Annotated in this window: 52 protein-coding genes and 3 tRNA genes (2 of these 55 running past the window's edge); 22 read left to right on the plus strand and 33 right to left on the minus strand. The window is 66.3% G+C overall.

The window, feature by feature from the left end:
- The 3 genes from mutS to LWW89_RS12505 form a co-directional block, all read left to right on the plus strand.
- Positions 1 to 1,197 carry the final stretch of a DNA mismatch repair protein MutS gene (gene mutS, locus LWW89_RS12495; RefSeq protein ID WP_293264810.1) on the plus strand. 1,437 nt of this gene lie to the left of the window's left edge, so the window shows 1,197 of its 2,634 coding nt (coding positions 1,438–2,634); its start codon lies off the left edge, out of view; it ends in the stop codon at positions 1,195 to 1,197.
- 32 nt (positions 1,198 to 1,229) lie between these two features.
- Complete coding sequence (locus LWW89_RS12500) at positions 1,230 to 2,153, plus strand: hypothetical protein (protein ID WP_293264643.1); 924 nt, start codon at positions 1,230 to 1,232, stop codon at positions 2,151 to 2,153.
- A 72-nt stretch (positions 2,154 to 2,225) separates the two neighbouring features.
- Complete coding sequence (locus LWW89_RS12505) at positions 2,226 to 3,425, plus strand: ABC transporter substrate-binding protein (RefSeq protein ID WP_293264645.1); 1,200 nt, start codon at positions 2,226 to 2,228, stop codon at positions 3,423 to 3,425.
- Positions 3,426 to 3,590: 165 nt separating this feature from the next.
- Here the strand turns inward: LWW89_RS12505 and LWW89_RS12510 are convergent, their stop codons facing one another.
- On the minus strand, positions 3,591 to 4,112 hold the full coding sequence (locus LWW89_RS12510) for a peptidylprolyl isomerase (protein ID WP_293264647.1): 522 nt from the start codon (positions 4,110 to 4,112) through the stop codon (positions 3,591 to 3,593).
- 252 nt (positions 4,113 to 4,364) lie between these two features.
- On the opposite strand from LWW89_RS12510, the gene LWW89_RS12515 reads away from it, so the two are divergent.
- A complete protein-coding gene (locus LWW89_RS12515) occupies positions 4,365 to 5,099 on the plus strand; it encodes an SIMPL domain-containing protein (RefSeq protein WP_293264649.1) in 735 nt (244 codons plus the stop codon).
- A gap of 36 nt (positions 5,100 to 5,135) precedes the next feature.
- On the opposite strand, the gene ftsB is transcribed toward LWW89_RS12515, so the two are convergent.
- The 5 genes from ftsB to LWW89_RS12540 all read right to left on the minus strand — a co-directional run bounded on the left by ftsB (position 5,136) and on the right by LWW89_RS12540 (position 9,754).
- Positions 5,136 to 5,513, minus strand: a complete 378-nt coding sequence (ftsB, locus tag LWW89_RS12520) for a cell division protein FtsB (RefSeq protein ID WP_293264651.1) — start codon at positions 5,511 to 5,513, stop codon at positions 5,136 to 5,138.
- 99 nt (positions 5,514 to 5,612) lie between these two features.
- Entirely contained in the window at positions 5,613 to 6,896 is a 1,284-nt protein-coding gene (gene eno / locus LWW89_RS12525) for a phosphopyruvate hydratase (RefSeq protein WP_293264653.1), read from the minus strand.
- 46 nt (positions 6,897 to 6,942) lie between these two features.
- Complete coding sequence (locus LWW89_RS12530) at positions 6,943 to 7,233, minus strand: DUF1330 domain-containing protein (protein ID WP_293264655.1); 291 nt, start codon at positions 7,231 to 7,233, stop codon at positions 6,943 to 6,945.
- Position 7,234: 1 nt separating this feature from the next.
- Positions 7,235 to 8,086 carry a 3-deoxy-8-phosphooctulonate synthase gene (gene kdsA / locus LWW89_RS12535; protein WP_293264657.1) on the minus strand — a complete coding sequence of 284 codons (852 nt, stop codon included), beginning with the start codon at positions 8,084 to 8,086 and terminating at the stop codon, positions 7,235 to 7,237.
- Between the two features lie 30 nt (positions 8,087 to 8,116).
- Positions 8,117 to 9,754, minus strand: coding sequence for a CTP synthase (locus LWW89_RS12540; protein WP_293264659.1), 1,638 nt, complete (start codon positions 9,752 to 9,754; stop codon positions 8,117 to 8,119).
- Between the two features lie 273 nt (positions 9,755 to 10,027).
- On the opposite strand from LWW89_RS12540, the gene dapC reads away from it, so the two are divergent.
- The 7 genes from dapC (at position 10,028) to LWW89_RS12575 (ending at position 18,822) form a co-directional block, all read left to right on the plus strand.
- Positions 10,028 to 11,221 carry a succinyldiaminopimelate transaminase gene (dapC, locus tag LWW89_RS12545; RefSeq protein ID WP_293264661.1) on the plus strand — a complete coding sequence of 398 codons (1,194 nt, stop codon included), beginning with the start codon at positions 10,028 to 10,030 and terminating at the stop codon, positions 11,219 to 11,221.
- A 153-nt stretch (positions 11,222 to 11,374) separates the two neighbouring features.
- Positions 11,375 to 12,196: a 2,3,4,5-tetrahydropyridine-2,6-dicarboxylate N-succinyltransferase gene (gene dapD / locus LWW89_RS12550; protein WP_293264663.1), complete on the plus strand. Its 822-nt coding sequence runs from the start codon at positions 11,375 to 11,377 to the stop codon at positions 12,194 to 12,196.
- A gap of 76 nt (positions 12,197 to 12,272) precedes the next feature.
- On the plus strand, positions 12,273 to 13,439 hold the full coding sequence (locus LWW89_RS12555; RefSeq protein ID WP_293264665.1) for a PilT/PilU family type 4a pilus ATPase: 1,167 nt from the start codon (positions 12,273 to 12,275) through the stop codon (positions 13,437 to 13,439).
- A gap of 86 nt (positions 13,440 to 13,525) precedes the next feature.
- On the plus strand, positions 13,526 to 14,707 hold the full coding sequence (dapE, locus tag LWW89_RS12560; RefSeq protein WP_293264667.1) for a succinyl-diaminopimelate desuccinylase: 1,182 nt from the start codon (positions 13,526 to 13,528) through the stop codon (positions 14,705 to 14,707).
- On the plus strand, positions 14,700 to 15,611 hold the full coding sequence (prmB, locus tag LWW89_RS12565) for a 50S ribosomal protein L3 N(5)-glutamine methyltransferase (RefSeq protein ID WP_293264669.1): 912 nt from the start codon (positions 14,700 to 14,702) through the stop codon (positions 15,609 to 15,611). Before dapE ends, prmB begins: the two co-directional genes overlap by 8 nt.
- Before the next feature lie 136 nt (positions 15,612 to 15,747).
- Complete coding sequence (locus LWW89_RS12570; RefSeq protein ID WP_293264671.1) at positions 15,748 to 18,117, plus strand: fatty acid cis/trans isomerase; 2,370 nt, start codon at positions 15,748 to 15,750, stop codon at positions 18,115 to 18,117.
- Between the two features lie 228 nt (positions 18,118 to 18,345).
- Positions 18,346 to 18,822, plus strand: coding sequence for a hypothetical protein (locus LWW89_RS12575; RefSeq protein WP_293264673.1), 477 nt, complete (start codon positions 18,346 to 18,348; stop codon positions 18,820 to 18,822).
- 329 nt (positions 18,823 to 19,151) lie between these two features.
- Here the strand turns inward: LWW89_RS12575 and LWW89_RS12580 are convergent, their stop codons facing one another.
- On the minus strand, positions 19,152 to 19,424 hold the full coding sequence (locus LWW89_RS12580) for a hypothetical protein (RefSeq protein ID WP_293264675.1): 273 nt from the start codon (positions 19,422 to 19,424) through the stop codon (positions 19,152 to 19,154).
- Positions 19,425 to 19,546: 122 nt separating this feature from the next.
- Here LWW89_RS12580 and LWW89_RS12585 point away from each other — a divergent pair, with 122 nt between their 5' ends.
- Both LWW89_RS12585 and LWW89_RS12590 read left to right on the plus strand, forming a co-directional pair.
- Complete coding sequence (locus LWW89_RS12585; RefSeq protein WP_293264677.1) at positions 19,547 to 19,747, plus strand: hypothetical protein; 201 nt, start codon at positions 19,547 to 19,549, stop codon at positions 19,745 to 19,747.
- Positions 19,748 to 19,836: 89 nt separating this feature from the next.
- A complete protein-coding gene (locus LWW89_RS12590; protein WP_293264679.1) occupies positions 19,837 to 20,172 on the plus strand; it encodes a hypothetical protein in 336 nt (111 codons plus the stop codon).
- Between the two features lie 383 nt (positions 20,173 to 20,555).
- Here the strand turns inward: LWW89_RS12590 and LWW89_RS12595 are convergent.
- From LWW89_RS12595 to LWW89_RS12605, 3 genes are all read right to left on the minus strand, one after another.
- Positions 20,556 to 20,631, minus strand: a tRNA-His gene (locus LWW89_RS12595).
- A 10-nt stretch (positions 20,632 to 20,641) separates the two neighbouring features.
- Positions 20,642 to 20,718, minus strand: a tRNA-Arg gene (locus LWW89_RS12600).
- A 22-nt stretch (positions 20,719 to 20,740) separates the two neighbouring features.
- A tRNA-Pro gene (locus LWW89_RS12605) sits at positions 20,741 to 20,817 on the minus strand.
- A 171-nt stretch (positions 20,818 to 20,988) separates the two neighbouring features.
- On the opposite strand from LWW89_RS12605, the gene dksA reads away from it, so the two are divergent.
- Positions 20,989 to 21,414: an RNA polymerase-binding protein DksA gene (gene dksA / locus LWW89_RS12610; RefSeq protein ID WP_293264681.1), complete on the plus strand. Its 426-nt coding sequence runs from the start codon at positions 20,989 to 20,991 to the stop codon at positions 21,412 to 21,414.
- A gap of 178 nt (positions 21,415 to 21,592) precedes the next feature.
- On the opposite strand, the gene pnp is transcribed toward dksA, so the two are convergent.
- The 16 genes from pnp to LWW89_RS12690 form a co-directional block, all read right to left on the minus strand.
- Positions 21,593 to 23,707, minus strand: coding sequence for a polyribonucleotide nucleotidyltransferase (gene pnp / locus LWW89_RS12615; RefSeq protein ID WP_293264683.1), 2,115 nt, complete (start codon positions 23,705 to 23,707; stop codon positions 21,593 to 21,595).
- Between the two features lie 189 nt (positions 23,708 to 23,896).
- On the minus strand, positions 23,897 to 24,166 hold the full coding sequence (gene rpsO, locus LWW89_RS12620; protein WP_293264685.1) for a 30S ribosomal protein S15: 270 nt from the start codon (positions 24,164 to 24,166) through the stop codon (positions 23,897 to 23,899).
- 153 nt (positions 24,167 to 24,319) lie between these two features.
- Positions 24,320 to 25,246 carry a tRNA pseudouridine(55) synthase TruB gene (gene truB / locus LWW89_RS12625; RefSeq protein ID WP_293264686.1) on the minus strand — a complete coding sequence of 309 codons (927 nt, stop codon included), beginning with the start codon at positions 25,244 to 25,246 and terminating at the stop codon, positions 24,320 to 24,322.
- Complete coding sequence (rbfA, locus tag LWW89_RS12630) at positions 25,247 to 25,645, minus strand: 30S ribosome-binding factor RbfA (protein WP_293264687.1); 399 nt, start codon at positions 25,643 to 25,645, stop codon at positions 25,247 to 25,249. It lies immediately after the preceding gene.
- 103 nt (positions 25,646 to 25,748) lie between these two features.
- The gene (infB, locus tag LWW89_RS12635; RefSeq protein WP_293264688.1) at positions 25,749 to 28,643 is read right to left on the minus strand and encodes a translation initiation factor IF-2; all 2,895 of its coding nucleotides are present in this window, start codon (positions 28,641 to 28,643) and stop codon (positions 25,749 to 25,751) included.
- Positions 28,644 to 28,662: 19 nt separating this feature from the next.
- Complete coding sequence (gene nusA / locus LWW89_RS12640) at positions 28,663 to 30,135, minus strand: transcription termination factor NusA (protein WP_293264690.1); 1,473 nt, start codon at positions 30,133 to 30,135, stop codon at positions 28,663 to 28,665.
- Positions 30,136 to 30,159: 24 nt separating this feature from the next.
- The gene (rimP, locus tag LWW89_RS12645) at positions 30,160 to 30,600 is read right to left on the minus strand and encodes a ribosome maturation factor RimP (protein WP_293264692.1); all 441 of its coding nucleotides are present in this window, start codon (positions 30,598 to 30,600) and stop codon (positions 30,160 to 30,162) included.
- Positions 30,601 to 30,815: 215 nt separating this feature from the next.
- Complete coding sequence (gene rluB, locus LWW89_RS12650) at positions 30,816 to 31,667, minus strand: 23S rRNA pseudouridine(2605) synthase RluB (protein WP_293264812.1); 852 nt, start codon at positions 31,665 to 31,667, stop codon at positions 30,816 to 30,818.
- 484 nt (positions 31,668 to 32,151) lie between these two features.
- Entirely contained in the window at positions 32,152 to 32,757 is a 606-nt protein-coding gene (gene scpB / locus LWW89_RS12655) for an SMC-Scp complex subunit ScpB (RefSeq protein WP_293264694.1), read from the minus strand.
- A complete protein-coding gene (locus LWW89_RS12660; RefSeq protein ID WP_293264814.1) occupies positions 32,714 to 33,571 on the minus strand; it encodes a ScpA family protein in 858 nt (285 codons plus the stop codon). Before LWW89_RS12660 ends, scpB begins: the two co-directional genes overlap by 44 nt.
- 97 nt (positions 33,572 to 33,668) lie before the next feature.
- On the minus strand, positions 33,669 to 34,871 hold the full coding sequence (locus LWW89_RS12665) for a tryptophan--tRNA ligase (protein ID WP_293264696.1): 1,203 nt from the start codon (positions 34,869 to 34,871) through the stop codon (positions 33,669 to 33,671).
- A gap of 43 nt (positions 34,872 to 34,914) precedes the next feature.
- Entirely contained in the window at positions 34,915 to 35,580 is a 666-nt protein-coding gene (locus LWW89_RS12670) for a site-2 protease family protein (RefSeq protein ID WP_293264816.1), read from the minus strand.
- Positions 35,581 to 35,638: 58 nt separating this feature from the next.
- Entirely contained in the window at positions 35,639 to 36,271 is a 633-nt protein-coding gene (locus LWW89_RS12675) for an L-threonylcarbamoyladenylate synthase (RefSeq protein WP_293264698.1), read from the minus strand.
- A 48-nt stretch (positions 36,272 to 36,319) separates the two neighbouring features.
- Entirely contained in the window at positions 36,320 to 37,147 is an 828-nt protein-coding gene (locus tag LWW89_RS12680; RefSeq protein WP_293264700.1) for a 3',5'-nucleoside bisphosphate phosphatase, read from the minus strand.
- 322 nt (positions 37,148 to 37,469) lie between these two features.
- Positions 37,470 to 37,943 (minus strand): bacterioferritin, encoded by a 474-nt coding sequence (bfr, locus tag LWW89_RS12685; protein WP_293264702.1) that lies wholly within the window; start codon positions 37,941 to 37,943, stop codon positions 37,470 to 37,472.
- A gap of 133 nt (positions 37,944 to 38,076) precedes the next feature.
- Positions 38,077 to 38,283, minus strand: a complete 207-nt coding sequence (locus LWW89_RS12690; RefSeq protein WP_293264704.1) for a (2Fe-2S)-binding protein — start codon at positions 38,281 to 38,283, stop codon at positions 38,077 to 38,079.
- A 271-nt stretch (positions 38,284 to 38,554) separates the two neighbouring features.
- Here LWW89_RS12690 and gcvH point away from each other — a divergent pair, with 271 nt between their 5' ends.
- Positions 38,555 to 38,932 (plus strand): glycine cleavage system protein GcvH, encoded by a 378-nt coding sequence (gene gcvH, locus LWW89_RS12695; protein ID WP_293264706.1) that lies wholly within the window; start codon positions 38,555 to 38,557, stop codon positions 38,930 to 38,932.
- Between the two features lie 40 nt (positions 38,933 to 38,972).
- The gene (locus tag LWW89_RS12700; protein ID WP_293264708.1) at positions 38,973 to 39,497 is read left to right on the plus strand and encodes a gamma carbonic anhydrase family protein; all 525 of its coding nucleotides are present in this window, start codon (positions 38,973 to 38,975) and stop codon (positions 39,495 to 39,497) included.
- A gap of 82 nt (positions 39,498 to 39,579) precedes the next feature.
- Here the strand turns inward: LWW89_RS12700 and fliW are convergent, their stop codons facing one another.
- Complete coding sequence (gene fliW, locus LWW89_RS12705) at positions 39,580 to 40,014, minus strand: flagellar assembly protein FliW (RefSeq protein WP_293264710.1); 435 nt, start codon at positions 40,012 to 40,014, stop codon at positions 39,580 to 39,582.
- Positions 40,015 to 40,151: 137 nt separating this feature from the next.
- Between fliW and LWW89_RS12710 the strand changes: the two genes are divergently transcribed.
- From LWW89_RS12710 to LWW89_RS12730, 5 genes are all read left to right on the plus strand, one after another.
- Positions 40,152 to 43,298 carry a PAS domain-containing sensor histidine kinase gene (locus LWW89_RS12710; RefSeq protein ID WP_293264712.1) on the plus strand — a complete coding sequence of 1,049 codons (3,147 nt, stop codon included), beginning with the start codon at positions 40,152 to 40,154 and terminating at the stop codon, positions 43,296 to 43,298.
- A 74-nt stretch (positions 43,299 to 43,372) separates the two neighbouring features.
- Positions 43,373 to 45,634, plus strand: coding sequence for an EAL domain-containing protein (locus tag LWW89_RS12715; RefSeq protein ID WP_293264714.1), 2,262 nt, complete (start codon positions 43,373 to 43,375; stop codon positions 45,632 to 45,634).
- 272 nt (positions 45,635 to 45,906) lie between these two features.
- Positions 45,907 to 48,261 carry a Tex family protein gene (locus LWW89_RS12720; protein WP_293264716.1) on the plus strand — a complete coding sequence of 785 codons (2,355 nt, stop codon included), beginning with the start codon at positions 45,907 to 45,909 and terminating at the stop codon, positions 48,259 to 48,261.
- Between the two features lie 514 nt (positions 48,262 to 48,775).
- Positions 48,776 to 49,126, plus strand: a complete 351-nt coding sequence (locus LWW89_RS12725; RefSeq protein ID WP_293264718.1) for an arsenate reductase — start codon at positions 48,776 to 48,778, stop codon at positions 49,124 to 49,126.
- 21 nt (positions 49,127 to 49,147) lie between these two features.
- Entirely contained in the window at positions 49,148 to 50,071 is a 924-nt protein-coding gene (locus LWW89_RS12730) for an Hsp33 family molecular chaperone HslO (RefSeq protein ID WP_293264720.1), read from the plus strand.
- 106 nt (positions 50,072 to 50,177) lie between these two features.
- Here LWW89_RS12730 and LWW89_RS12735 read toward each other — a convergent pair whose 3' ends face one another.
- Positions 50,178 to 50,426, minus strand: a complete 249-nt coding sequence (locus LWW89_RS12735; RefSeq protein ID WP_293264722.1) for a hypothetical protein — start codon at positions 50,424 to 50,426, stop codon at positions 50,178 to 50,180.
- A gap of 175 nt (positions 50,427 to 50,601) precedes the next feature.
- A complete protein-coding gene (locus LWW89_RS12740; RefSeq protein WP_293264724.1) occupies positions 50,602 to 50,862 on the minus strand; it encodes a DUF2325 domain-containing protein in 261 nt (86 codons plus the stop codon).
- 298 nt (positions 50,863 to 51,160) lie between these two features.
- Here LWW89_RS12740 and LWW89_RS12745 point away from each other — a divergent pair, with 298 nt between their 5' ends.
- Positions 51,161 to 52,318 carry an NnrS family protein gene (locus LWW89_RS12745; protein ID WP_293264726.1) on the plus strand — a complete coding sequence of 386 codons (1,158 nt, stop codon included), beginning with the start codon at positions 51,161 to 51,163 and terminating at the stop codon, positions 52,316 to 52,318.
- A gap of 28 nt (positions 52,319 to 52,346) precedes the next feature.
- Here LWW89_RS12745 and LWW89_RS12750 read toward each other — a convergent pair whose 3' ends face one another.
- The 4 genes from LWW89_RS12750 to phaR form a co-directional block, all read right to left on the minus strand.
- Entirely contained in the window at positions 52,347 to 53,759 is a 1,413-nt protein-coding gene (locus LWW89_RS12750; protein ID WP_293264728.1) for an FAD-binding oxidoreductase, read from the minus strand.
- Positions 53,756 to 54,778 (minus strand): patatin-like phospholipase family protein, encoded by a 1,023-nt coding sequence (locus tag LWW89_RS12755; protein WP_293264730.1) that lies wholly within the window; start codon positions 54,776 to 54,778, stop codon positions 53,756 to 53,758. The genes LWW89_RS12750 and LWW89_RS12755 overlap by 4 nt, the downstream gene beginning before the upstream one ends.
- A 170-nt stretch (positions 54,779 to 54,948) precedes the next feature.
- On the minus strand, positions 54,949 to 56,298 hold the full coding sequence (gene rimO / locus LWW89_RS12760; protein WP_293264732.1) for a 30S ribosomal protein S12 methylthiotransferase RimO: 1,350 nt from the start codon (positions 56,296 to 56,298) through the stop codon (positions 54,949 to 54,951).
- A gap of 3 nt (positions 56,299 to 56,301) precedes the next feature.
- Positions 56,302 to 56,490: the final stretch of a polyhydroxyalkanoate synthesis repressor PhaR gene (gene phaR / locus LWW89_RS12765; RefSeq protein WP_293264734.1), read on the minus strand. The gene runs 429 nt beyond the window's last position; the window shows 189 of its 618 coding nt (coding positions 430–618); the start codon falls outside the window, past its right edge; it ends in the stop codon at positions 56,302 to 56,304.

Here is a 56,490-nt window from a genome sequence, read left to right on the forward strand (position 1 = left end):
GCCAAGATTCCCGACGACTACCGGCGCCGCCAGACCCTGAAGAACGCCGAGCGCTACATCACCCCGGAGCTGAAGGCCTTCGAGGACAAGGCCCTGTCCGCCCAGGACCGGGCCCTGGCCCGGGAAAAATGGCTCTATGAGCAGGTGCTCGACGCCCTGCAACCGGCGGTGCCCGGCCTACAAGCCCTGGCCCGTTCCCTGGCCGAACTGGACCTGCTGGCGGCCCTGGCCGACACCGCCGCCAACCGCAACTGGTGCGCCCCGGAATTTGCCGACACCCCGGGGCTGCTGATCGATTCCGGCCGCCACCCGGTGGTGGAAGGCGAGCTTTCGGCCAAGGGCGAAGCGTTCATCGCCAACGACGTGGACCTGTCGCCGGAGCGACGCCTGCTGCTGGTCACCGGCCCGAACATGGGCGGTAAATCGACCTACATGCGCCAGACGGCTCTGATCGCCCTGCTCGCCCACGTCGGCAGCTTTGTGCCGGCCAAGCGCGCCGTGCTCGGGCCCCTCGATGCCATCTTCACCCGCATCGGCGCCGCCGACGACCTGGCCTCGGGCCGCTCCACCTTCATGGTGGAAATGACCGAGGCCGCCGCCATCCTGCACCAGGCCGGCGAGCACAGCCTGGTGCTGATGGACGAGGTGGGGCGTGGCACCTCCACCTTCGACGGCATGGCCATCGCCATCGCCATCCTGCGCCACCTGGTGGAAAAGAACCGCAGCCTGACCCTGTTCGCCACCCACTATTTCGAACTGACCCGGCTCTCCCACGAATACCCGATGCTGGCCAACGTGCACGTCTCGGCGGTGGAGCACGGCGAGAAGATCGTCTTCCTCCACGCAGTGGAGGACGGCCCGGCCAGCCAGAGCTACGGCATCCACGTCGCCGCCCTGGCCGGCATGCCCACGGCGGTGCTCAAGTCGGCCCGGCGCGAGCTGCGGGAGCTGGAAGCCCGCACCACTCTGGACCCGCTCCAGCCGGACCTGTTCGCCGCCCCCACCCCGAACTCCGCGCCAGACGCGGAGTTCGACGATGCACCTTGGGAAGCCAATAGGGACGCGGGGTTTGCCATATCCCCGGAAGATGTCCAGGCCAAGGCCGTGGCCAATCGCCTGGCCGGCATCGACCCGGACGCCCTGACCCCCCGGGAAGCCCTGGCCGCCCTTTACGAACTGAAAGCCCTGGCCCAATGACCGTCCGGGCGCTCCGCACACGGACCGCCCCCATGGGCGCAAGACTCCTCGCCGCCCTGGCAGTGGCGCTGGCGTGCACCTCCGCCGCCGCCCAGGAGCGCTACACCTTTGCCCTGATCGGCGACGTGCCCTATTCGGCCCACGAGCGGGCCGAGCTGCCCCGGATGCTCGCCGCCATCGGCGCCGAAAACGTGGCCTTCGCGGTCCACGACGGCGACATCAAGGGCGGCCGGGAATCCTGCGCCGACACCCTGCTGCGCGAGCGCCACGCCCTGCTCGACGCCTCGCCGGTACCCCTTTTCTATACCCCCGGCGACAACGAGTGGACCGATTGCGACCGCCTGGCCGCCGGCCATTTCCGGCCCGAGGAACGGCTCGGCTTCCTGCGCCGGCTGTTCTTCGCCGACGGCCAGTCCCTGGGCAAAAAGCGCCTGCCCTACGAGCAGCAGGCCGAGCTGCGCGAAAACGCCCGCTGGACCCTGGGGCCGGTGCGCTTCGTCACGGTCAACGTCACCGGCAGCGAGAACAACTACGGCCCCGGCCCCCTGCCCAACCCCGAGTTCGTCCGGCGCAACGCCGCCAACCTGGCCTGGCTGGAGGAATCCTTCGCCCTGGCCCGCAACGAAAAATCCCGGGGGGTGGTGGTGGTGATGCAGGCCAACCCGGGCTGGAAGCATTACGAAGGCGGCCTCGCCCACCAGGGCTACCGGGAATTCCTCGACCTGCTCAAGACCCAGGTGCTGGCCTTCGACGGCCCAGTAGTGGTGGTGCACGGCGACACCCACTGGCACCGCATCGACCACCCGCTGCGGGACCCGGTGACCCGCCAGCCCCTGCTACGCTTCACCCGGGTGGAAACCTACGGCTATCCGATCATGGGCTGGGTCAAGGGCATCATCGACCCGGCCAGCCCGGAGCTGTTCCGCTTCGAGAGCCGCCCCTGGCCGCCCCGCTGAGGCATCCTGGGCTGCCGGCGGTAACGGTTCTGCAATAGAATTCGGAATAAATATAATTTTTCAGGGGATACCATGCACCGCATCTTCCTCCGCCCGCTCGGCAAACCTGCCAAACGCTCCCTGCGCCTCCTGCGCCGCCTTCCCCTGCTGGCCCTGGGCCTCGGTTTTGCCGCCCAGGCCGCGCCGCCTGCCGCCCCATCGGGCGGCGGGGAACTGGTGATCGCCCAGTCCGCCCCCTTCTCCGGCCCCCTGGCCCCCACCGGCAAGGGCCTGCGCGCCGGTGCCCAGATCTACTTCGACGCGGTCAACGCCGCCGGCGGCGTCCACGGCGCCAAGCTGCGCCTGGTGTCCCGGGACGACGGCTACAAGGCTCCGGAAACCGTGCGGATTGTGCGCGAACTGGCCAAGGAGGCCCAGCCCGTTGCCTTCTTCGGCGTGGTCGGCACCGGCAACGGCGAAGCCCTGATCAAGGAGAAGGTGCTGGCCGAGCTGGGCATTCCCCTGGTCACGGTACGCTCCGGCGGCCAGGCCCTGGTCAAGCCGCCCTACCCCTGGCTGTTCGTCACCCGGGCCACCTACGCCGACGAGGTAAAGAAGGTGGTGGACCAGTTCGTGCCCATCGGCTTCAAGCGCATCGCCGTGTTCTACCAGGACGACCCCTTCGGCCAGGACGGCCTGGCCGCTGCCGAGTCCTACCTGAAGGCCGCCGGCGCCACCCTGGTGGCCAAGGGCGGCTACGAGAAGAACACCACCAAGGTAGAAACGGCGGTCAAGGCCATCGCCGCCGCCGATCCCCAGGCGGTGATCATGGTGTCCAACACCGCCGCCTCGGCCGAGTTCATGAAGCAGCTGCGCGCCGCCGGCAACATGGCCCAGCTGGTGGCCCTGTCGGTCACCGACGGCCCCCAGGTGGCCAAGCTGATCGGCAACGGCACCGCCCGGGGCCTGTCGGTGGTCCAGGTGGTGCCCGACCCCCTGGCCCGCACCACGCCCCTGGCCCGGGAACTGGCGGAGGCCTTCCATCGTTTCCCGCCCAAGGACATCGAACTCAACCACACCGTGGCCGAGGGCTATGTCGGCGCCAAGGTGCTGGTGGAAGCCCTCAAGCGGGCCGGCCCGAACCCGACGCCCAAGAAGGTGCGCGACGCCCTGGAAACCATCCGCGACTTCGACCTGGGGGGGCTGGTCCTGAGCTTCTCCCCCAACAACCACGCCGGTTCCCGCTACGTGGACATCACCATCCTCAACCAGGACGGCCGGCTACTGCGCTGATCGCCACGCCCGCCCCCGCCGCTATCCAGGCCGCCCCTCTCCGGGCGACCTTTTTCATATCGATTCCCCAGCGCACCCAGGCCCTGCATAAACGCAAACGCCACCGCAGCGCGGTGGCGTTCGGACGGCACCCCGCCGCTGGGCGGGGCGCTGGCGGGCCGCAAGTCAGTGGCTGGTGCCGATGCTCAGGGTCAGGTCGTCCTCGTCGTCATCGTCTTCATGGACGTGGCCGTGGGCGATTTCTTCCTCGCTGGCGGGGCGCACTTCCATGACCGTGCCGGTGAACACCAGGGCGGTGCCGGCCAGGGGGTGGTTGCCGTCGAGCACCACCTTGTCGTCGGCGATGTCGGTGACCCGGTAAAGGATAAAGTCATCCTCGTCGGACTCTTCGGGCGCGCCCTCGAACTGCATGCCGATTTCCAGTTCCTTGGGGAAGCGGTTGCGCGGCTCGATCTGGACCAGTTCCGGGTCGTACTCGCCGAACGCTTCCTCGGGCTGGAGCTTGACCTTGATGGTCTCGCCCACGTTCTTGCCCTGGAGGACTTCCTCGATCTTGTCGAAGATGTCGCCGTAGCCGCCGTGCAGGTACACCATGGGCTTTTCGCCCGGGTCCACCACGTTGCCGTCCGGGTCGGTCACGCTGTAGTCCAGGGTGACGACGGTATTCTTGAGAATGGTCTGGGTCATGCAAAACTCCGGAAGGCTGCCGTTCGGCGGGCTGGGGCGGGTACATCCCGTCCCGCGCCGCTTTGGCAATGTGAAAGGGGCGATAGGGGAATTCTAGCGGAGCCCCCCAAGCGCCGCTACCGCCCCCGTTGCAATCCGGTTGCCCGCCACGCCCGATCCATTTACCGTCCGTCACACCCGGCGCACATTCCGGCCACAGACGGAAACGGCGCCCGCGCCTAGAATGGCCATTCATTTGTCACAGGAGATGCCATGAGTCCTGACCGCACGTTCCCCCTCGTTCCCGCCGCGCCCCGCCGCCACGGCGCCCGCGTCCTGCTGCCCCTGATCGTCGCCGGCACCGCCCTGCTCGGCGCCACGGCGGCCCAGGCGGACACCACCGTGGAGCTCTCCGCCGAAGCCAGCCGCACCGCCCCCAACGACCTGGCCCGGGCCAGCGTGTTCACCGAAGCCAGCGGCGCCACCCCGGGCGAGCCGGGCAAGCAGGTCAACGCCAAGCTGGCCGAGGCGTTGCGCCTGGCCAAGAACTACGGCGCCGTGCAGGTGCAGAGCGGCGGCACCCAGACCTACCCGACCTACGGCAAGAACGGCAAGGTCGAAGGCTGGCGCGTGCGTTCCGAGCTGCAACTGGAATCCGCCGATCCCGCCGCCATGTCCGAATTGCTCGGCAAGCTGCAAGGCGCCAACCTGGGCCTGGGCGCCCTGTCCTTCGTGCCCTCCCCGGTCACCCGGGCCAAGGCCGAGGATGCGGCCACCGAGGAGGCCATCGCCGCCTTCAAGGCGCGGGCCAAGCGCATCTCGGCCACCCTGGGCCAGCCCTACAAGATCAAGCAGTTGTCGGTGAGCAGCCACAACCGCATGCCCGGCCCCATGTTCCGCATGGCCGCGCCGATGGCGGCCGACGTGGCCTCGGCCCCGATGCCGGTGGAAGCCGGCGAGAGCCAGGTGACGGTGACCGTGTCGGGCCAGATCGAACTGGACAAGTAACCTGCCAGACGGGCCCCGCCCATAAAAAAAGCCGGACTAGCGTCCGGCTTTTTTTATGGCGGCCTTGGCAGGGGATGCCGGCGGCGAGGGCTTGGCCGGCGGAGCCTCCGCGGTTTTTGCCGCCGCCGGGGATTCGCCGTCGGCCTGCTCCGGCACCTGGACGAAGGTTTCGTCGTTGCGGATCATGCCCAGCTCGAAACGGGCCCGCTCCTCAATGGCGTCGAAGCCCTGCTTGAGGTCGCGCACTTCCGCATCCAGGCCGGCGTTGCGGGATTGCAGCAGCGTATTGGCCTCGCGCTGCTGTTCCAGCTGCCGGTCCACCTCCCATACCCGCAGCCAGCCGCCCTTGCCCAGCCACAGGGGGTACTGGAGCAAGGCCAGGACGGCCAGGAGGGCGACGGATAGCCAGCGCATGGGGTGTGGAGCGTGGGAGGCGGTGGTGGGAGGCGGCGGATCAAAAAAGAGCGCGAGGGCTTAATGTCCTCGCGCTCCCTTCGTCATGCCGGCAACCGCTTACTTGAGGTTGTAGAAGGTCTCGCGGCCCGGGTAGGTCGCGGTGTCGCCCAGGTCTTCTTCGATGCGCAGCAGCTGGTTGTACTTGGCGATGCGGTCGGAGCGGGACAGGGAACCGGTCTTGATCTGGCCGGCGTTGAGGCCCACGGCGATGTCGGCGATGGTGCTGTCTTCGGTCTCACCGGAACGGTGGGAGATGACGGCGGTGTAGCCGGCGCGCTTGGCCATCTCGATGGCGGCGAAGGTCTCGGTCAGGGTGCCGATCTGGTTGATCTTGATCAGGATCGAGTTGGCGATGCCCTTCTCGATGCCTTCCTTGAGGATTTTGGTGTTGGTGACGAACAGGTCGTCGCCGACGATCTGCACCTTCTGGCCCAGGCGGTCGGTCAGCAGCTTCCAGCCTTCCCAGTCGCCTTCGGCCATGCCGTCCTCGATGGAAACGATGGGGAACTGGTCGGCCAGGTTGGCCAGGTAGTCCACGAACTGGGCGGAGGTCAGTTGCAGGCCCTCGCCGGAGAGGTGGTACTTGCCGTCCTTGTAGAACTCGGAAGCGGCGCAGTCCAGGGCGATCAGCACGTCCTGGCCCGGGGTGTAGCCGGCGTTCTCGATGGCCTGCATGCACAGCTGGATGGCCTCGGCGTGGCTGCCCAGGTTGGGGGCGAAGCCGCCCTCGTCGCCCACGGCGGTGGGGAAGCCCTTCTTGTCCAGCAGCTTCTTCAGGGCGTGGAAGATTTCGGCGCCGCAGCGCAGGGCCTCGCGGAAGCTGGAGGCGCCCACGGGCATGATCATGAATTCCTGGATGTCCAGGCTGTTGTTGGCGTGGGCGCCGCCGTTGATGATGTTCATCATCGGCACCGGCATCTGCATCGGGCCCATGCCGCCGAAGTAGCGGTAGAGCGGCAGGCCGGATTCCTCGGCGGCGGCCTTGGCCACGGCCATGGACACGGCCAGCATGGCGTTGGCGCCCAGGCGGGACTTGTTCTCGGTGCCGTCCAGGTCGATCAAGGTCTTGTCGATGAAGGCCTGTTCCTGAGCGTCCAGGCCGATGATGGCCTCGGAGATCTCGGTGTTCACGTTCTCGACGGCGCGCAGCACGCCCTTGCCGAGGTAGCGGCCGGCTTCGCCGTCGCGCAGTTCGATGGCCTCGCGGGAGCCGGTGGAGGCGCCGGAGGGCACGGCGGCACGACCCATCACGCCGGATTCGAGCAGCACATCGGCTTCAACGGTGGGGTTGCCGCGGGAATCGAGAATCTCGCGGGCGACGACATCAACAACAGCGCTCATTGCACTCCCTTTCTTAAGATAAAAACGGCAGCGGCGGCGCCGGGCGTCAGACCCCGGCCACCACCAGCATGTTCATGTCGGCGGCCGTGGCGCGGGCGTCGCGCGCCGCCCGATATTCGGGGGAATCGTAGAACTTCTTGGCCTGCTCCACGGAGGGGAACTCCACTAGCACCAGGCGCTGGGGCGGCGTCCACTGGCCTTCGAGTACGTCCACCGCGCCGCCGCGCACCAGGTAGCGGCCGCCGTACTGGGCGATGGCCACCTGGGCCAGGCGCTTGTAGGTCTCGTAGGCGCCCGGGTCGGTGACCTTGGCTTCGGCCATCAGGTAAGCGGCCATCTCAGGCTCCTTGCAGCAGGGCGGTTTCGTCGAAGGGGCCGGACTTCACCAGGCGGTCGATGGCCGCCAGGGTGGTGAGCAGGGACTCGGCCCGGTCCAGGGGCCAGGCGTTGGGGCCGTCGGAGAAGGCCTTTTCCGGGCACGGGTGGGTTTCCATGAACACCCCGGCCACGCCGGTGGCCACCGCCGCCCGGGCCAGCACCGGCACGAACTCACGCTGGCCGCCGGAGCTGGTGCCCTGACCGCCGGGAAGCTGCACGCTGTGGGTGGCGTCGAACACCACCGGACAACCGGTGTCGCGCATGATCGCCAGGCTGCGCATGTCCGACACCAGATTGTTGTAGCCGAAGGAAGCGCCGCGCTCGCAGACCATGATGGTGTCGGCGCCGCCGTTGGCTTCCTTGGCCTTGAGCACTACCTGCTTCATGTCCGCCGGGGCCAGGAACTGGCCCTTCTTGATGTTCACCGGCTTGCCGGAAGCGGCCACGGCGTGGATGAAATCGGTCTGGCGGCAGAGGAAGGCCGGGGTCTGGAGCACATCCACCACGGCGGCCACCTCGGACACCTCGTCCTCGGTGTGCACGTCGGTGAGGATGGGCACGCCGACCTGGCGGCGCACCTCGTCGAGCATCTTCAGGCCGGCCTGTAGCCCGGGCCCCCGGGGGGACTTGCCGGAGCTGCGGTTGGCCTTGTCGTAGGAGGCCTTGAAGATGTAGGGGATGCCGAGACGATCGCACACCGCCTTCATGGTGCCGGCCACCTCGACGCAGAGGTCGAGGGATTCGGCCGTGCACGGTCCGGCGATGACGAACAGGGGCTTGTCCAGGCCTACTTCGACGCCGCAGAGCTTCATGGGCTGCCTCCGGAAACGGCGGGCCGGGCCTTACTTGCCCGCCTTACGCTGGGCCATGGCGGCCTGCACGTAAGCGGAGAAGAGCGGATGGCCCTGGCGGGGGTTGGAGGTGAACTCGGGGTGGAACTGGCAGCCGACGAACCAGGGGTGCTGATCGTCGGGGAGTTCCACCATCTCGCACAGGTCGGTGCCCGGCGCCCGGCCGGAAACCACCAGGCCCTTGGCTTCGAGTTCGGCCAGGAGGGTGTTGTTCACCTCGTAGCGGTGGCGGTGGCGCTCAGTGATGTCGGCCTTGCCGTAGATCTTGCGCGCCAGGGAGCCGTCCTTGAGGTGGCAGGCCTGACCGCCCAGGCGCATGGTGCCGCCCAGGTCGGAGTCCTCGCTGCGCTTTTCCATCTTGCCCGAGCGGTCCTGCCATTCGGTGATCAGGCCGATCACCGGGAAGGGGGAAGACTTGTCGAACTCGGTGGAGTGGGCGCCGGCCATGCCGGCCACGTCGCGGGCGAATTCGACCACGGCGAGCTGCATGCCCAGGCAGATGCCCAGGTAGGGAATCTTGTTCTCGCGGGCGTAGCGGATCGCCGCGATCTTGCCCTCAGTGCCGCGCTTGCCGAAGCCGCCGGGGACCAGGATCGCATCCATGCCCTTGAGCGCGCCACAACCGCTCTTCTCGATGTCCTCGGAATCCAGGTAGTGGATGTTGACCTTGGCCCGGTTGTGAATGCCGGCATGCTTCAAGGCCTCGATGAGGGACTTGTAGGACTCGGTCAGATCCACGTACTTGCCGACGAAGGCGATGTCCACCTCGTGGTCGGGATGCTCCATGGCCTCCACCAGGCGGTCCCACACGGACAGATCGGCGGCCTTGGCCAGGATGCCCAGCTTGTGGCAGACGATTTCGTCCAGCATCTGGTCGTGCAGCATGGCCGGAATCTTGTAGATCGAATCGGCGTCGAGCACCTCGATCACGCCTTCCTGCTGCACGTTGCAGAACAGGGCGATCTTGCGCTTTTCGTCCTCGGGAATCTTGCGGTCGGCGCGGCACAGCAGCACGTCGGGCTGGATGCCGATCTCGCGCAGCTCCTTGACCGAGTGCTGGGTCGGCTTGGTCTTCAGCTCACCCGCCGTGGGAATGTACGGCAGCAGGGTGAGGTGCAGGAAACAGGTGTTGGTGCGGCCTTCCTCGATGCCCATCTGGCGGATGGCTTCGAGGAACGGCAGGGATTCGATGTCGCCCACGGTGCCGCCCACTTCGACGATGGCCACTTCGGCCCCCTCGGCGCCACGCTTGATGTGGGCCTTGATCTCGTCGGTGATGTGGGGAATGACCTGCACCGTCTTGCCCAGGTACTCGCCGCGGCGCTCTTTCTTGAGCACGGACTCGTAGATCTGGCCGGTGGTGAAGTTGTTGCGCTTGCCCATCTTGGCGCTGGTGAAGCGCTCGTAATGGCCAAGATCCAGGTCGGTTTCGGCGCCATCCTCGGTCACGAACACCTCTCCGTGCTGGAAGGGGCTCATGGTGCCGGGATCGACGTTGATGTAGGGATCGAGCTTGAGATGGGTGACGGTGATGCCTCGGGATTCGAGGATCGCCCCCAGCGAGGCGGCAGCGATGCCTTTGCCCAGGGAGGACACGACACCGCCGGTAACGAAGACGTACTTGGTCATGGGAGAACGTGCTGCGGGAAAAAGGAATGATAGCCGAAAAGGCCCCTTCCCCTCAATTTTCCCGTGCTTTCCCGCGCCGGGAGCGGCCCGGCGAGGCCCCTCCGCCCTTCCGGCCGCCCCTTGCCGGGCCGGGCCGGGGCGCAGCGCGGGACCGCCACCGAACGGCGGCTCTCGTATAATGGAATGTTTCGTCGGACGCCGTCGGCCGGTCCCCATGCGGACCGGCGCACAGCGGCCCCGGCCAGCCCCAGGAAACCATCGAGGCGCCCCAACGTGAATCCCCATCTCGCCAAGCTGCACCCCTACCCTTTCGAAAAGCTGCGTCAGCTGTTCGCCGGGGTGACTCCCAACCAAAGCCTGCGGGAAATCAAGCTCTCCATCGGCGAACCCCAGCACCCGACCCCTGCGTTCATCAAGGAAGCGCTGGCGGCCAACCTGGGCGGCCTGGCCAACTATCCCTCGACCCAGGGCAACCCACCCCTGCGCCGCGCCATCGCCGCCTGGATCGAGCGCCGTTTCGGCGTGGACCTCAACCCGGACACCCAGATCCTGCCGGTCAACGGCTCCCGGGAGGCCCTCTTCTCCTTCGCCCAGACGGTGGTGGACCCGAGCCGGGGCTACGTTCCCCTGGTGGTGAGCCCCAACCCCTTCTATCAAATCTACGAAGGGGCGGCCTACCTGGCCGGCGCCGAGCCGCGCTTTCTCAACACCCTGCCGGAAAACGGCTTCACCTTCGACCTGGACGCCCTGTCCGACGACGAGTGGCAGCGGGTGCAGCTGCTCTACATCTGCTCCCCGGGCAACCCCACCGGCAAGGTGCTGTCCCTGGACGACTGGAAGCGCCTGTTCGACTACGCCGACCGCTACGATTTCGTCATCGCCGCCGACGAGTGCTATTCGGAAATCTACTTCGACGAGGGCGCCCCGCCCCTGGGCGCCCTGACCGCCGCCCAGAAGCTGGGCCGCGCCAATTTCGAGCGGCTGGTGGTGTTCTCCAGCCTGTCCAAGCGCTCCAACGTGCCGGGCATGCGCTCGGGCTTCGTCGCCGGCGACGCCCAGGTGATGAAGAACTACCTGCTCTACCGCACCTACCACGGCAGCGCCATGGGGCCCGCCGTCCAGGCCGCCTCGGTGGTGGCCTGGGAGGACGAGGCCCACGTGGCCGAGAACCGCAGCCTGTACCGGGCCAAGTTCGATGCGGTGACGCCCCTGGTGGCCGACGTGCTCGACACCGCCCTGCCGGACGCCGGCTTCTACCTGTGGGCCCGCACGCCGATCGCCGATACGGACTTCGCCCGGCGTCTTTATGCTGAATATAATGTGGTGGTGCTGCCCGGCAGCTACCTGGCCCGGGAGGCGAACGGGGTCAATCCCGGCGCCAATTTCGTCCGCATCGCCCTGGTGGCTCCCGAGGAGCAGTGCCTGGAAGCGGCCGAACGCCTGCGCCAGTTCGCCCGCAGCCTGTAAACGGCGACCTGCAAGACCGCCACGGCCCGGCACGACCGATCCCGGCCCAGGCCTGCCCCGTGCGGCGGGCCTGGGTATTTTTGACCGGCAGTCGCCCCGATTTCGCGCGCCGGATTTCCATTTTTTCCATCTCCCCTTTTCAGAGAGCACACCATGCAGGAATACCAAAACATCATCGAAGACGCCTGGGAAAACCGTGCCAGCCTGCAACCCGGCACCGCTCCGGCCAAGATCGGCGAAGCCGTCTCCGCCGTGATCGAGCAGCTCGACTCCGGCAAGCTGCGCGTCGCCGAGAAGATCGACGGCGACTGGGTCACCCACCAGTGGATCAAGAAGGCCGTGCTGCTGTCCTTCCGCCTGGAAGACAACAAGGTGCAGGAAGCCGGCGACCTGCGCTTCTTCGACAAGGTGCAGACCAAGTTCGCCAGCTACGACACCCACCGCTTCCAGCAAGGCGGCTTCCGCGTGGTGCCGCCGGCCACCGCCCGGCGCGGCTCCTTCCTGGCCAAGAACGTGGTGCTGATGCCCTCCTACGTGAACATCGGCGCCTACGTCGATGAAGGCACCATGGTGGACACCTGGGCCACCGTCGGCTCCTGCGCCCAGATCGGCAAGAACGTGCACCTCTCCGGTGGCGTCGGCATCGGCGGCGTGCTGGAGCCCCTGCAAGCCAACCCGACCATCATCGAGGACAACTGCTTCATCGGCGCCCGTTCCGAAGTGGTCGAAGGTGTGATCGTCGGCGAAGGCTCGGTGATCTCCATGGGCGTCTACATCGGCCAGTCCACCAAGATTTACGACCGGGAAACCGGCGAAATCATGTACGGCCGCGTGCCCCCGGGCTCGGTGGTGGTGTCCGGCAACCTGCCTTCCAAGGACGGTTCCTACAGTCTCTACTGCGCCGTGATCGTGAAGAAGGTGGACGCCCAGACCCGGGCCAAGACCAGCATCAACGACCTGCTGCGCGGCGACTGATCCCGCCCTTGCCGGGCCGCCTGCGGGCGGCCCGCATCGTCTCAACCCCAGCCCCCACCCCCTGGCGGAGCCCCGCATGATCCTCGACAAGCTGTTCCAGCTGATGGCCGAGAAACAGGCCTCGGACGTGTTCATTTCCGCCGGCACGCCGATCCACATCAAGATTCAAGGCAACACGGTCCCGGTCAACCAGCAGATCATGGACCCGGCCACCATCGAGCGCATCGCCGCCGAGCTGATGAACGCCGAGCAGGCACACGCCTTCGCCGAAACCAAGGAGATGAACCTCTCCTTCGGCATTCCCCACGTGGGCAACTTCCGCATCAACCTGTTCCGCCAGCGCGGCTCGGTCTCCATCGTCATCCGCTACATCCAGGGCAACATCCCGCCCCTGGACCAGTTGGGCCTGCCGCCGGTGCTCTCGGAACTGATCATGGCCAAGCGCGGCCTGATTCTCCTCGTCGGGGCCACCGGCTCGGGCAAGTCCACCACCATCGCCTCGATGCTGGACTACCGCAACACCCACCGTTCCGGTCACATCCTGACGGTGGAAGACCCGATCGAGTTTCTCTTCAAGCACAAGAAGTCGATCGTCAACCAGCGCGAGATTGGCATGGACACCGCCGACTGGGAATCGGCCCTGAAGAACGCCATGCGCCAGGCACCGGACTGCATCCTGATCGGCGAGATCCGCGACAAGGCCACCATGCAGGCGGCCCTGGCCTACGCCCAGACCGGCCACCTGTGCCTGGCTACCCTGCACGCCAACAACAGCTACCACGCGCTCAACCGCATCATCAACTTCTTCCCCCTGGAAAACCGCCCGGCCCTGTACCTGGACCTGTCGGTGACGCTGAAGGCCGTCGTCTCCCAGCGCTTGGTGAAGAAGCCCGACGGCAAGCGCTTCCCGGCGGTGGAGATTCTGCTCAACACCCGCCACATCCAGGAACTGATCGAGCGCGGCGAAGTCACCGCCATCAAGGAGGCCATGGAACAGAGCCTGGCCCCCGGCTCCCAGACCTTCGAGCAGGACCTGTTCCGCCTCTACCGCGAGAACACCATCACCCTGGACGAAGCCCTGGCCAACGCCGATTCGCCCACCAACCTGTCGTGGCTGATCAACAACTCGGACCTGGGCGTGCCCGCCGCAGCGGACGCCACCGACCTGACGCCGACGGCCACCGAGTTCACCCAATCCATCCCCTCGTTCCAGGAATTCAAGATCACCCTGGCCGAAGAATGAGGACTGGCGCGGACCTTCGTCCGCGCCCCGCGAAACTCCGCGCCCCTGGCCGCATTCCGGGGGTGCTGCTTCAAGACCCTTTATCCATGAGCACTTCCAGCACCTCCCCCGCCGACCTCGATCCCAACGATCCGACCACCCTGCTGGCCGAAGCCCTGTTCGCCCGGCCCTCGGTCACCCCGGACGACGCCGGCTGCATGGACCTGATTGCCGCGCGCCTGGCGCCCCTGGGCTTTGCCATCGAATTCATCGACCGCGGTAACACCCGAAACCTGTGGGCCCGGCGCGGCACCGCACGGCCCCTGGTGGTGCTGGCCGGCCACACCGACGTGGTGCCCACCGGCCCGGTGGAGCGCTGGACCACCCCGCCCTTCTCCCCCAGCCGCCGCGACGGCAGGCTCTACGCCCGGGGCACCGCCGACATGAAGTCGTCCCTGGCCGCCTTCGTCGTCGCCGTGGAGCAATTCGTCGCCGCCTACCCCGACCATCCCGGCTCCATCGCCTTCCTGCTCACCTCCGATGAAGAAGGGGACGCCACCGACGGCACCGTGGCCGTGGTCGAGGCCCTCACCCGGCGCGGCGAACAGCTCGACTGCTGCATTATCGGCGAGCCCACCTCGGTCGGCACCCTGGGCGACATGATCAAGAACGGCCGGCGCGGCTCCCTCTCCGGCAAGCTCACCGTCAAGGGCATCCAGGGCCACATCGCCTACCCCCACCTGGCCAAGAACCCGGTGCACATAGTGGCCCCGGCCCTGGCCGAACTGGCCGGCGTGGAGTGGGACGCGGGCAACGAATACTTCCCCCCCACCACTTGGCAGATTTCCAACATCCACGGCGGCACCGGCGCCACCAACGTCATCCCGGGCACCGTGGAGGTGAAATTCAACTTCCGCTTCTCCACCGCCAGCACCCCGGAAGGGCTGCAAGAGCGCCTGGTGGCCGTGCTCGCCAAGCACGGCCTGGCCCCCGCCGACTACGACCTGGACTGGACCCTGGGCGCCAAGCCCTTCCTCACCGGCCGCGGCCCCCTGGTGGATGCGGCGGTGAGCGCCATCCGCGAAGTCACCGGCATCGACACCGAGGTGTCCACCACCGGCGGCACCTCCGACGGCCGCTTCATCGCCCCGATCTGCCCCCAGGTGGTGGAAGTGGGCCCGGTGAACGCCACCAGCCACAAGATCGACGAACACATCGACCTGGCCGCCCTGCCCCAACTGGCCGCCATCTACCGCTCCATGCTGGAAAAGCTCCTTGCCCATGATTGACCACTACGACGACGCCCGCGCCCAGCTGCGCACCGTGCGCGACCTGCTGCGCTTTGCCGTGACCCGCTTCGAAGCCGCCGACCTGTTCTACGGCCACGGCAGCGACAACGCCTGGGACGAAGCCGCCTACCTGGTGCACCACGCCCTGCACCTGCCTCTGGAGCGCATCGAGGCTTTTCTCGACGCCCGCCTCACCGCCGCCGAGCGGGGAGCCGTGCTCAACATGCTGCGCCGCCGGGTGGAAGAACGGGTGCCGGCCGCCTACCTGACCGGCGAGGCCTTTCTCGGCCCCTACCGCTTCCGGGTGGACGAGCGGGTGATCGTGCCCCGCTCTTTCATCGGCGAGCTGATGATCGACGGCGACCTGGCCCCCTGGATCGACGATCCCGAGACCGTCGAGAACGTGCTGGAGCTGTGCACCGGTTCCGGCTGCCTGGCCATCGTTGCCGCCCACGTCTTCCCCAACGCCAAGGTCGATGCGGTGGACCTGTCCACCGACGCCCTGGAGGTGGCCCGCCTCAACGTGGCCGACTACGGCCTGGAAGACACGGTCACCCTGTACCACTCGGACCTCTACCAGGCCCTGCCGCAAAAGCGCTACGACCTGATCCTGTCCAATCCGCCCTACGTGAACGCCCCCTCCATGGCCACCCTGCCGGAGGAATACCGGCGCGAGCCGGAAATGGCCCTGGCCGGCGGCGAGGACGGGCTGGATCTGGTGCATACCATCCTGCGCGAGGCGCCCCGCTTCCTCACGGAAAACGGCCTCCTGGTGGTGGAGATCGGCCACAACCGGGACGACCTGGAAGCCGCCTACCCGGACACTCCGTTCACCTGGCTGGAGACCGAAAGCGGCAACCAATTCGTCTTCCTGCTCAACGCCGCCGATCTGCCGGGCAACTGATCCCCGGCGCCGCTGTCCCACACGCTCGCGCCTTCGGCCGGCCCCATGGGCCGGCCGCTTCATTTTCTGCGCCGGAATCTGCGGTAATTCCGGCGGCCTGACGTACCATTCGTCATTTTCCCGACCGCCCCGGCCGATGAAAAAATCCTCCGCCCTGCTGCTCGCCGCCGCCCTGCTCGCCGGCTGCATGACCCTGGCCCGCCACAACCTGGACCAGGCCTACGGCCCGGAACAGCCGGACCGCTTCGACCACGCCCTGCCCGGCCAGGGGCCGATCTCGTACCGGCGCGACATCCAGCCGATTCTCGACAACCGCTGCGTGGTCTGCCACGCCTGCTACGACGGTCCCTGCCAGCTCAAATTGAGCGCCTGGGACGGCGTCGCCCGGGGCGCCTCCAAGGCCCAGGTCTATGACGGCACCCGGCTGCTCGAAGCGCCCCTGACCCGCCTCTTCATCGACGCCGAGCGTCCCTCGGAATGGCGACAGAAGGATTTCCACCCGGTGCTCAACGAGCGTCCCGGCAACCCGGCCGCCGAGCTGGACGCCAGCCCCCTGGCGCGCATGCTGCGCCTCAAGGCCCGCCACCCCCTGCCGGAAAACACGGTGCTACCGGATTCCTTCGATTTCGCCATGGATCGGGAACAACAGTGCCCGCGCATCGAGGAATTCGACGGCTTCGAGGCCGACCACCCCCTGTGGGGCATGCCCTTCGGCCTACCCGGCCTGAGCGCCGGTGAAACCGCCAAGATCGAGCGCTGGCTGCAACTGGGCGCCCCCTACGAGGGGGCCCCGCCCCTGCCCGCCGGCCTCACCCGCCAGGTGGCCGCCTGGGAAGCCTTCTTCAACGGCGATTCCCTCAAGGAACGGCTAACGGCGCGCTACCTGTACGAGCACCTGTTCCTCGGTCACCTCTACTTCGCCGACGGCCCCAAGGCCGAGCAGCGGCACTTCTTCCGCCTGGTGCGTTCCGCCACCCCACCCGGGGAGCCGGTCCGGCTGATCGCCACCCGGCGCCCCTTCGACGCCCCGGGGGTGGAGCGGGTCTATTACCGCCTGATACCCGAGCGCGAGAGCATCTCGGTGAAGACCCACATGCCCTATGCCCTCAGCGACGCGCGCATGGCCCGCTGGCGCCAGCTGTTCCTGGCCCCGGACTACCCGGTCGATGAGCTGCCCTCCTACTCGCCCGAGGCGGCCACCAACCCCTTCCTCACCTTCCGCGACCTGCCGGTGGAAGCCCGCTACCGCTTCATGCTCGACGAGGCCGAATTCACCATCATGGGCTTCATCAAGGGGCCGGTGTGCCGGGGCCAGACGGCGCTGAACGTGATCGAGGACCACTTCTGGGTGTTCTTCAACGACCCGGCCGCCTACCAGGAAAGCGACGCCGATTTCCTGGAGCGGGAAAGCCGCAACCTGAGCATGCCTGCCGAGTGGCAGAGCAATGCGCCGGTGCTCGGCCCCTGGCTCAAGTATTCGCGCCTCGAAGCCAACTACCTGGATGCCAAGTCCCGCTACCTGGCCCAGCGCCTCGACCGACCGGACAAGCTGACCCAGGCCCTGGTCTGGAACGGCGACGACCGCAATCCCAACGCCGCCCTCACCGTCTATCGCCACTTCGACAGCGCCACGGTGCTCAAGGGCATGGTGGGCGAGCCGCCCAAGACCGCCTGGGTGCTCACCTACCCCCTGATCGAGCGCATCCACTACCTGCTGGTGGCGGGCTACGACGTGTATGGCAACATCGGCCACCAGCTCAACACCCGCCTGTACATGGATTTCCTGCGCATGGAGGGGGAATTCAATTTCCTCATCCTCCTGCCCAAGGAGAGCCGCATGGCCCTGCGCGACTACTGGTACCGGGGCGCTTCGGAAGACACCAAGGACTATGTCTACGGCCGCTACGCCTTCTTCGACGGCGAAACCGGCATCCCCTACGCCAGCGCCGACCCTAAGGACGCCAAGGCCGAACTATTCGGCCTGCTGCGCGACCGCCTGGGCCAAGCCTTGAGCCGCACCGACAGCAACGGCCCGGCCGCCCCGCTGGACTCCCGGCTGGCCTCCGACCTGGCCGCCCTCAAGCGGATTAGCGGCGTGCCCCTGGCCTGGATGCCGGAGCTGGCCTTCCTGCGCATCGACGGCCCGGGGAACAGCGTCGAATACGTCAGTCTGGTGCGCAACACCGGCCACCTCAACGTCTCCCAGCTGCTCATGGAAAGCAAGACCATCGTCCCTGGGGAACACAGCCTGGACGTACTACCCGGCCTGGTGGGCGCCTACCCCAACGCCATCTACCGGGTGCGCCGGGCCGACCTGCCGGCCTTTGCCTCGGCCGTCGCGGCCCTTGGCTCGGAAGAGAACTACCGGGCCCTGGTCGATCGTTTCGGCGTGCGCCGCAGCAACCCGGAGTTCTGGCCGGTGAGCGACGCCCTGCACGCCGAGTTGGCCCGCCGCGAGCCGATCGAGGCCGGCCTGCTCGACTACAACCGACTGGAGAACCGCTGACCCGGCGGCGGTGCCCTTGGGCACTGCCGGGCTTGGCATGTGCCGATGGGAAACGGGCTGCCGCCGCTTCTGGCAGCCCCCTTCTCCCCGCCTAGCGTACCAACCTGCGGGCACATACATACCCACAGCCCTCCTGGCACGGCACCCAGACAGGCGACAGAAACAGGTGTTGACAAAACATCAACACATGGTGTCAAACCCTATCAACAAGTGTTGTAGGCTGCCGGGATGAACATTGGCAGCCGCATCCAACACCGCTTTCGGGAATTGCACTGGGAACGCCGCAACCTGTTGGAGCGGGTTCCGGACCTGACGCCCCAGGCTCTTTCCAACCTGATCAAGCGCGACAGCAAACGGTCGGAATGGGACGAAGCGATTGCCGCTGCCCTTGGGGTTTCCGTGCTGTGGCTGGTCTATGGCAAGGATGGCGACGGCACCTCATCCGCCCATAGCGCCGCCCAGCCCCGGGCGACCTATGTCACCGGCTCCGCAGACACGGAGCGTCTGGTAGCACGGCTGCAAAAGATCGACAGCCGGACGCCTCAAGGCGCCAAGCTGATCAGCGCCATCGACGCCCTGCTCGATCTGGCCGAGGCGCAAGACGGCACCCCGCATTCGTCACGCAAATCCGGCAATGCCAGCGTCGCGGCCAAGTCCTGCGGCGCACCGCGTAAGACGGCGGCAAAACAAGCCGGCAACAAGTAGGCCCCTCCTAGCCGCCGCACATCTTGTGGTTGGCCGACGTACGCCAGTCCACGCTCCCTCATCGTGCCGATGATCGCGGCACGCACGCTGCGTCCCTTTTCCCCAAGGAGCTGTGCCTACGCGCGTTGACGGCCGAACCATCCCCATGCGTTGACATTAAATTACCCACATGTTTATATGCAGACGTACTGACAACCCGTGGGGTGATGTCAATGGCGAGTGGATTCGATATGGCGCGGAGTGCCGCCAGCGCCGGAGAAAGAGCGGCGGGCACAACGGAAGAACTCTTCCGGCCGGGGAAAAGCGACAGGGTGCAGTGGCATGCCCTCCTAGGAGCGCAAGCGCTTTTCCAACACCTGAAACTGTTCCACTTCCGGGCTGATCTGGCCATCCCCGGGAGCAACGCGCCCGGTCAACAGCCAAAGGGAATACTCCGGCCAGCGCGACGCGATGGCGGTAAGGTGCTCTTCGTTGGCGCGCTGCCGGCCTTCGCACACGGCCTTCCAGGATGCAGCCTTGACGCCCGTCAGCTCTTCCAGCTGCTTGAACTTACGATGCGGCTCGGTTTTCGCCGCAACGACGGCCAGGATTCTTTCTCTCATTAGCAACTATATTGCTTGACTGATCTAAGCCATTGTCCTAGAGTCACAAGTAAATATTTTGCTTATTCGCAAATATAGACTCTGTGGCGCATTGTGGTCCAAAGTGGTCCAACGGCGAGATTATGACAGACATCCAGATCATTCAGCTGCCGCCTATCCCCATCATGCACTGGCGCAAGTTCGCCGAAGTGGTGGGGCTGGACGAAGGCGTCCTGCGCGGCATGTGCGAAAAGGACTACATCCCGTCGATCGTTCTGGGAAAGCACCGCTTTATCAACCTGGTCAAGCTCACCCAGCTATGCCTGGAAAAAGGAGGAAATTAATGGGCATGCCGCCACGGAACGATTCCCCGCACCACGCGACTACCGGCACCGCCACACATCCTCCCCACTCGTCCTTGGCCGGACGGCCGATGGAAGCCCTGCTGTTGAAGGACGACCTGATGTGGATCCAGCCGTCCGACATACCCCGTCTATGGGAGAGGCCCGGTCAAGGCCCCGCAGCCGACACGGCTACCGACTGCATCCTCTTGGAGCCCCATCCCCATCTCCAGGAAGAGCAAGGTACCGCGACGACCGCGGACATGGCGCCTCTCCCGCCCATTTACACAGTGCGAAGCACGGTACAAGAACTGCTCCACGATCCGTTCTCCATTTGGATCATCGGCGTCATCTGCGGTCTGATCCTCAGCTTCGTGGCTCTGGAGGTCAGCCTGCACGCCTTTTTCGGGGTACCGGTGACACGCTGAGAACGTGTAAGTCAGGGAAAAGCCCCGGGAGGTAAATGCGGCGTTGGCGGACATCGAAACTACGAGTTTTTCTGTCGAATCAGAAAATTCCCGTTTAATCGAACAAAACACCATGATTACAAACCCGTATCCAAAGTGAGGCGCTCACAGGAGATCATGGCCTCAAATCCTGCCCAAGAGACACGCCAACGACCCGAACTCCAGGCTCCAGTGATGCATCATCGAACTATCAGCACCCTATGAAGCCCTACCCTTCTGCGGAAGGAATGGGCGCCCCCTTCACTTCCTCCATCGCCAAACACTAGAAAACCGTCGCATTTCGGGTATAGGCAGTAGAAAAGCAAAAACCCCGCATAATCGAACGATTATGCGGGGTTTTGTCTTGGGGCGACATACCGGGATCGAACCGGTGACACCTGGAATCACAATCCAGTGCTCTACCAACTGAGCTAATGCCGCCATTGAAACTTGGCGCGCCCGGCGAGGCTCGAACTCACAACCTACGGCTTAGAAGGCCGTTGCTCTATCCAGTTGAGCTACAGGCGCCTTGCAGGGCACGGGGTATACCTGGTCGGGGCGGCGGGATTCGAACTCGCGACCCTCTGCTCCCAAAGCAGATGCGCTACCAGGCTGCGCTACACCCCGAGAGCCGCGAATTATAGAGAGGCACCCCGGGTCGGTCAATAGATTTTTGCAATATTTGTTAGCCGAAGGAGCCAACTGGCGGAAACGAAAAGTTGCATTCCCCCGACGAACTTGCGACATACTCAGCAATATGCTATTAAAGCGTACTTTTTACGAACTACGGTCTCCAACATGGCCCAAGATCTGCTCCACAAGCAATTCCCGCCCTACGTGCCGAAGAAGGGTGAGGAGTACATGAACGCCAAGCAGCTTGAGCATTTCCGTACGATGCTCGAGACGCTCAAGCAGGAACTGGTGGAAGACATCGAGCGCACCGTGCATACCATGCAGGATGAAGCCACGGTCTTCGCCGATCCCAACGACCGCGCCAGCCAGGAAACCGACATGGCTCTGGAGTTGCGCAACCGGGACCGGGAGCGCAAGCTGATCAAGAAGATCGACGAGACGCTGAACCGCATCAACAATGGCGATTACGGCTATTGCGACAACTGTGGCGTGGAAATCGGCCTGAAGCGCCTAGAGGCCCGCCCGACGGCCACCTTGTGCATCGACTGCAAGACCCTTGAGGAAATCAAGGAGAAGCAGGTCGCCAAATAAGGCGTCCCCTCTTTCTTTCCCGACAACGGGCGGCCTGCGGGCTGCCCGTTTGTTTTGGTGGCCCAGGGATGGGAACCGCCGAGGAACCCGGTTGCAAATCGCTCCGACCGACCCACGAAACGCACCAACCAATGAAAAAAGGCACCCGAAGGTGCCTTTTTTCTTGGGCGAGACCGCCTTACTGCTGTTGTTGCTGAGCAGAAGCCTCGTCCGCAGCCACGGCCTTCATGGACAGGCGGATGCGCCCCTTCTCGTCGGTCTCGAGCACCTTGACGCGCACGACCTGGCCTTCCTTGAGGTAGTCGGTCACTGCGTTGACGCGCTCGTTGGCGATCTGGGAGATGTGCAGCAGACCATCCTTGCCGGGCAGCACGCTGACGATGGCGCCGAAGTCGAGAATCTTCAGCACGGTGCCTTCGTAGATAGCGCCCACTTCCACTTCAGCGGTGATGTCTTCGATGCGCTTCTTGGCAGCCTGGGCAGCCTCGCCATTGACGGAAGCGATGGTGATAGTGCCGTCGTCCTGGATGTCGATGGTGGTGCCGGTTTCCTCGGTGATGGCGCGGATCACGGCGCCGCCCTTGCCGATCACGTCGCGGATCTTCTCCGGATTGATCTTCATGGTGTAGAGGCGCGGGGCGAACTCGGACATCTCGGTGCGGTGGCCGCCCACGGCGTCCTTCATGATGCCGAGGATGTGCATCCGGCCTTCCTTGGCCTGGGCCAGGGCGACCTGCATGATCTCCTTGGTGATGCCGGTGATCTTGATGTCCATCTGCAGGGCGGTCACGCCGTTGTCGGTACCGGCCACCTTGAAGTCCATGTCGCCCAGGTGGTCTTCGTCACCCAGGATGTCGGACAGCACGGCGAAACGGTTGCCTTCCTTGATCAGGCCCATGGCGATGCCGGCCACGTGAGCCTTGAGGGGCACGCCGGCATCCATCAGCGCCAGGCAGCCGCCACAGACGGAAGCCATGGAGGAGGAGCCGTTGGACTCGGTGATCTCGGACACCACGCGCATGGAGTAGCCGAACTCGTCGGCCGCCGGCAGGACCGCCAGCAGGGCGCGCTTGGCCAGACGGCCGTGGCCGATCTCGCGGCGCTTGGGCGAACCCACCCGGCCGCATTCGCCGGTGGCGTACGGGGGCATGTTGTAGTGCATCATGAAGCGGTCGCGGTACTCGCCGGCCAGGGCGTCGATGATCTGCTCGTCGCGGCCGGTACCCAGGGTCGCCACCACCAGGGCCTGGGTTTCGCCACGGGTGAACAGGGCGGAACCGTGGGTGCGGGGCAGCACGCTGTTGCGCACGGAGATCGGACGCACGGTGCGGGTGTCGCGGCCGTCGATACGGGGCTGGCCGGCCAGGATGCGGCCACGCACGATGGAGGCTTCCAGGGCGAAGAACAGGTCGGCGACGATGCCCTCGTCGGCAGCACCCTCACCTTCGCACAGGGCGGCGATGGCTTCGGCCTTCAGTTCCTTGACGCGCTGGCTGCGAGTCTGCTTGCTGGTGATGCTGTAGGCCTCTTCCAGCTTGGCCTTGATCACGCCTTCGAGCTTGGCCACCAGGGCTTCGTCACGGGCGGGGGCCTGCCAGTTCCACTCGGGCTTGCCGGCTTCTTCCACCAGGGCGTTGATGGCGTTGATGGCGGCTTGCATCTGCTCATGGCCGAACACCACGGCGCCCAGCATCACGTCCTCGGACAGTTCCTGGGCTTCGGATTCCACCATCAGCACGGCGGTTTCGGTACCAGCCACCACCAGATCCAGCTTGGAATCCTTCATGGTGGAAGCATCGGGGCACAGCACGTACTGGCCGTTGATGTAACCCACGCGGGCGGCGCCGATCGGGCCTTGGAAAGGAATGCCGGCGATCGCCAGGGCAGCGGAGGCACCGATCATGGCAGGAATGTCGGCGTCCACTTCCGGGTTCAGGGACATGACCGTGGCCACCACCTGGACTTCGTTGTAGAAGCCTTCGGGGAAGAGCGGGCGGATCGGGCGGTCGATCAGGCGGGAGGTGAGGATTTCCTTCTCGGAAGGACGGCCCTCGCGCTTGAAGAAGCCACCGGGAATCTTGCCGGCGGCGTAGGTCTTCTCTTGATAATCGACGGTCAGGGGGAAGAAATCCTGGCCGGGCTTGGCATCCTTGGCGGCGACGACGGAAACGAGGACGACGGTGTCGTCCATGGACACCATGACGGCACCGGTGGCCTGACGGGCGACTTCGCCGGTCTCGATGGTGACCTGGTGGGTACCGTAGGCAAAAGTTTGCTTGGCAACGTTGAACACGAAACTTTCCTTTCTCGCTTTTACAGTTTTTTCAGCAGTTATTCGTCGTGGTGCGGGTCAAATTCTACCGCGAAGCATTCGGCCGCCGGCGGCCAAAGCTCATGAAAACAACGGGTTAAAAGCGAAAAAAGCGGCCCGGCCCACGGGCCGACCGCTTTTTTCGTTGGTGCACAAGTCGTCCAGACCGGATTACTTGCGCAGACCCAGGCGTTCGATCACGGAACGATACTTTTCCACGTCGGTGCGCTTCAGGTAGTCCAGCAGCTTGCGGCGGCGGGACACCATGCGCAGCAGGCCGCGGCGGGAGTGGTGATCCTTGGCGTTCGCCTTGAAGTGGCCGGTCAGGTCGTTGATCCGGGCGGTCAGCAGAGCGATCTGCACTTCGGAAGAACCGGTGTCGCCGGAGACGCGCTGGAAGTCGCCAACGATCTTGGCCTTTTGTTCGGTGGTGATAGCCATCTTGTTACCTTTCAAACGTCAAACCATTTTATTTCGGATGCTGGCACCACCCCGGTTTGAGAGAGCCGGCGCCCCGATCGATCTTCCGCCCAGGGCAGAAGAGCGCGCGATTATACGAGGGTTCGTCGCCACTGGCAACGAGAACGCGCGCCCTCAGGCATTGCCCTCGGCAGCCTGGACCATGCGCTTGGGGCGCAGCCAGCCGTCGCTCCCCTGCTCGCCCATGCCCAGCAGCACGCCATTGGCGTAGATGCGCACCTTGCCGATATCGCCGGCTGCTTCCCGGGGTACCGGGTTACCGTGGGACAGGGGACCGTGCTGGGCCGGCGTCACATCCACTCGTGGCAGGGTGGAAAGCAAGGCATCCACCGGGGCCAGACAGGCGGCGCGGGCCGCCTCATCCAGGCCGTCCAGCTGCGCCAGGGTCGCCGCCCCATCCAGGGTCAAGGTTCCAACCCGGGTGCGGCGCAAAGCCGTCAGGTGGGCACCGCAACCCAGGGCGGCACCGATGTCCTCGGCCAGCACCCGGATGTAGGTTCCCTTGCTGCAGCTGACCGCCAGGCGGGCCCGAACAAGGTGCCCCGCTTCATCGCAGGCCGTGTCGAGCACGTCCAGGGCATGGATGGTGATCTGGCGGGGCTGACGCTCGACCTCCACCCCCTGGCGGGCCAACTCGTAGAGAGGCTTGCCGTCGCGCTTCAGGGCCGAGTACATGGGTGGCACCTGGGTGATGGGGCCGGTGAAGCGGGGCACCAGGGCGAGCAGGTCCGCCGGCACGGCCGTTACCGGCCGGCGCTCGCGTATCTCGCCCTCGGCATCGCCGGTGTCGGTGGTAACGCCGAAGCACACCTCGGCCTCATAGGTTTTATCCGCATCCAGCAGGTCGGCGGAAAACTTGGTGGCCTCGCCGAAGCACAGGGGCAAGAGCCCGGTGGCCATCGGGTCCAGGGTGCCGGTATGGCCGGCCTTGGCCGCGGAAAAAAGACGGCGGGCCTGCTGTAGGGCGGTGTTCGACGACAGCCCCTGGGGCTTGTCGAGCAGCAGGACACCGTCGACCCGCTGCCAGCGCTTCTTCTGCACTTAGCCCTGCCCTTCGTCGCCGGATTTGCCGTCCCGGGCTTCCGACTCCCGGGTCACCGCCACGGCTTCGTCGATCAGCTTGGAAAGGTTGGCGCCCCGGTCGATGGAATCGTCGTAGACGAAATGCAGTTCCGGCGTGGTGTGGATGCGCACTCGGCGGCCGATCTCGCGGCGCAGGAAGCCCGAGGCTTTCTTCAGGCCGGCCTGGATTTCCGGCACCCGCTCGACCCCCAGCAAGGTGGTGAAGAAGACCTTGGCGTGGGCGTAATCCGGGGAAATCTCCACGGCGGTGAGGGTGATCATGCCGATGCGCGGGTCCTTGACCTCGCTGTGCAGCAGCTCGGCGAGTTCGCGGCGGATCTGTTCGACGACACGGTCCGCCCGGCTAAAACTTTTCATGGCGTTTCCTTCCGTTCCGGCGCGGCTTTTCGGCCTACGCCAATGAAAAAGGCGCGGGGCGGAGGGTTGCCCCCCCTCCCCGCGCCTCGCGGTCGTGGTCCGGTTACAGCGTCCGGGCGACCTCGAGGATTTCGTAGACTTCCAGCTGGTCGCCTTCCTTGACGTCGTTGAAGCTCTTGAACTGGATACCGCACTCGTAGTTCGACTTCACTTCCTTGACGTCGTCCTTGAAGCGCTTCAGGGACTCCAGCTCGCCATCGTGGACCACCACGTTGTTGCGCAGCACGCGGACGCGGGAATTGCGCCGCACCACACCTTCGAGCACATAGCAGCCGGCGATGGTGCCGATCTTGGAGGCCACGAACACCTGGCGGACTTCCACCTGGCCGATGATCTGCTCCTTCTTCTCCGGCGACAACATGCCGGAAAGGGCGGCCTTCACCTCATCCACAGCCTCGTAGATGATGGTGTAGTAGCGGATATCCACGCCGAAGTTCTCGGCGGCCTTGCGGGCGTTGGCATCGGCGCGGGTGTTAAAGCCGATGATCACCGCCTTGGAGGCGGAAGCCAGGTTGACGTCGGTTTCGGAGATGGCCCCCACGGCGGCGTGGATCACCTGCACCTTCACCTCGTCGGTGGACAACTTGTTGAGCGACTGCACCAGAGCTTCCTGGGAACCTTGAACGTCGGCCTTGATGATCAGCGGCAGGGTCTTGACCTCGCCCTCGGCCATCTGCTCGAACATGGATTCCAGCTTGGCGGCCTGCTGCTTGGCCAGCTTGACCTCGCGGAACTTGCCCTGGCGGAACAGGGCGATTTCGCGGGCCTTCTTCTCGTCGCTGATGACCATGGCCTCGTCGCCGGCCGACGGCACGTCGGACAGACCCTGGATTTCCACCGGGATTGACGGGCCGGCTTCCTGGATCGGCTTGCCATTCTCGTCGAGCATGGCACGGATGCGGCCGAAGGTCTGGCCGGCCAGCAGCACGTCGCCACGCTTCAAGGTGCCGGACATCACCAGCATGGTGGCCACCGGGCCCTTGCCCTTGTCCAGGCGGGCTTCGATGATCAGGCCCTTGGCGTGGGTGTCCTTCTGAGCGGTCAGTTCCAGCACTTCGGCCTGCAGCAGCACCTGCTCCAGCAGTTCGTCGATGCCGGTGCCCTTCTTGGCCGAAACCGGGATGAAGGGCGAATCGCCACCGTAACTTTCGGGCACCACGCCCTCGGCGATCAGTTCCTGGGTCACCCGCTCCGGGTTGGCATCGGGTTTGTCGATCTTGTTGATCGCCACCACGATGGGCACGTTGGCGGCCTTGGCGTGGTGGATCGCTTCCTTGGTCTGGGGCATCACGCCGTCGTCGGCGGCCACCACCAGGATGACGATGTCGGTGGCCTTGGCGCCGCGGGCACGCATGGCCGTGAAGGCCTCGTGACCCGGGGTGTCGAGGAAGGTGATCACGCCGCGCTCGGTTTCCACGTGGTAGGCGCCGATGTGCTGGGTGATGCCGCCGGCTTCGCCTGCCGCCACCTTGGCGCGACGGATGTAGTCGAGCAGCGAGGTCTTGCCGTGGTCCACGTGGCCCATCACGGTCACCACTGGAGGACGGGGCATTTCGGGAGCCTCGGGGGCCTCGGTGCCTTCGAGGAAGGCTTCCGGATCATCGAGCTTGGCAGCAAGAGCCTTGTGACCCATTTCCTCGACGATGATCATCGCCGTTTCCTGGTCCAGCACCTGGTTGATGGTGACCATGGAGCCCATCTTCATCAGGACCTTGATCACTTCGGTGGCCTTCACCGACATCTTGTGGGCCAGATCGGCCACGCTGATGGTCTCGGGCACATGGACCTCGCGCACCACCGGCTCGGTGGGCGCCTGGAACGAATGGGAATCCTCGGAGGAATGCCGACCGCCCCGACCCTGGCGGCCCCCACGGGGGTCCTTCCAGCCGGAGTTGGCGCCGCCGGTGCCGCGGGTCTTGACCCCGGGACGGCCCTTGCCGGGCGCTTCGCCGCGACGGTCGCGGTTGTCGCCGGGACGCGGCGCGCCCTTGGCGGCGGGCTTATCGTCGCGGCCCTTGGCTTCTTCCGGAGCGGTCTTGGCCTGGGCGGCGGCGGCAGCCTGCTTGGCGGCCTCGGCCACCTTCAGGGCGGCAGCCTTTTCCTCGGCCTGCTTGCGCATGCGCGCCAGCTCGACTTCGCGCTCCTGCTTTTCGCGGAATTCGCGGGCCTGGATCTCGGCCAGGGTAGCGGCACGGCGGGCCTCTTCCTCGCGCAGGCGCACTTCCGCTGCATCGAGGATCGGCTTCTTGCGCACCATCACCGTGGGTTTGGTAGCTTTAGCGGGCTGCGCGGCCGGAGCCTCGGCAGCCTTGGCCTCCTTGGACTCGACCGGAGCCGCCGGAGCCTGGGGCACAGGCTCGGGTGCAACAACCTCGGGCTTGGCTTCGGCAACGGGGGCCGTGGGTTCGGCTTCCGCCACGGCAGCCACCGGCTCGGGCTCAGGCTCGACGGCCTGGGCGGGAGCAGGTTCAACCGCCACGGGAATTTCGACCGCCTCGGGGGCGGGAGCAGGCTCGATAGCCTGCGGCGCCGGAGCGGGAGCTTCCTGGACCGCGGTCACCGGGGCCTCCATGGCCACAGGCGCTTCAGCGGCGGGCGCAGCGGCTTCGCCAGCAGCCGGCAGCTCGGTGGCGACATCGCCGGCGTCGCGCTTGATCAGCACGCGCTTCTTGCGCACTTCCACCTGGACCGTACGGGTCTTGCCGTGGGAGTCCTGGGCCTTGATTTCCGAAGTCTGCTTGCGAGTCAGGGTGATCTTGGTCTTGTCGCCGTCCCCGTGGGAGCGGCGCAGGTAATCGAGCAGGCGGGTCTTGTCCTGCTCGGAAAGCAGGTCACTCGCCGCGTGCTTGTCCACACCGGCCTTCTTCAACTGTTCGAGCAGCGCCGCCGCGGGCATTTTTAGCTCGCTGGCAAACTGGTCTACGCTCGTTTGCGCCATTCTTTACTGTCCTCCGTGCTTACTCGAACCAGTGGGCCCGGGCCGTAGTGATGAGGGCCTTGGCCCGTTCCGGGTCGATGCCGGTCATGTCGGTGAGTTCGTCGATGGCCAGGTCTGCCAGGTCATCGCGGGACTTAACACCGTTCTGGGCGAGTTTGGCCGCCAGTTGCTTGTCCATGCCATCGAGGGACAGGAGGTCGTCGGAGACCTGCTCGAGCTGTTCTTCGGTGACGATGGCCTCGGTGAGCAGGATGTTGCGGGCACGCTCACGCAGCTCGTGCACCGACGCCTCGTCAAAGGCTTCGATCTCGAGCATTTCGGCCAGGGGAACGTAGGCCACCTCTTCGAGGGAGGAGAACCCTTCCTCGATCAGCACGTTGGCCACGTCCTCGTCCACATCCAGCTTTTCCATGAAGAGCAGCCGGGTGGCGGCCTGTTCAGCCTCGGCTTTCTTCTCGGATTCTTCCTCGGTCATGAGGTTGATGTTCCACCCGGTGAGCTCGGAGGCCAGGCGAACGTTCTGCCCGCCGCGGCCGATGGCGATCGCCAGGTTTTCCTCATTAACCACCACATCCATGGTGTGCCGGTCCTCGTCAACCACGATGGACAGGACTTCCGCAGGCGCCAGGGCGCCGACGACGAACTGGGCCGGGTCGGCGGACCAGTTGATGATGTCCACCCGCTCGCCACCGAGTTCGTTGGTCACGGCATTGACGCGGGCACCGCGCATGCCGATGCAGGTGCCGATCGGGTCGATGCGCTGGTCATTGGACTTGACGGCGATCTTGGCGCGCACGCCGGAATCCCGGGCGGCGGCCTTGATTTCCATGAGGCCGTCGTCGATCTCGGGCACCTCGATCTCGAACAGTTTGATGATGAATTCAGGGGCGGTGCGCGACAGGATGATCTGGGGACCGCGGGCGTTGCGGTCGATGCGCAGCAAATAAGCCTTGACCCGGTCGCCGACCCGCAGGTTTTCCTTGGGGATCATCTGGTCGCGGGGCAGCAGGGCCTCGATCTTGCCGGATTCGATGATGGCGTTGCCGCGCTCGATGCGCTTGATGGTGCCGGTAACCAGGTGTTCCTTGCGGGCCAGGAAATCGGTCAGCACCTGCTCGCGCTCGGCGTCGCGGATCTTCTGCAGGATCACCTGCTTGGCGGCCTGAGCGCCGATGCGGCCGAAGTCCACCGGCTCCAGGGGCTCTTCGATGAAGCCGCCCAGCTCGATGGCAGGATCGATCTCCTTGGCATCTTCCAGGGAAATTTGCAGGTCCGGGTTTTCCAGGGCCTCTTCGTCCACCACTTCCCAGCGACGGAAGGAGTCGAAATTACCGGTGGCACGGTCGATGGTCACCCGCACGTCCGACTCTTCGGCGATCTTCTTCTTCGTGGCGGAAGCCAGCGCCAGCTCCAGGGCTCCGAACACGATTTCCTTGGTGACGTTCTTCTCGCGTGCCAGCGCATCCACCAGCAGCAACATTTCGCGGCTCATTCTTTCACCTCCTCTATTCGCCGGTCAGTCGAACTTGGGAACCAGCCGGGCTTTTTCGATGTGGGCATACTCCAGCTCCACATCGCCGGTTTCCGTTCGCAGGCTTACCTTGCCATCCTGCAGGCCGAGCAGGATGCCGTTGAAATTTCGACGATTTTCCTTCGCCACGCGCAAACGGATCTGAACTTCCTGGCCGGCGAAACGGGTGTAGTCGCCCTCCTTGACCAGGGGACGGTCAAGACCAGGGGACGACACCTCAAGGCGGTCGTAGTCGATGTTTTCGACCATCAGCACCCGGGTCAGCTGGTTGCTGACGGTGACGCAGTCGTCCACATTGACGCCGCCATCCTTTTCCGGCTTGTCGATGAACACTCGCAGCAGTCGCCCCTTGGGGGACAGCTCGAGTAGCACGAGCTCGTATCCAAGGCCCGTGACGGTGGTATCCAGCAGTTGTCGCAGATCCATGCGCTACAAATAAAAAATGGGCGAAACGCCCATCCAAAAAAAGATGATTTAGCCGGCCGGGGCAGCGTCATTCGGCAACGCCGCGCCCACTGCATATTCCAGCCTACGTACAAAGCCTTTGAATTATATCCGGAAAGCCCCTGACCATCAATCGCTGCGGTGCCGCAAAACGGCACCGCAGGACGTTGCAACCCATCGAACGGGGCAAAACGCGGTCAGCGCGGCCGGCGGGACGGACGCCCACGGTCGGGCTGGTCATGGCCGGTATAGACACCGGTCATGCCGCGCCGGAAAGCATTGTTGTTGGCGCCCGGCACCGACATGCCCACGGACTGGAAGAGCGCCGCCACGTCGTGCTCGGTCAGCTCCATCCACTGGCCGCGCTTGAGCCGGCTGGGCATGATCAGGGGGCCATAGCGCACCCGCATCAGGCGGCTGACGGTGACGCCGACCGCCTCGAACATGCGCCGCACCTCCCGATTGCGCCCTTCGGACAAGGTTACGTGATACCAGCGGTTGGCCCCCTCCCCACCCGCATCCACCAGAGTGGAGAAGCGGGCCGGGCCATCTTCGAGCTCGATGCCGTCCACCAGTTGATCCTGGGCTTCGTCCGACAGGTCGCCGAGAACGCGTACTGCGTACTCGCGGATGATGTTGTAGCGCGGGTGCATCAGCCGGTTGGCCAGCTCGCCTGAGGTGGTGAACAGCAGCAGGCCGCTGGTGTTGAAGTCCAGGCGGCCGACGGCGATCCAGCGGCCGCCGCGCAGCACCGGCAGGGCCTCGAACACGGTTTCACGGCCGTCCGGGTCGTCCCGGGAGACGATCTGGCCCTCGGGCTTGTGGTACATGATGACCCGCGGCACCCGGTTGGCGAACTTGAGGTTGAGCAGCTTGCCGTTCACCTTGACCCGGTCGGTGGGCCCCACCAGCTGGCCGACCTCGGCGGGCAAGCCGTTCACGCTGACCCGGCCGGACAGGATCCACTCTTCCATCTCGCGGCGCGAACCGACACCGGCCTGGGCCAGCACCTTGTGCAGCCGCTCGGGCTTGGCCGGCTCCATGGCCATCTTGGCCTTGTTGCGGGCGGCGTTCGCCTGGGGAGAGCCGCGCTTTTCCTCGCCCGGGGCGCTGATACGCTTGGCCCGGCGCACCGGACCGCGCTTGGCCTGGGGGCCGTCGCCCTCGGTACGCCACTCGGGACGGCCATCCTTGCGCCCGCCGGAACCGGGGCTTCGCCCCTCCCGGGACTCGGCCACGTTGCCGTTAACTTCACGACCCTCGCGACCTTCACGCCCCTCACCATCCTTGTGCCGGCGGCCGTTGCGGCCAAATGGCCGCCCCTTGCCTTCGGGGCGGGGCGGACGGTTGTCCGGGCCGCCGGTGCCGGCGCCGGCCGGACGGCCTTCGAAGCCGGGGCTGGATTGCCCTTCGGCCACTGCGCCTGGCTTGGGCGGACGGTTGCGGAAGGGCCGGCGGGGACCCTTGCGCCCTTCGGGACGGCCGCCAGCGGTGCCGCCCTGGCCTTCGCGGGGTGCGCCGTTCTTCGGGCCTTTAGATTTGTTGTAAGGCATCGGCTAGATCCAGATTCGGGTTGATGTCTTCGAGGGGCGGCAGCTCGGTCAGGCTGCGCAGCCCCAGGTCGTCGAGGAATTTCTTGGTGGTGGCGTAAAGGCCGGGACGCCCCGGGGTTTCTCGGTAGCCCACCACGTCGACCCAGCCCCGTTCTTCCAGGGCTTTGATCACCTGGGTGGCCACCGCCACTCCGCGGATTTCTTCGATGTCGCCCCGGGTCACCGGCTGGCGGTAGGCGATGATCGCCAGGGTTTCCATCACCGCCCGCGAGTAGCGCGGCGGTTTTTCCGGGTGGATGCGCTCCACGTAGGGCAGGTATTCGGCCTTGGTGCGGAAGCGCCAGCCGGAGGCAAGCTGGACCAGCTCCACAGAGCGGCCTTCCCATTCGACGCGCAGGTCGTCAAGGAGTTTGCGCAACAGGTCGTTGCCGTAGTCCTCGTCAAACATGCGCTTGAGTTCATTCAGCGTCAAGGGCTCCTGGGTGCTGAGCAATGCCGCCTCCAGGATGCGCTTGAGCTCGGCCGTGTTGCTCGGCCCGTTCTTACTCGTCCGCTTGCTCGACGACTTCGTCGTTGGATTGGCCATCGGACAACCTCACGTAGATGGGCTGGAACGCCTCGGTCTGGGTCAGGGCAATGAGCTTTTCCCGCGCCAGTTCGAGCATGGCGAGGAAATGCACCACCAGGACCGGCACGCCAAGGGCCGTGTCGAACAACCGGGTGAATTCGACAAAACCGCCCCGGTCGCGCAGTTCGCGCAGGATGATGCCCATGTGCTCGCGCACCGACAGCTCTTCGCGGCGGATGGTGTGGGCCTTGGTCAGTTTGGCCTGGCGCAGGATGACCTGCCAGGCGCGCTTCAGGTCCGCCGGACTCACGTCCGGATAGCGCAGGGCGTCGCTCTTGTCCACCCAGACCTCGGCCCAGAGAAAGTCCCGGTCGGCCTGGGGCAGTTCGTCCAGGGCGAAGGCGGCGCGCTTCATCTGCTCATACTCGATCAGGCGGCGCACCAGCTCGGCCCGGGGGTCCTCCACCTCGTCGCTGTCCTCGGTCTTGGGCCGGGGCAGCAGCATACGGCTCTTGATCTCGATCAGCATCGCCGCCATCACCAGGTAATCCGCCGCCAGCTCCAGGTTGGTGGTGCGCATCGCCTCCACGTACTCCAGGTACTGGACCGTGAGCGGCGCCATGGGGATGTCGAGGATGTTGATGTTGGCCTTGCGGATCAGGTAGAGCAGCAGGTCGAGGGGGCCTTCGAAAGCATCGAGGAAGACCTCCAGGGCATCCGGGGGGATGTACAAATCCTGAGGCACCTCGGTGAGGGGCGCGCCGTAGATGCGCGCCACCGCGTCGATGGTCTCGATGGCCTGGGCCGCCTGCTCGGCAGCCGCCTCCACCAGCCCCTCCGGGGCGGTGTCGAGGATGTCCGGTTCCTCGGGGGCGTCCGGACGGGGCGGCGTGGCGGGGGCCTGGGCAGTCAACGTGTGGAACCGGAAATCAGTTGTAGCCGAGGCCCATGGCCTCGCGCACGTCTCGCATGGTTTCCTGGGCGAGCTTGCGCGCCTTCTCGTTGCCGTCGGCAACGATGTTGCGCACCAGTTGCGGGTCGTCCAGGTACATCTGGGCGCGCTCGCGCATCGGGGCCTGCTCCTTGAGGATGCCGTCGATCACCGGTTGCTTGCACTCCAGGCAGCCGATGCCGGCGCTCTTGCAGCCCTTCTGCACCCATTCCTTGACCTCGCCGCCGGAATAGACCTGGTGCAACTGCCACACCGGGCACTTCTCGGGATCGCCCGGATCGGTGCGGCGCACCCGCTGCGGGTCGGTGGGCATGCGCTTGATCTTGGTGCGCACGGACTCTTCGTCCTCGCGCAGGGTGATGGTGTTGCCGTAGGACTTGGACATTTTGGCCCCGTCCAGGCCGGGCATTTTGGAAGCCTCGGTGAGCATGGCCTCGGGCTCCTGCAAGATCATCTTGCCGGTGCCTTCCAGGTAGCCGAACAGGCGTTCCCGGTCCACGTTGGACAGGTGCTGCACCTCGTCGAGCAGGGCCTGGGCCTGGCCGATGGCCTCGGCGTCGCCTTCCTGCTGGTAGCGGGTGCGCAGCTCCTCGTAGAGCTTGGCCTTCTTGCTGCCCAGCTTCTTCACCGCCTCCTGGGCCTTTTCGGCAAACCCCGGCTCGCGGCCGTAGAGGTGATTGAAGCGGCGCACCAGCTCCCGGGAAAACTCGATGTGGGGAATCTGGTCCTCGCCCACCGGCACGTACTTGGCGCGGTAGATGAGGATGTCGGCGCTCATCAGCAGCGGGTAGCCGAGGAAGCCGTAGGTGGACAGATCCTTGTGGGAAAGCTTTTCCTGCTGGTCCTTGTAGGTCGGCACCCGCTCCAGCCAGCCCAGGGGCGTCATCATCGACAGCAGCAGGTTGAGCTCCGCGTGCTCGGGCACCTTGGACTGGATGAAGATCGAGGCCTGGGACGGGTCCACCCCGGCGGCCAGCCAGTCGATCACCATGTCCCACACCGAATCCTCGATCACCTGGGGATTGTCGTAGTTGGTGGTGAGCGCATGCCAGTCGGCCACGAAGAACAGGCAGGGGTACTCGTGCTGGAGCTTGACCCAGTTCTTGAGCACGCCATGGTAGTGGCCAAGGTGGAGCGCCCCGGTGGGGCGCATGCCGGAAAGGATGCGTTCGACGTACATGGTGGTTCCGGTAAAAGGAAAGCGGTGGAATGTAGGCTGAAGGCTACACGGGCAGCTGGAACACCGCCGCCAGCAGGCGCAGGGCCAGGCCGACGATGGGCACCAGCACCGCGCTCAACACCCCGGTGAACAACAGCAGCAGCAGGATGGGGAAACCCCAGCGTTCGAGCTGGGCAAACTTCCAGGCGGCCCGGGTTGGCAGCAGGCTGACGGCGATGCGCCCGCCGTCCAGGGGCAGCAGGGGCAGCAGGTTGAGGGCCATCAGCACCAGGTTGATGTTGATGCCGGCCTTGCTCATTTCGGCCAGAGGCAGGCTATAGGCGTTCATGGGCATTTCCCAGGCCAGCTTGAGCAGCAGGGCCCAGATGCAGGCCATCACCACGTTGGCCGCCGGGCCGGCCGCCGCCACCCACAGCATGTCCTTCTTGGGATGGCGCAGACGGCCAAAATCCACCGGCACCGGCTTGGCCCAGCCGAACAGGATGGCATCGCCGCCGAGCATGTAGCTGCTCACCAGGATCAGCCCCGGCACCAGCAGGGTGCCCACCGGGTCGATGTGGCGCAGCGGGTTGAGGCTGATCCGCCCGGCCTGCCAGGCGGTGGGATCGCCGAAGTAGCGCGCCACGTAGCCATGGGCCGCCTCGTGCAGGGTGATGGCGAAGATCACCGGCAGGGCGACAATGGCGATGGTCTGGATCAGGCTGTTGATATCCATGTCAGATGTGGGGGTACGGCCGGGGATTCTAACAAACCCGCGGGCATCGCCCTCAGGGGCACTCGAGCCCGAAAGGGGCCGGATCGCCACGGCCGGCGCGCACCAGGGCCGGCGCGCCACCGGTCAGGTCCACCACCGTGGTCGGCTCGATACCGCAGGCGCCGCCGTCGAGTACCAGATCCACCTGGGCATCGAGGCGTTCCAGGATCTCCTCGCCGTCGTTGAGGGGCAGCTCCTCGCCGGGCAGAAGCAGGGTCGACGTGAGCAGGGGCTCCCCCAGTTCCACCAGCAGCGACTGGGCGATCACGTTGTCCGGCACCCGCAGGCCGATGGTTTTGCGCTTGGGGTGCAGCACCCGGCGCGGCAACTCCTTGGTGCCTTCGAGGATGAAGGTGTAGCTGCCCGGCGTGGTGTTCTTGAGCAGCCGGTACTGGGCGTTGTCCACCCGGGCGTAGTGGGCGATCTCGGACAGGTCGCGGCACATCAGGGTGAAGTGGTGGCGGTCATCCACGCCGCGGATGGCGCGAATGCGCTCGATCGGCGTCTTGTCCCCCAGGTGGCAGCCGATGGCGTAGCAGGAATCGGTGGGAAAGACGACGATGCCGCCTTCGCGCACGATCTCGGCGGCCTTGGCGAGCAGACGCGGCTGGGGGTTCTGGGGGTGGATGGCGAAGTACTGGGCCATGGAGATGAAGAGTGGAGAGCAGGTTGCCGGTTCAAGCGCGGGGGCGGATCACATCCGCTCCCATACCGGGGTCAGATTGTTCGGCAGGGGGGCGATGCGCCCCAGGTCGGAATAGCTCTCGCCGGGGCCGTGAAAGTCCGAGCCGCGGGAGGCGAGAAAGCCGAATTTGCGCGCCACGTGGGCGAATTTGTCCGTCTGGTCCGGGCCGTGGCTGCCAGACACCACCTCGATGGCATCGCCGCCGCAGTCCTTGAAGGCTTCGAACAGCAGCCCCAGGTCCTTGTTGGACAGCCGGTAGCGGCCCGGATGGGCCACCACGGCCAAGCCGCCGGCGCCATGGACCCAGCCCACCGCTTCCTCCAGGGAAACCCAGCGGTGCGGTACGTAGCCCGGCTTGCCCGGCACCAGGTAATCGTCGAAAACGCTCTTTACGTCCTTGGCGATACCAATCTCCACCAGGTAGCGGGCGAAGTGAGCCCGGGAAATCAGGGTCGGGTTCTCGCAGTAGGTCATCGCCCCGGCGAAGGTGCCACGGATGCCGATGCGCTCCAGCTCGGCGGCCATGCGCCGCGCCCGTTCCTCGCGGCCGTTGCGGATGCCGCCCAAACCCGCCACCAGGGCAGGATTGGCCGGATCGACGCCCAGGCCCACCATGTGGATCGGCGTTTCGGCCCATTCGATGGAAATTTCCACCCCGGGGGAAAAGCGCAGCCCCACCTCGTCCGCCGTCGCCGTAGCCTCGGCGATGCCGGCCAACTCGTCGTGGTCGGTCAGAGCCAGCCAGGTGACGCCGTTGCCATGGGCACGACGCACCACTTCCGCGGGCGAAAGCAATCCGTCGGAACAGGTGGAATGGCAGTGGAAATCACAGTTCATGGCGCAGGTGATGGACGCAAGCCAGGCGCAATGGCAACGGACAACGGGCCGCCACTATGGAGCCCGTCGCGGGCGCAGTCGAGAATTAGAGTGCGGAAAGCGAAAAACGTCCGTGCGAAATGCCGGCATGGCCGGAATAAAAAATCCGGCGGCAAGCGGCAGGAACGACAGGACGCGGATCGGGGTGAAGCGGCCTACTCACGCTCCACCTAAACGGCACTGCCCGCCGGAGCCCGGCGGGCAAGGGAAATCAGACTGCGATCATACCACAGCGGGCCTTCCGGCCCGCCGCGCCGGGCGCACCGGGATGCCCAGCCACGCCTTATTCGTCGTGCATCTGGGCCTGGAGATAATTTTCCAGCCCAACCTGCTCGATCAGGGTGAATTGGGTTTCCAGCCAGTCCACCCGCTCTTCCTCTTCTTCCAGGATGTCTTCGAGCATCTCCCGGGTCACGTAGTCGCCCACGCTTTCGCAGTAGGCGATGGCGTCGCGCAGCAGCGGCAGCATCTGGTGCTGGAGCTTGAGGTCGCACTCCAGCATTTCCTGGGGCGCCTCGCCGATGTAGAGCTTGCCGAGTTGCTGCAGGTTGGGCAGCCCTTCGAGGAACAGGACCCGTTCGATGATCTTGTCGGCGAACTTCATCTCGTCGATGGACGAGTGGTATTCCCGGTCGTTGAGACGCTTCAGCCCCCAGTTCTTGAACATGCGGGCGTGCAGGAAATACTGGTTGATGGCGGTCAGTTCGCTGGTGAGGATTTTATTGAGGTGCTGGATGACCTTCTTGTCGCCCTTCATGGCCCGGTGCTCCTGAGTGATCGGATTTCCTCAAGGGTAGCACAGGGCACCCGCGGAAAAAGCCGCGGTTGTCAGCCCCCGCCCATCGTGCGGGAACGATGTGGGCACAATGAAGAATAAAGGAGCGATGCCCTCAGGCGGGTTGCAGCAGGCCGGCGAGGGCGAAGCCGGCACTGCCGCCGGTTTCCTCGCGCAGTTGGGCCTTCACGTCCTTGCAGCACTTGCCGCAGCAGGTGCCCACACACAGGTTCTCGCGCAGTTCGCGATAGGTCGTGGCCCCCTGGGCGATTTCCCGGGAGATGTCACGGCTGGTCACGGCATGGCAAACGCAAACGTACATGGCGGCACTGCTTTCAAGAATTGGCGGACCGGGGGCAGATCCGTTTTGAGAATTATTATCAAACCAATCCGTAAATGCAAGTAATTCTTATCCAAGAATTGTAAGTGCTGTCGTAAGCGCTGTCCGGGTGTCCGCACCCGCCCGGATCGGCCATCGCCCCACTCCACCGAGCCCGGCGGCCGTTCCGGGAACGGGAGCGCTCCGGTATAGTCCCAGCCCAATCCATGATCCACGACCACCGGCCCGACTACGGCCCGCCAAGGAGAATTCCATGCCCCACGTCCCCGACGATCTGCGCTACGCCCCCGGCCACGAATGGGCCCGTCTCGAAACCGATGGCACCCTGACGGTAGGGGTGTCCGACCATGGCCAGGACCTGCTTGGCGACATGGTCTTCGTCGGCCTTCCCGAAGTAGGCAAGGCCGTGGCCGCCGGCGATCCGGTGGCCGTGGTGGAATCGGTCAAGTCCGCCGCCGACGCCCACGCACCGGTCGCCGGCACGGTGATCGAGGTCAACGCGGCGGCCGCCGACGCCCCCGAATCGGTCAACAGCGACCCGTACGGCACCTGGCTGTTCAAGCTGCGCCCCAACGACCCGGCGGAATTCGCCACCCTGATGGACGCCGCCACCTACCGGGCCAGCCTGTAACCTCAACCTGTAGCCTGCAACCGCCGCCGGAGAACCCGCCATGCCGATCTATACCCTGCCCGGCAAGACGCCCCGCCTCGACCCAGCAGCCTGGGTCGCCCCCAACGCCACGGTGATCGGCGACGTGCGCCTGGCCGCCGGGGCCAGCGTGTGGTGGAACGCCGTGCTGCGCGGCGACAACGACCCGATCAGCATCGGCGCCAACACCAACATCCAGGACGGCTCGGTGCTGCACACCGACGAGGGGGTGCCCCTGACCCTGGGCGAGAACGTCACCGTCGGCCACATGGTGATGCTCCACGGCTGCACCGTGGGCGACAATTCCCTGATCGGCATCGGCACGGTGATCCTCAACCGGGCGGTGATCGGCCGCAACAGCATCGTCGGCGCCAACACCCTGATCCCGGAAGGCAAGACCTACCCGGACGGCGTGCTCATCCTGGGCAGCCCGGGCAAGGTGGTGCGCCAACTCGAACCGGAGGAAATCGCCCGCCTGGCCCAAAGCGCCGCCCACTATGTGGACAACGCCAAACGCTATGCCACCGGCCTGACCGCGGCCGACTGACGCAGCCGGTCGTAAAAAACGAAACGGGCACCCTCGGGTGCCCGTTTCGTTTGCCGGGGGCGCCATGCCCCAGCCCAGCTATTTAAACCCGGGTGCTGAGGTTGCTCAGGGTCACCTTGGGTTCGATGCGCGGCAGCACCTTCTGCAGGCCCACGCGCTCGCGCACGTTGATCAGGAGGGGCGAGCGGGCGCTGACCCCCAGTTTGCCCTCTTCCTTGAACAGCACCACCATCACCGCCACGTCGTCCGGCGAGGCCAGTTGCAGGGCCGACGTCTCGTCGTCGCTCAACTCGACTTCGTATTCGAAGCCCAGGGCGGTGGGATCGATGATCTGGAAGGCCACGCCCGGATCGTCCAGGGATTGCAGGGTGTAGGTGACCGGCGGTGTGCCGGCCGACTCTTCGTGGATCAGCTGGTAGCGGCGACTGCCCTCGAACCCCAACATGCCCTGGGGAAAGTCGAGGACGGTGTTGGGATTGATCTCCACGGTGCCGAACAGATGGGTGGCTACCTGCATGAAACTCTCCTGAAGCGAAGGTGAAAGAGGGGACGGCGCGCCCGCGGGCGGCGCGGCAATGCTTTCATTTTGCATCAAAGCTGCCGAAAATGCCCACGACTCCATGCCCCTCACCGCATTCCACCGGACCTCCGCCCATGGCGTTCTCCCTGCCCACGGCCATCGCCGCAACAATCATCAACACGTCCATCCTGGCCAGCTGCTTCTTCTACCTCTGGTCCCGGAACCGGCAGCGGCGCTACCTGGCCTGGTGGGGAACGGCCTTCCTGGTCAACATGCTGCGCCTGGCCATCCAGTTCGTGCAGGACACCGCGCAGCGCCATGACGGCCTGAGCAACGGGCTGGTTTCCCTGGCCTTCGCCCTGGCCACCACCTTTTTCTGGATCGGCTCCCGCCAGTACGCCAACCGCCCGCTCCGCCCTCTCCCCATGGCGGCCCTACCCTGCCTGACGGTGGCCTGGGCCGTGCTGGGCGAACAGCTCGACCTGGGCTTCGTCGCCCGTACCCTGCCCCTCGTCCTCCTCGCCGGCGGCATCCTGATCGAAATCGGCCGCCTGTTCTGGCGCAGCGCCCGGCGGCACGATGACCGGCTGGCCCGACTGGCCGGCGGGCTGTTCGTCCTCTACGGCCTGCATGTCATGGATGCCCCTTACGCGCGCCTCCAGCCGGACCTGGCCCCCTACGGCTACCTGCTCACTGCGGCCCTGACGTTCTGCATCGGCATCGTCCTGATCCTGCTCGCCGAGCAGGAACAACGCCAGCAGGCTGCCCACAACGCCGCCCGGCTCCACGCCGAGTCCCTGCGCCGCAGCGAAGCGGAATCGGCCCTGCACGAGAGCGAGAGCCGCTTCCGGCGCATCTTCGAAGCGGTGGACAACATCGCCGTGCAGGGTTTCGACCGGAACCGGCAGGTGGTCTACTGGAACCGGGCCAGCACGGCCTTCTACGGCTACGGGGCGGATGAAGCCTTGGGCCAGCGCATCGAGGAACTGATCCTCCAGCCCGGCGAACACGCCGCCTTCGCCGCCACCTGCGAAACCGCCCTGGCGAGCGGCCACCCGCCGCCCCCGGGCGAGTTCGAAGCCCGCTGCAAGGATGGCAGCATCCGCGCCATCTACTCGACCCAGGTGCTCATCGCCGGCCCCGGCGGTGAGCCCGAAATCTACTGCATCGACCTGGACCTTTCGTCCCTGCGCCGGCTGGAGGCCGAACTGGCCGCCTCCCACAGCCGCTTCAACGCCCTGGCCCAGGGCTCGACCCTGGGGGTGTTCGTCACCAACCGGGAAATGCGCCCCGTTTTCTTCAACGAGCGTTACCTGGAAATCATGCAGCTCAGCCAGGCCGAAGCCCTCAAGGGCGGCTGGCGCCACCGCATTGCTCCCCTGGAGCGGGTGGCGGTGGAGGCCCAGTGGCAGGCAGCCCTCGCCAAGGGCGAGGAATTCGCCGGCGAACGCGAACTCCAGATGCCCGACGGATCGAGCCGCTGGGTCCAGATCCACTCGGTGCCGATCCGGGAAGACGGCGCCCTGGCCGGCTTCGTCGGCACCGTGGAAGACGTCACCGCCCGCAAGCAGGTCCAACTGGCGTTGCAGGAAAGCGAAGAGCGCTTCTACCGCATGTTCTACCTGCTGCCCGACGTGGTGACCATCAGCAGCGTCGAGGACGGCCGCTTCCTCGACATGAACGGCAGTTGGGAAGCCCTGTTCGGCTACACCCGGGAAGAAGCCCTGGGCAAGAGCACCTACGACCTGGGCATCTGGATCCACACCGAGGAGCGCCGCGAGCTGCTCGACAAACTGGCCAAAAACATCTCGGTGCGCAACCAGCGGGTCCACCTGCGCCGCAAGGACGGCACCCCCTTCCTCGCCGAACTGTCGTCGAGCCGGATCGAACTGCACGGCGAACGCTACCTGCTGATGGTGGCCCGGGACGTGACCGAGCAGGAACAGCAGCGCCAGGCCCTGGCCGACAGCGAAGCCAAGTTCGCCAACCTGTTCCGCGTCTCCCCCCTGTCCTTGGCCCTGACCCGGGCCGACAACGGCGCCTACCTGGACGTGAACACCGCCTGGGAACGGCTCCACGGCTTTACCCTGGACCAGGTGATGGGGCGCACGCCCCAGGAGATGGGCCTGGTGCCCGGGCCGGAAACCCTGCGCCCGGTCCTGGAGGCCCTGGCCCGCCACGGCCAGGCGGAAAACCACCCGGTACCGCTGCACAACGCCCGGGGCGACGACCTCGACACCCTGCTCTCGGGCCACCTGATCCGGGTCGGTGACACCCCGTGCATTGTCTGGAGCACGGTGGACGTGACCGAGCAGCGCGCCTTCCAGCGCCGCATCGAGGAACTCAACGAAAGCCTGGAAGCCCGGGTGCGGGTGCGCACCGCCGAGCTGGAGCAGGCCAACCACGAACTGGGCGAAGCCCTGGTTACCCTGCAACAGGCCCAGACCGAACTGGTGCGCTCGGAAAAGCTCGCCGCCCTGGGTTCCCTGGTGGCCGGGGTCGCCCATGAACTCAACACCCCCATCGGCAACAGCGTCACCGTGGCCAGCACCCTGGACGAACGCACCCGGGAATTCTTCGGCCAGGTGGAGGCAGGCGCCCTCAAGCGCTCTTCCCTCAACGCCTACCTGGACACCTCGCGCACCGCCTGCAACCTGCTGATGAAGAACCTGGTCCAGGCCCGGGAGCTGGTGTCCAGCTTCAAGCAGGTGGCGGTGGACCAGACCAGCAGCCAGCGCCGCCAGTTCAACCTGCGCCACGTGGTGGACGAGGTCTTCGCCACCCTCCACCCCATGCTCAAGAACACCAGCTGCCAAGTGGTGATCGACGTCCCGGCCGATCTCCAGCTCGACAGCTTCCCCGGCCCCCTCGGCCAGGTGCTGACCAACTTCACCACCAACGCCCTGACCCACGCCTTCGACGGCCGGGAACGGGGCACCCTGCGGGTCGGCGCCAGCCAGACCGGGGCGAACGAGGTGGAAATCCGGGTCGCCGACGACGGCATCGGCATTCCGGCCCACGAATGCGCGCGCATCTTCGACCCCTTCTTCACCACCAAGCTGGGCAAGGGGGGCAGCGGCCTGGGGCTACACATCGTGCACAACATCGTCACCCAGGTCCTTGGCGGGCGCATCGCGGTGGAGAGCCGCCACGCCGAGAAAGGCGCCCTTATTGGCGATCCGCTTGGCAGCGGCACGACCTTCGTGATTAAAATGCCGATGCGAATATCAACCAATAACCACGCGCCCGTTGGCGCTGCCGACATGACCGCAGGCCAATGACCATGCCATACGAGAAGCAGCCGGCAGCTCCGACGGAACGACAAGAAAACCGACAGGGAGAGGTGCACCACGCCATGGATGCACAGGACGATACGCTGGACATCATCGAAGACGAAACACCCGTAGCGGGACAGGAAACCGGCCGACAGGAGGCCTGGAAGATCCTGGTGGTGGACGACGACCCGGAAGTCCACCACGCCACCCTCTTCGCCCTGGAAGACACCCAGCTGCTCGGCCGCCCCCTGGCCTTCCGCCACGCCTACTCGGCGGAAGAAACCGAAGCTCTGCTGCGCACCGAACCCGACGTGGCGGTGATCCTGCTCGACGTGGTGATGGAAAATGAACAGGCCGGCCTCAACCTGGTTCGCCTGATCCGCCAGGACCTGGGGCTCCACGACGTGCGCATCGTGCTGCGCACCGGCCAGCCGGGCTACGCCCCGGAACTGTCGGTGATCCGCGACTACGACATCAACGACTACAAGACCAAGTCCGAGCTCACCCGCACCCGGCTGGTCACCACCCTGACCACGGCGCTGCGCTCCTACGAGCAGATCCGCACCATCAGCGCCAGCCGCCGCGGCCTGGACCTGATCGTCCGCTCCGCCGCCGACCTGTTCGCCCGGCGGGTGCTCAAGGGCTTCGCCGAAGGCGTGCTGACCCAGATCGCCGCCCTCCTCGGCCTACGCCCCGAGGGCCTGCTGTGCGCCCAGCACGAACCCTGCGCAAGCAACGCCGCCCCCGCCGTGCCGGACGACGAACTGATCATCGTCGCTGCCGCCGGCCGCTACGCGCCGTGCATCGACGCCCCTCTGGACAGCCTCCACGACGGCCACATCGTCGCCCTGATCCGCCGTGCCCTGAACGAGCGCTGCCACCAGTTCGGCGAGGACTACACCGCCCTGTTCTTCCCCTGCCCCCACGGCCGGGACGCGGCGGTGTTCCTGGAAACCGGCGTGGCCCTGTCGGAAACCGACCGTACCCTGCTCGAAGTGTTCTGCGTGAACATCGCCGTGGGCCTGGAAAATGTCGGCCTGTTCAACGACCTCAACTTCTACGCCTACGCCGACCCCCTGACCCGGCTGCCCAACCGGGTGGCCTTCGTCCAGGCCATCGACGACGCCCTGCGCGAGCAGCACGACGACCGCCAGTCCCGTTCGGTGGTACTGCTCGACATCGACGGTTTTTCCGAGATCAACGACGCCCTGGGCCATCAGCAGGGCGACCAGCTGCTGCTGGCGGTGGCCCAGCGCCTGGCCAGCCTGCCCGAGCAGGTGACGGTGGCCCGGGTTTCCGGCGACGTATTCGCCCTGCTCGGCCCCAGCGCCCTGCTCGAACCGGGTCGGACCCTTGAACTGTTCGCCCAGCCCTTCCAGCTCGGCGAGACGCCCTTCCTGGTGTCGTGCACCCTGGGGGTGGCCGACCTGGCCGAAGCCGGCGGCAGCGGCCTGGAAGCGATCAAGAACACCAACATCGCCCTCAACCGGGCCAAGGCCGAACGGCGCGGCGGCTACCATCTCTACCGCAGCGACATGTCCAGCGCCGCCCGGGAACGGCTGCTGCTGCACTCCGACCTGCGGGCCGCCCTGGACCAGCAGGGTCTAGGGCTGTCCCTGCACTTCCAGCCCCAGCTGTCGATGGTGGACAGCCACCTCACCGGCGCCGAAGCCCTGATCCGCTGGCAGCGCACCGACGGCAGCCGCATCCCGCCGGACCGCTTCATATCCCTGGCCGAGCGCTCCGGCCTGATCATCCCCCTGGGCAACTGGGTGGTGGACCAGGCCCTGGCCCAGCTGCGCCGCTGGGAGGAGCAGGGCATCCTGCTGCCGCGCATGGCCATCAACATCTCCCTGCCCCAGTTGCGCCACCCGGATTTCCTGCCCTTCCTGCGGGATTGCCTGGACCACTACCGCATCGATCCCCAGCGCATCGAGCTGGAAATCACCGAGAGCGTGGCCATGCAGGAAGTGGACCTGGCCCGGGAAGCCCTGGCCCGCTGCAAGAACCGGGGCCTGTGCATCGCCCTGGACGATTTCGGCACCGGCTTCTCGTCCCTGGCCCACCTGCACCGCCTGCCCCTGGACCGGCTTAAGATCGACCGTTCCTTCGTGGGCGACCTGGCCGCCCCGCAGCAACAGGAAAGCGCCGGCAGCTCGATCGCCGAAATGATCGTGCGCCTGGGCCATACCCTTTCCCTGGCGGTCATCGCCGAGGGGGTGGAAACGCCGGAACAGCAGACCTGCCTGCAAAACCTGGGCTGCGACGAGGCCCAGGGCTACCTCTACGGCCGCCCCATGCCCGAGAACGAGTTCGTCGCCTGGGTCGCCGCCCGGCGCTGATCCCCCGCAGCCCCTTGCCGCCCATCGCGCCGGCAGGGGGCGGGGGCAAGGGCGGCATCCAGAACCCCGCCGCTCGCCCGCGATCTCCCTGGAAACCGATACCGGGCCGGCGGAAATTTCCACCGCCGGCCTACCGCCGATTTACGCCCCGGCACCTCGTTTCCGGGACCTCGCCCCACCCCAGCTCCATGTCGCCGACTTGCCCCGGCGGCGAGTTTTGGCCATAGTGCCGCCTCCATTTTGCATTTGTCTCCCACTCGTTTCCGTCATACATGCTGCCTGCCATCGAACACCGCATTGCCGAGGAACTCGGCGTCAAGGCCGCCCAGGTCATCTCCGCCGTCAACCTGCTCGACGAAGGCGCCACCGTGCCCTTCATCGCCCGCTACCGTAAGGAAGTCACCGGCGGGCTCGACGACACCCAGCTGCGCACGCTGGAAGAGCGCCTGGGCTACCTGCGCGAGCTGGAAGAGCGCCGCACCGCGATCATTGCCTCCATCGACGAGCAGGGGAAACTGACCCCGGAACTGAAGGCCGAGGTGCTCGCCGCCGAGACCAAGCAGCGCCTCGAAGACCTCTACCTGCCCTACAAGCCGAAGCGCCGCACCAAGGCCCAGATCGCCCGGGAAGCGGGCCTCCAGCCCCTGGCCGACGCCCTGCTGGCCGACCCGACCCTGACCCCGGACGAGGAAGCCGCCAAGTACCTCAACGCCGAGGCCGGCGTTGCCGACACCAAGGCGGCGCTCGACGGCGCCCGGCAGATCCTCATGGAGCAGTTCGCCGAGGACGCCGCCCTGCTCGGCCAGCTGCGCGAATACCTGAACGACCACGGCGTGGTCGTCTCCACCGTAGTGGAGGGCAAGGAGAACGAGGGCGCCAAGTTCCGCGACTACTTCGACTACTCCGAGCCCATCGCCGCCGTGCCCTCGCACCGGGCCCTGGCCCTGTTCCGCGGCCGCAACGAGGGCGTGCTGCAAGTAGTGCTCAAGCTCGACACCGAGCTGGACGACGAGAAGCCCGCCGCCGGCAACCCCTGCGAGGGCCGTATCGCCCTGCGCTTCAACGTCAAGGACCAGGGCCGCGCCGCCGACAAGTGGCTGCTCGACACGGTACGCTGGGCCTGGAAGATCAAGATCTTCCTGCACCTGGAACTGGAGCTGATGAACGAGCTGCGCGAACGGGCCGAGGAAGAAGCCATCCGCGTCTTCGCCCAGAACCTCAAGGACCTGCTGCTCGCCGCCCCGGCCGGCCCCCGCGCCACCCTGGGCCTGGACCCGGGCATCCGCACCGGGGTCAAGGTCGCCGCCGTGGACGCCACCGGCAAGCTGCTGGAAACCGCCACCATCTACCCCCACGAGCCGCGCCGCGACTGGAACGGCAGCCTGGCCACCCTGGGCGCCATCTGCCAGCGCTGCAAGATCGAGGTGGTGGCCATCGGCAACGGCACTGCCAGCCGCGAAACCGACAAGCTGGTGGCCGACCTGATGAAGCTGGCCCCGGAACTCAAGCTGACCAAGATCGTGGTGTCCGAAGCCGGCGCCTCGGTGTATTCCGCCTCCGAATTCGCCGCCCGGGAATTCCCCGATCTGGACGTCTCCCTGCGCGGCGCCGTGTCCATCGCCCGCCGCCTGCAAGACCCCCTGGCCGAACTGGTCAAGATCGAGCCCAAGTCCATCGGCGTCGGCCAGTACCAGCACGACGTGTCGCAAAGCAAGCTGGCCAAGAGCCTGGACGCGGTGGTGGAAGACTGCGTGAACGCCGTGGGCGTGGACGTGAACACCGCCTCGGTGCCCCTGCTCACCCGCATCTCCGGCCTCAACGCGTCCCTGGCCGCCAACATCGTCTCCTACCGGGACAGCCACGGCGCCTTCAGCGACCGCAAGGCACTGCTGGAAGTGCCGCGCCTGGGCGACAAAACCTTCGAGCAGGCCGCTGGCTTCCTGCGCATCATGAACGGCGCCAACCCCCTGGATGCCTCGGCGGTGCACCCGGAAGCCTACCCGGTGGTGGAAAAGATCCTGGCCGACATCAAGCGCGGCATCAAGGACGTGGTGGGCAATTCCCAGGTGGTGAAGGGCCTCTCCCCAACCAAATACACCGACGAGAAATTCGGCCTGCCCACGGTCCAGGACATCCTCAAGGAACTGGAAAAACCCGGCCGCGACCCGCGCCCCGAGTTCAAGACCGCCAGCTTCGCCGACGGCGTGGAAGACCTGAAGGACCTGCGTCCGGGCATGATCCTCGAAGGCGTGGTGACCAACGTGGCCGCCTTCGGCGCCTTCGTGGACATCGGCGTGCACCAGGACGGCCTGGTGCACGTCTCGGCCCTCTCCAACAAGTTCGTCAAGGACCCACGGGAAGTGGTCAAGGCCGGCGACATCGTCAAGGTGAAGGTGCTCGAAGTCGACATCCAGCGCCAACGCATCGCCCTGACCATGCGCATGGACGACGAGCTGCCCCGGGAAGGCAAGCGGGATGGGGCCCGCAGCGATGCCCCCCGTGGAAGCCAGAATCCGCGCGGCTCTCAGGGCAGCCATCGCGGAAACGCCCAAGGGGCGCGGAGTTCCAGCTCAGGCGACCTCGGCGGCTCCGCCATGGCCGCCGCCTTCGCCAAGCTCAAGCGCTGACCCGGCGACGCTCCCACAGCCCACGGCCTGGCCCCGCCAGCCCGTGGGCTTTTTCATGGGCACTACAAACGCGGCAAAGCGCCCCCCCCCCCGACACCAAGCCCCCCAAGGGGCGCCACGTAACGACTCGGCAAAATCGCTTTTCCTTGGAGAACATCGGAGCCCCCTTGGTGCCTGGGTAGTTCGCCTGGCTTTTACCGGGCACGCGGCAAGGCCGATAGGTAACGCCCAAGCCCACCCAGCACCAATACTTGAATTTTTTTAATGTTTTGAGATCAGCGAATCGTCAAACTCAAGAACTGGCGCCGACCTTGTATTTTCAGCCAGCCGAATACATGAATATTTTTAATACATTGCTCAACCAAGGGTCGCCAAACGCCTCGCCCTTCACCCTGGGGCACAACCAGGGGTAACACATCTCCCACCGCGCCTTCGCCCCATGCCGGCGAACGGCCGCCCTGCTATCATCGCCCTCCTTCCCCGGCCCCGCCGGCACCGCACTGCGAGCACCGCCATGATCAAGGTTTACGGCATCAAAAATTGCGACACCATGAAGAAGGCCATGACCTGGCTGACTGACCATGGGGTCGATTATGAATTCGTCGATTACAAGAAAGCCGGCGTGGCTGCCGGGCAGCTGCCGGCCTGGGCCGCCAAAGCTGGCTGGGAAACCCTGCTCAACCGCAAGGGCCTGACCTGGAAGAAGCTGCCGGAAGAGCGCCGCGCCGACGTGGACGAGGCCGCCGCCCTGGCTCTTATGGCCGAACAGCCGAGCATGATCAAGCGCCCGGTGATCGAGGTCGGCGACCGGCTGGTGGTGGGCTTCGACCCCGAGGTGTTCGCCCGCACCTTCGCCGCCTGCTGACTTTTTGACGAGGACGCTCCCATGACCCACGCCTCCCCCTCCGCCGGCGCGCCCCAAGGCAGCGTCGGCCAGCCGGACAGCGACTACGTCGCCCGTTTCATCTTCGACGACCTGGACATCCGCGGCGCCGTGGTGCGCCTCGGCCCGGTGTGGCAGGCCCTCCAGGCCGGGCGCGGCTACAGCGCCCCGGTGGCGCGCCTGCTCGGCGAGATCACCCTGGCCACCACCCTGGTCGGTTCCCAGCTGAAGCAGCTGGGACGGCTCACCTTGCAGATGCGCGGCGACGGGCCGGTATCCCTGCTCATCGTCGATTGCGACGACCAGCTGCGCCTGAAAGGCATGGCCCGGGCCGGGGAAAACGTTCCCGCCGGCCCGGTGCCGGCCCAGTTGGGCGATGGCCAGATTTTGCTCACGTTGGAGCTGGAATCGGCCCGCCAGCCCTACCAGAGCTACGTGCCCCTGGAAGGCGACACCATGGGCGCCGTGTTCGAGCACTTCATCGCCCAGTCCGACCAGCAGCCCACCCGGCTGTGGCTGGCAGTGAGCGAGGAGTCCTGTGCCCTGCTCTTCCTGCAACGCATGCCCAGCGAGGGCGGCGTGGCCCGGGAAAGCGTGGATGAAGATGGCTGGGACCGGGTGACCCACCTGGCCTCCACGGTGCGCGACGACGAGCTGCTCGGCCTGGCGCCGGAAGTGCTGCTCGGCCGCCTGTTCGCCGAGGAGACGGTGCGCCTCTACCCATCCCGGGGGGTCACCTATTACTGCCCCTACAACCGGGGCAAAGTGGCCGACATGCTGCTCGGCCTGGGCCGCAGCGAGGTGGAATCGGTGCTGGAAAGCCAGGGCGTGGTGGAAATCCACGACGACATCTGCAACCACACCTACCGCTTCACCGCCGAGGACGTGGCGGCCTTGTTCGACACCGCCGGCAAGACCCGGCATTGATGCAAACGGCAGCGGGGCGGGGCATCGAACGCCCCGCCCCGCCGCCGTTTACCGCTTTCGTCAATGGCTCTTGCGGGACCGCTCACGCGGCCCACGGCCGTTGCCCCTAGGCGCCGATCGCCAGCAGGCCCACCACCAGGATGACCAGCATCCCGCCGGCCATCCAGCCGGTGCGGCGGTAGAAGCGGGCCGCTTCCCGCTCGATCTCTTCCAGCTCCCGGAACATGCAGTCGAAGGCCCGCCCCGTTTCCAGGCCGAGGCGCGATGCCCCCACCCGGGTCAGGAAGTTCTCGACGCATTCCTCGCAGCCTTCCCCCCGCGAGCCCTGATCCGCGCATGTGGTGGTCGCCGTCATGGTTCCCTCTCCCCGAAACCGCCGGCAGCCCCCTGGCCACCGATACGCGCCTACTCTGGCCCGCCCGTGCTACACAGGCATGACAACCCGGCGGGCGCTCGCAGAGCGAGCCGGAGCGCCGCCCCCTTTTACTGGCCGCTCGGCCATGGACGCTCACACCCCACGCGGCACCACCTCAATGACTGGTCAGCACACCCTTGCGCCGCACGTAGTCGATCTGGATGGCGTGTTCCCGGGCCAGCTTCTTCATGCGCTTGGCCAGGTTGTGGTTGATGTAGTCGAGCACGATCACCATGTGGTCGATCCGGGAGGGAAACGGCCGTGTCAGGTCCGAAGTCTTGCGTCCGGTCCAGTGCACGATGTCGTCGTAGCCCCGAGCCTCCAGGGCGCGACGGGTCGGTTCGATGTGGTCACCACCAACGATGAGCGCTCGCATGACGGTTTCGGGCCTCCCAGCCCTGGCCGGTGCCGGCCGAATGAAGACCCGACCGAGTGTAGAGAGGGACGCTTTATGGCCGAACGAAATTAAACCTTTATAAAAATGCGTTTTCCGATATATGCCAATGAAGCAGATCTGCGCCCCCCGGGAGAGAACCCAGCGGCTCCGCCGGACAGGGCAAAGCAGCCCGGCCAGCCGAAGCGCCGCCCCGGCAAAAACCCCGGGCAGATCAAAGCAGCGCCGCCCCCGGGCGTGATACATCTGTGCGCAACGTCACTTTTGCACCGCTACCGCCATGAAGCTTGCTGACCACCCCCTCTGGCTCGTCGGCTTTCGCCCCTTCTTCACTCTCGCCTGCCTGGCCGGGGTGGTCCTGCCCCTGGTCTGGGCCGTTCTATTCACCGGCGAGTGGCACCACGCCCCGGCCCTGGCCCCGGTGCAATGGCACGCCCACGAGATGTTCTTCGGCTTCGGCTGGGCGGTGATGGGGGGCTTTCTGCTCACCTCGACCAAGAACTGGGTCAATGTGCGCGGCTACCACGGCGCCCCCCTGATCGCCCTGGTGGCGGCCTGGCTGGTGGAGCGCTACGCCCTGTGGGCGGGGGCGGACTGGCCCCGGCCCCTCTTCCTGCTGGCCGGCAACCTGTTCCTGCTGGCCATCGTCGCCATGCTGGCAGCCACCCTGGTGGTACACCGCAAAACCGACTCCTACAAGGACAACGCCATCTTCCTGGTGGTGCTGCCCCTCTTCCTCATCGCCAAAAACTTGCTGCTCGACGCCGGCACCTTCGCCCTGGGAGTGACCATGACCCTGGGCCTGTTCCGGATGGCCTTCCTGGTGATGCTGGAGCGGACCGTGACCGCTTTCATGAAGGGCGCCTTCCAGGTCACCCTGCCCCGCCATGCCGCCCTGGACATGCCGATCAAGGGCCTGGGCCTCGTCCTGGTGGCCGCCGGCTGGCTGCCGCCGCCGCTGGTGGCGGCCGTCGCCCTGGCCCTGGCGGCCCTGCTGCTGGCGCGCTTCGTCCTCTGGCAGCCGCGGCTGGGGTTGAGCCGGATCGACGTGGGGGTGATGTACCTGGGTTATCTGGCCATCGTCGCCCAGTTGCTGCTCGAAGCCCTGGCGGTGATCCACCCGGTGGCCTGGGTGGGCACGGTGTCGGTGCACACCTTCACCTTCGGCGCCATGGGGCTGATCATCCCGGCCATGCTGGTGCGCATCTGCCAGGGCCACACCGGGCGCAAGGTGGTGTTCACCCGGGCCGACAAGGCGGTGCTGTGGGTGATGATCGCCGGCTTCGTGCTACGCGTGGCGGCGCCCCAGTTCTACCCAGCCGCCTACGGCCACTGGATTCACCTGGCCGCCCTGTGCTGGGCAGTGGCCTTCGCGGTGCTGGCCTGGCGCTTCGTGCCCCTGCTGTTCCGCCCGCGCATCGACGGGCGAGAGCACTGAGGGGCCTTCCGCCCCGCCTCAGCCAGCCTTACAGCACCTTGCCCGGGTTCATCAGCCCGGCCGGGTCGATGGCCGCCTTCACCGCCCGCATCAGGTCCAGTTCCACCGCGGACTTGTAGCGGCGGATTTCCTCCCGCTTCAACTGCCCCAGGCCGTGCTCGGCGGAGATGGAGCCTTCCAGGGCCACCACCCGGTCGTGCACCAGCCGGTTGGCCTCGGGCTGGCCGTCGATGAACACGGCGTTGGCCTGGGCCTCGGGCTTGGACAGGTTGTAGTGCAGGTTGCCGTCGCCCAGGTGGCCGAAGGCGACGATGCGCACCCCGGGAAAGGTCCGGGTCAGTTCCTCGCCGGCGGCGTCGAGAAAACCCGGGATGGCCGACACCGGCAGGGAGATGTCGTGCTTGATGCTGATCCCGTCGATCTTCTGGGCCTCCGAGATGTTCTCGCGCAGAGCCCACAGCTGGCGGGCCTGGTCGCCGCTCTGGGCGATGGCCCCGTCGCTGGCCTCGCCGGCCTCCAGGGCGGCTTCGAGCAGGGCCTCGACCTCGGCCATCAGGGCCTCTTCGCTGCCGCCGTCGCTGGCTTCCAGGAGCACGTACCAGGGACTGGATTCCGCCAGAGGGTCCCGGGTGTTGGGGATGTGGCGCAGCACCAGTTCCAGGCAGACCCGGGACACCAGCTCGAAGGCCGTCACCCGGGCCCCCAGGCGCTGCTGGGCGCGGGAGAGCAAGCTCACCGCCGCCGCCGGATCGGGCACCGCCAGCCAGGTGGTGACGGCGGCCCGGGGCAAGGGAAAGAGCTTGAGGGCGGCGGCGGTGATGAAGCCCAGAGTGCCTTCGGCGCCGACGAACAGGTGCTTCAGGTCGTAGCCGGTGTTGTCCTTGCGCAGGGCGCGCAGGCCGTTCCAGATGCGCCCGTCGGGCAGCACCACCTCCAGGCCCAGGGTCAGCTCCCGGGTGTTGCCGTAGCGCAGCACCTGGACGCCGCCGGCGTTGGTGGACAGGTTGCCGCCGATCTCGCAGGTGCCTTCCGACGCCAGGGACAGGGGGAACAGGCAGCCCGCCTCCCGGGCCGCCTCCTGGATGCTCGCCAGGGTGCAGCCGGCCTCGGCCACCAGGGCCAGGTTGGCCGGGTCGATGCGGCGGATGCGGTTCATGCGCGAGAGGTTCACCACCAGGGCGGCGCCGCTGGCATCCGGCGTGGCGCCGCCGCACAGGCCGGTGTTGCCGCCCTGGGGCACCATGGCCACGCCGTGGGCGGCGCACAGCTTGGCGATGTCGGCGACCTCGCCGGTGGAACCGGGACGCACCACGGCCCGGGCAGCGCCGCTGTAGCGGCCGCGCCAGTCGGTCAGGTAGGGCGCCGTGTCGGCCGGGTCGGTGAGCACCTGGCCGGGGCCGACGATGGCCGCTAGGGCGGCGAGGAAGTCATGGTCGTTCATACGTAGCTCTCGATCGTTTCGCGCAGCATGGGCAGCAGGCGGTGCATGGCGTCCCGGCCCGTGTCGATGGCCTCGGCGCCCCGGTGGTAGTCCATCAGCCCCAGGTTGTGCAGGCGCGGCGCCACCACCAGGTCGGCGGGCTCGCCGGCCAGGCGGCTGCTGGCGATGCGCGACTGCATGATGTTGATGGACAGGGACACCACGTCGAGCATGGGCGGCTGGGGCGGCAGCACCGACCGGCTCGGGACAGGATCATTCGGATCGGCCGGATTGCCGCCCGCACCGCTGTCATCGCCACTCCCGTCGCGCCCCATCCATTGGCGCACCGCCGAGGTCAGGCGCTGCCCCAGGGAACCGCCCGGGGCGCGAGACGTGCGCTGGCTCATCACGTTGCGGTACTGGGGGCCGACCCGGTCGGCGCCCAGGTCCACCGCCACCACGATGTCCGCCCCCAGGGCGCGGCACAGGGACACCGGCACCGGGTTCACCAGCCCGCCGTCCACCAGCCAGCGGCCGTGCAGGTACTTGGGGGCGAACAGCCCGGGCAGGGCCATGGAGGCGCGCACCGCGTCGGCCACGCTGCCGTCGCGGAACCAGATCTCCCGGCCGTTGGCCAGGTCCGTGGCGACACAGGCGAAAGACACCGGCAGGGTATGGATGTCCCGGTCGATGAAATGTTCCGAGAAGAACTGGATGATCTTCTCGCCCTTGAGCAGGCCGCCGGTCAGCGACACGTCGAAAAAGCCGAGGACCCCCTTCCAGGTCAGGGAGCGCACCCAGTGTTCGAGCTTGGTGAGTTCGCCCGAGGCCGCCGCCGCGCCGACGAAGGCGCCGATGGAGGTGCCGCAGATGATGTCCGGCGACAGGCCGGCCTCGTCCAGGGCGTGCAGCACGCCGATGTGGGACCAGCCCCGGGCGGAGCCGGAGCCCAGGGCCACGCCGATGCGGGGCCGGGCCGGGGTAACGGCAGCGGTGGCGGCCGTTGCGGTCAGGAGGGATGGGGCGGGCAGCTCGTTCATGGCGACCATCGTGCCACAGCTGCCGGGCGCCGGGGAGGCCCGCCGGAGGCGTTGCGACCCATCCCCGTAAAAACGACACTGCCCGGAAAGCCACGACTGGCGCGGCGTTCCGGGCAGGGGCCTACAGATTTGCAGACCGGCCGATTTGCAGACCGGCCAGGTTACAACGGTCAGAGCGGTTCGGCGTACAGGTCGTGTTCGTCGGAATCGACGATGCGCACCTGGATGAAGTCGCCGGGCTCGGCGTCGTGGAAGCCGTCCAGGATCACCAGGCCGTCGATTTCCGGCGCCTCGCCGGCGGAGCGGGCCAGGGTGCCGTCGTCGTCCACCGCATCCACCAGCACGGTCATTTCCCGGTCGATCTTGGCCGCCAGCTTCTCGGCGGAGATGTCGGCCTGGACTTCCATCAGCACCTGGCGACGCTCCTCGCGCACTTCCAGGGGCGGCAGGCCGGCCAGTTCGTTGGCCTCGGCGCCTTCCACCGGCGAATAGGGGAAGCAGCCGACCCGGTCGAGACGGGCGGTTTCCAGGAACTGGAGCAGCTGCTCGAAGTCCTCGTCGGTCTCCCCGGGGAAGCCGGTGATGAAGGTGGAGCGGATGGTGATGTCCGGACAGATCGAACGCCACTTGGCGATGCGCTCCAGCACGTTCTCGGCCGAGGCCGGGCGGCGCATGGCCTTGAGGATGCGCGGGCTGGCGTGCTGGAAGGGGATGTCCAGGTAGGGCAGGATCTTGCCCTCGGCCATCAGCGGAATCAGGTCGTCCACGCTGGGGTACGGGTACACGTAGTGCAGGCGCACCCAGATGCCCAGCTCGCCGAGGGCCTCGCACAGTTCCTTGAGACGGGTCTTGACCGGACGGCCGCCCCAGAAGCCGGTGCGGTACTTCACGTCCACACCGTAGGCGCTGGTGTCCTGGGAGATGATCAGCAACTCCTTGACCCCGGATTCGGCCAGGGCCTCGGCTTCCTTCAGCACGTCGCCGATCGGGCGCGACACCAGGGGGCCGCGCAGGGACGGGATGATGCAGAAGGTGCAGCTGTGGTTGCAGCCCTCGGAAATCTTCAGGTAGGCGAAGTGGTCCGGGGTCAGGCGCACGCCGGCCGGGGGCACCAGGTCCACGTAGGGGTCGTGGGGCTTGGGCAGGTGGGTGTGCACGTGGCCCATCACCTCGTCGGCGGCGTGGGGGCCGGTCACCGCCAGCACCGACGGGTGGGTGGTCTGGACGATGTCGCCCTTGGCGCCGAGACAGCCGGTGACGATCACCTTGCCGTTTTCGGACAGGGCCTCGCCGATGGCGTCCAGGGATTCTTCCACCGCCGCGTCGATGAAGCCGCAGGTGTTGACGATCACCAGGTCGGCGCCGTCGTAGGTCGGGGCGATCTCATAGCCTTCGGCGCGCAGCTTGGTCAGGATCTGCTCGGCGTCGGAACCCGCTTTCGGGCAGCCCAGAGAAACAAAGCCGACGCGGGGTGCCGCGCCGGCCGGAATGATGATGCCGGAATTCTGCTCGTTGCTCACGTTCTATCCTGCTTTTTCGGTTTTCTTGCCATCGGGCTTGTTGCCCGGGTTGGTTCCGGCGGCGCCGGGGGCTCCAGGCGCGCCGGGAGTCCCTGGAAAAGGAAAGCCGCCGCTGAACATGTTCCGCGTCTGGCTCTCGATCTGGGCCTGCATCTGCTGGAACATCTTCTTGCTCTGGTCCATGTAGGCCGA

Source organism: Oryzomicrobium sp. (genome assembly GCF_021287045.1).
In the GTDB taxonomy this organism is placed as follows: Bacteria; Pseudomonadota; Gammaproteobacteria; order Burkholderiales; family Rhodocyclaceae; genus Oryzomicrobium.

Bases quoted from the DNA above. Each gene is read 5' to 3' on its own strand.
- LWW89_RS12500 (WP_293264643.1), top strand. From the start codon at position 1,230: ATGGGCGCAAGACTCCTCGCCGCCCTGGCAGTGGCGCTGGCGTGCACC.
- LWW89_RS12505 (WP_293264645.1), top strand. From the start codon at position 2,226: ATGCACCGCATCTTCCTCCGCCCGCTCGGCAAACCTGCCAAACGCTCC.
- LWW89_RS12510 (WP_293264647.1), bottom strand. From the start codon at position 4,112: ATGACCCAGACCATTCTCAAGAATACCGTCGTCACCCTGGACTACAGC.
- LWW89_RS12515 (WP_293264649.1), top strand. From the start codon at position 4,365: ATGAGTCCTGACCGCACGTTCCCCCTCGTTCCCGCCGCGCCCCGCCGC.
- ftsB (WP_293264651.1), bottom strand. From the start codon at position 5,513: ATGCGCTGGCTATCCGTCGCCCTCCTGGCCGTCCTGGCCTTGCTCCAG.
- eno (WP_293264653.1), bottom strand. From the start codon at position 6,896: ATGAGCGCTGTTGTTGATGTCGTCGCCCGCGAGATTCTCGATTCCCGC.
- LWW89_RS12530 (WP_293264655.1), bottom strand. From the start codon at position 7,233: ATGGCCGCTTACCTGATGGCCGAAGCCAAGGTCACCGACCCGGGCGCC.
- kdsA (WP_293264657.1), bottom strand. From the start codon at position 8,086: ATGAAGCTCTGCGGCGTCGAAGTAGGCCTGGACAAGCCCCTGTTCGTC.
- LWW89_RS12540 (WP_293264659.1), bottom strand. From the start codon at position 9,754: ATGACCAAGTACGTCTTCGTTACCGGCGGTGTCGTGTCCTCCCTGGGC.
- dapD (WP_293264663.1), top strand. From the start codon at position 11,375: ATGCAGGAATACCAAAACATCATCGAAGACGCCTGGGAAAACCGTGCC.
- LWW89_RS12555 (WP_293264665.1), top strand. From the start codon at position 12,273: ATGATCCTCGACAAGCTGTTCCAGCTGATGGCCGAGAAACAGGCCTCG.
- dapE (WP_293264667.1), top strand. From the start codon at position 13,526: ATGAGCACTTCCAGCACCTCCCCCGCCGACCTCGATCCCAACGATCCG.
- prmB (WP_293264669.1), top strand. From the start codon at position 14,700: ATGATTGACCACTACGACGACGCCCGCGCCCAGCTGCGCACCGTGCGC.
- LWW89_RS12570 (WP_293264671.1), top strand. From the start codon at position 15,748: ATGAAAAAATCCTCCGCCCTGCTGCTCGCCGCCGCCCTGCTCGCCGGC.
- LWW89_RS12575 (WP_293264673.1), top strand. From the start codon at position 18,346: ATGAACATTGGCAGCCGCATCCAACACCGCTTTCGGGAATTGCACTGG.
- LWW89_RS12580 (WP_293264675.1), bottom strand. From the start codon at position 19,424: ATGAGAGAAAGAATCCTGGCCGTCGTTGCGGCGAAAACCGAGCCGCAT.
- LWW89_RS12585 (WP_293264677.1), top strand. From the start codon at position 19,547: ATGACAGACATCCAGATCATTCAGCTGCCGCCTATCCCCATCATGCAC.
- LWW89_RS12590 (WP_293264679.1), top strand. From the start codon at position 19,837: ATGGAAGCCCTGCTGTTGAAGGACGACCTGATGTGGATCCAGCCGTCC.
- dksA (WP_293264681.1), top strand. From the start codon at position 20,989: ATGGCCCAAGATCTGCTCCACAAGCAATTCCCGCCCTACGTGCCGAAG.
- rpsO (WP_293264685.1), bottom strand. From the start codon at position 24,166: ATGGCTATCACCACCGAACAAAAGGCCAAGATCGTTGGCGACTTCCAG.
- rbfA (WP_293264687.1), bottom strand. From the start codon at position 25,645: ATGAAAAGTTTTAGCCGGGCGGACCGTGTCGTCGAACAGATCCGCCGC.
- infB (WP_293264688.1), bottom strand. From the start codon at position 28,643: ATGGCGCAAACGAGCGTAGACCAGTTTGCCAGCGAGCTAAAAATGCCC.
- nusA (WP_293264690.1), bottom strand. From the start codon at position 30,135: ATGAGCCGCGAAATGTTGCTGCTGGTGGATGCGCTGGCACGCGAGAAG.
- rimP (WP_293264692.1), bottom strand. From the start codon at position 30,600: ATGGATCTGCGACAACTGCTGGATACCACCGTCACGGGCCTTGGATAC.
- rluB (WP_293264812.1), bottom strand. From the start codon at position 31,667: ATGGCCATGGAGCCGGCCAAGCCCGAGCGGCTGCACAAGGTGCTGGCC.
- scpB (WP_293264694.1), bottom strand. From the start codon at position 32,757: ATGGCCAATCCAACGACGAAGTCGTCGAGCAAGCGGACGAGTAAGAAC.
- LWW89_RS12665 (WP_293264696.1), bottom strand. From the start codon at position 34,871: ATGTACGTCGAACGCATCCTTTCCGGCATGCGCCCCACCGGGGCGCTC.
- LWW89_RS12675 (WP_293264698.1), bottom strand. From the start codon at position 36,271: ATGGCCCAGTACTTCGCCATCCACCCCCAGAACCCCCAGCCGCGTCTG.
- LWW89_RS12680 (WP_293264700.1), bottom strand. From the start codon at position 37,147: ATGAACTGTGATTTCCACTGCCATTCCACCTGTTCCGACGGATTGCTT.
- bfr (WP_293264702.1), bottom strand. From the start codon at position 37,943: ATGAAGGGCGACAAGAAGGTCATCCAGCACCTCAATAAAATCCTCACC.
- LWW89_RS12690 (WP_293264704.1), bottom strand. From the start codon at position 38,283: ATGTACGTTTGCGTTTGCCATGCCGTGACCAGCCGTGACATCTCCCGG.
- gcvH (WP_293264706.1), top strand. From the start codon at position 38,555: ATGCCCCACGTCCCCGACGATCTGCGCTACGCCCCCGGCCACGAATGG.
- LWW89_RS12700 (WP_293264708.1), top strand. From the start codon at position 38,973: ATGCCGATCTATACCCTGCCCGGCAAGACGCCCCGCCTCGACCCAGCA.
- fliW (WP_293264710.1), bottom strand. From the start codon at position 40,014: ATGCAGGTAGCCACCCATCTGTTCGGCACCGTGGAGATCAATCCCAAC.
- LWW89_RS12710 (WP_293264712.1), top strand. From the start codon at position 40,152: ATGGCGTTCTCCCTGCCCACGGCCATCGCCGCAACAATCATCAACACG.
- LWW89_RS12715 (WP_293264714.1), top strand. From the start codon at position 43,373: ATGGATGCACAGGACGATACGCTGGACATCATCGAAGACGAAACACCC.
- LWW89_RS12720 (WP_293264716.1), top strand. From the start codon at position 45,907: ATGCTGCCTGCCATCGAACACCGCATTGCCGAGGAACTCGGCGTCAAG.
- LWW89_RS12725 (WP_293264718.1), top strand. From the start codon at position 48,776: ATGATCAAGGTTTACGGCATCAAAAATTGCGACACCATGAAGAAGGCC.
- LWW89_RS12730 (WP_293264720.1), top strand. From the start codon at position 49,148: ATGACCCACGCCTCCCCCTCCGCCGGCGCGCCCCAAGGCAGCGTCGGC.
- LWW89_RS12735 (WP_293264722.1), bottom strand. From the start codon at position 50,426: ATGACGGCGACCACCACATGCGCGGATCAGGGCTCGCGGGGGGAAGGC.
- LWW89_RS12740 (WP_293264724.1), bottom strand. From the start codon at position 50,862: ATGCGAGCGCTCATCGTTGGTGGTGACCACATCGAACCGACCCGTCGC.
- LWW89_RS12745 (WP_293264726.1), top strand. From the start codon at position 51,161: ATGAAGCTTGCTGACCACCCCCTCTGGCTCGTCGGCTTTCGCCCCTTC.
- LWW89_RS12750 (WP_293264728.1), bottom strand. From the start codon at position 53,759: ATGAACGACCATGACTTCCTCGCCGCCCTAGCGGCCATCGTCGGCCCC.
- LWW89_RS12755 (WP_293264730.1), bottom strand. From the start codon at position 54,778: ATGAACGAGCTGCCCGCCCCATCCCTCCTGACCGCAACGGCCGCCACC.